40 protein-coding genes and 1 pseudogene are annotated in these 41,576 nt (G+C 68.1%); 24 read left to right on the forward strand and 17 right to left on the reverse strand.

Annotation, left to right across the window (positions count from 1 at the left end):
* Positions 1-264 precede the first annotated feature (264 nt).
* On the forward strand, positions 265-1,899 hold the full coding sequence (locus A5678_RS09185; protein WP_231983618.1) for an LGFP repeat-containing protein: 1,635 nt from the start codon (positions 265-267) through the stop codon (positions 1,897-1,899).
* A gap of 13 nt (positions 1,900-1,912) precedes the next feature.
* Here the strand turns inward: A5678_RS09185 and A5678_RS09190 are convergent, their stop codons facing one another.
* The 4 genes from A5678_RS09190 to A5678_RS09205 are packed head-to-tail and all read right to left on the reverse strand — an operon-like array spanning position 1,913 to position 5,089.
* A complete protein-coding gene (locus tag A5678_RS09190; protein WP_068041079.1) occupies positions 1,913-2,728 on the reverse strand; it encodes a Cof-type HAD-IIB family hydrolase in 816 nt (271 codons plus the stop codon).
* 34 nt (positions 2,729-2,762) lie between these two features.
* Positions 2,763-3,548: a 1-acyl-sn-glycerol-3-phosphate acyltransferase gene (locus A5678_RS09195; RefSeq protein WP_068041081.1), complete on the reverse strand. Its 786-nt coding sequence runs from the start codon at positions 3,546-3,548 to the stop codon at positions 2,763-2,765.
* Between the two features lie 14 nt (positions 3,549-3,562).
* Positions 3,563-4,315, reverse strand: a complete 753-nt coding sequence (locus A5678_RS09200) for a 1-acyl-sn-glycerol-3-phosphate acyltransferase (RefSeq protein WP_068041083.1) — start codon at positions 4,313-4,315, stop codon at positions 3,563-3,565.
* 6 nt (positions 4,316-4,321) lie between these two features.
* Positions 4,322-5,089 carry a 1-acyl-sn-glycerol-3-phosphate acyltransferase gene (locus tag A5678_RS09205; RefSeq protein ID WP_068041085.1) on the reverse strand — a complete coding sequence of 256 codons (768 nt, stop codon included), beginning with the start codon at positions 5,087-5,089 and terminating at the stop codon, positions 4,322-4,324.
* Positions 5,090-5,246: 157 nt separating this feature from the next.
* Between A5678_RS09205 and A5678_RS09210 the strand changes: the two genes are divergently transcribed.
* The 3 genes from A5678_RS09210 to A5678_RS09220 all read left to right on the forward strand — a co-directional run bounded on the left by A5678_RS09210 (position 5,247) and on the right by A5678_RS09220 (position 8,161).
* Positions 5,247-6,797: an MBL fold metallo-hydrolase gene (locus A5678_RS09210; protein ID WP_068041087.1), complete on the forward strand. Its 1,551-nt coding sequence runs from the start codon at positions 5,247-5,249 to the stop codon at positions 6,795-6,797.
* Positions 6,794-7,138, forward strand: a complete 345-nt coding sequence (locus A5678_RS09215; protein WP_068041088.1) for a hypothetical protein — start codon at positions 6,794-6,796, stop codon at positions 7,136-7,138. Before A5678_RS09210 ends, A5678_RS09215 begins: the two co-directional genes overlap by 4 nt.
* Before the next feature lie 294 nt (positions 7,139-7,432).
* Complete coding sequence (locus A5678_RS09220) at positions 7,433-8,161, forward strand: GAP family protein (RefSeq protein WP_068041091.1); 729 nt, start codon at positions 7,433-7,435, stop codon at positions 8,159-8,161.
* A 117-nt stretch (positions 8,162-8,278) separates the two neighbouring features.
* On the opposite strand, the gene A5678_RS09225 is transcribed toward A5678_RS09220, so the two are convergent.
* Positions 8,279-9,853, reverse strand: a complete 1,575-nt coding sequence (locus tag A5678_RS09225; protein WP_068041093.1) for an NAD(P)/FAD-dependent oxidoreductase — start codon at positions 9,851-9,853, stop codon at positions 8,279-8,281.
* A 62-nt stretch (positions 9,854-9,915) separates the two neighbouring features.
* The gene (locus A5678_RS09230; protein WP_068041095.1) at positions 9,916-10,536 is read right to left on the reverse strand and encodes a TetR/AcrR family transcriptional regulator; all 621 of its coding nucleotides are present in this window, start codon (positions 10,534-10,536) and stop codon (positions 9,916-9,918) included.
* 70 nt (positions 10,537-10,606) lie between these two features.
* On the opposite strand from A5678_RS09230, the gene A5678_RS09235 reads away from it, so the two are divergent.
* Entirely contained in the window at positions 10,607-11,092 is a 486-nt protein-coding gene (locus tag A5678_RS09235) for a DUF2834 domain-containing protein (protein ID WP_068041097.1), read from the forward strand.
* Here A5678_RS09235 and A5678_RS09240 read toward each other — a convergent pair.
* Complete coding sequence (locus A5678_RS09240; RefSeq protein ID WP_068041152.1) at positions 11,089-11,661, reverse strand: class I SAM-dependent methyltransferase; 573 nt, start codon at positions 11,659-11,661, stop codon at positions 11,089-11,091. The two genes, A5678_RS09235 and A5678_RS09240, sit on opposite strands and share 4 nt — an antisense overlap.
* Before the next feature lie 55 nt (positions 11,662-11,716).
* Between A5678_RS09240 and A5678_RS09245 the strand changes: the two genes are divergently transcribed.
* On the forward strand, positions 11,717-12,466 hold the full coding sequence (locus A5678_RS09245; RefSeq protein ID WP_068041098.1) for a helix-turn-helix domain-containing protein: 750 nt from the start codon (positions 11,717-11,719) through the stop codon (positions 12,464-12,466).
* Between the two features lie 50 nt (positions 12,467-12,516).
* Here the strand turns inward: A5678_RS09245 and serS are convergent, their stop codons facing one another.
* A complete protein-coding gene (gene serS, locus A5678_RS09250) occupies positions 12,517-13,779 on the reverse strand; it encodes a serine--tRNA ligase (RefSeq protein ID WP_068041099.1) in 1,263 nt (420 codons plus the stop codon).
* Positions 13,780-13,890: 111 nt separating this feature from the next.
* Here serS and A5678_RS09255 point away from each other — a divergent pair, with 111 nt between their 5' ends.
* From A5678_RS09255 to A5678_RS09265, 3 genes and pseudogenes are all read left to right on the forward strand, one after another.
* On the forward strand, positions 13,891-15,255 hold the full coding sequence (locus tag A5678_RS09255) for a septum formation family protein (RefSeq protein WP_068041100.1): 1,365 nt from the start codon (positions 13,891-13,893) through the stop codon (positions 15,253-15,255).
* A 4-nt stretch (positions 15,256-15,259) separates the two neighbouring features.
* Positions 15,260-15,675, forward strand: a pseudogene (locus A5678_RS09260) (metallopeptidase family protein).
* On the forward strand, positions 15,672-15,863 hold the full coding sequence (locus tag A5678_RS09265; RefSeq protein WP_068041104.1) for a hypothetical protein: 192 nt from the start codon (positions 15,672-15,674) through the stop codon (positions 15,861-15,863). The pseudogene A5678_RS09260 and the gene A5678_RS09265 overlap by 4 nt, the downstream one beginning before the upstream one ends.
* A 7-nt stretch (positions 15,864-15,870) precedes the next feature.
* Here A5678_RS09265 and A5678_RS09270 read toward each other — a convergent pair whose 3' ends face one another.
* Entirely contained in the window at positions 15,871-16,557 is a 687-nt protein-coding gene (locus A5678_RS09270) for a histidine phosphatase family protein (RefSeq protein ID WP_068041107.1), read from the reverse strand.
* A complete protein-coding gene (gene pheA, locus A5678_RS09275) occupies positions 16,554-17,504 on the reverse strand; it encodes a prephenate dehydratase (protein ID WP_068041109.1) in 951 nt (316 codons plus the stop codon). Before pheA ends, A5678_RS09270 begins: the two co-directional genes overlap by 4 nt.
* A gap of 90 nt (positions 17,505-17,594) precedes the next feature.
* Between pheA and A5678_RS09280 the strand changes: the two genes are divergently transcribed.
* Both A5678_RS09280 and A5678_RS09285 read left to right on the forward strand, forming a co-directional pair.
* Positions 17,595-18,398: a DUF2470 domain-containing protein gene (locus A5678_RS09280; RefSeq protein WP_068041111.1), complete on the forward strand. Its 804-nt coding sequence runs from the start codon at positions 17,595-17,597 to the stop codon at positions 18,396-18,398.
* Positions 18,399-18,442: 44 nt separating this feature from the next.
* On the forward strand, positions 18,443-19,624 hold the full coding sequence (locus A5678_RS09285; RefSeq protein ID WP_068041112.1) for an LCP family protein: 1,182 nt from the start codon (positions 18,443-18,445) through the stop codon (positions 19,622-19,624).
* On the opposite strand, the gene A5678_RS09290 is transcribed toward A5678_RS09285, so the two are convergent.
* Entirely contained in the window at positions 19,621-20,436 is an 816-nt protein-coding gene (locus tag A5678_RS09290) for a glycerophosphodiester phosphodiesterase (protein WP_068041113.1), read from the reverse strand. The two genes, A5678_RS09285 and A5678_RS09290, sit on opposite strands and share 4 nt — an antisense overlap.
* Positions 20,433-21,479 carry a DUF4328 domain-containing protein gene (locus tag A5678_RS09295; protein ID WP_082945467.1) on the reverse strand — a complete coding sequence of 349 codons (1,047 nt, stop codon included), beginning with the start codon at positions 21,477-21,479 and terminating at the stop codon, positions 20,433-20,435. Before A5678_RS09295 ends, A5678_RS09290 begins: the two co-directional genes overlap by 4 nt.
* A 448-nt stretch (positions 21,480-21,927) precedes the next feature.
* Here A5678_RS09295 and A5678_RS27500 point away from each other — a divergent pair, with 448 nt between their 5' ends.
* The 9 genes from A5678_RS27500 to rraA all read left to right on the forward strand — a co-directional run bounded on the left by A5678_RS27500 (position 21,928) and on the right by rraA (position 27,576).
* Positions 21,928-22,083 (forward strand): hypothetical protein, encoded by a 156-nt coding sequence (locus tag A5678_RS27500; protein WP_197499089.1) that lies wholly within the window; start codon positions 21,928-21,930, stop codon positions 22,081-22,083.
* A gap of 149 nt (positions 22,084-22,232) precedes the next feature.
* The gene (locus tag A5678_RS09300) at positions 22,233-22,856 is read left to right on the forward strand and encodes a superoxide dismutase (RefSeq protein WP_068041114.1); all 624 of its coding nucleotides are present in this window, start codon (positions 22,233-22,235) and stop codon (positions 22,854-22,856) included.
* A gap of 194 nt (positions 22,857-23,050) precedes the next feature.
* A complete protein-coding gene (locus A5678_RS09305; RefSeq protein WP_068041115.1) occupies positions 23,051-23,584 on the forward strand; it encodes a peptidase in 534 nt (177 codons plus the stop codon).
* 535 nt (positions 23,585-24,119) lie between these two features.
* A complete protein-coding gene (locus A5678_RS09310; RefSeq protein ID WP_068041116.1) occupies positions 24,120-24,518 on the forward strand; it encodes a helix-turn-helix transcriptional regulator in 399 nt (132 codons plus the stop codon).
* 136 nt (positions 24,519-24,654) lie between these two features.
* Positions 24,655-25,311, forward strand: a complete 657-nt coding sequence (locus A5678_RS09315; protein ID WP_068041118.1) for a DUF6474 family protein — start codon at positions 24,655-24,657, stop codon at positions 25,309-25,311.
* A gap of 22 nt (positions 25,312-25,333) precedes the next feature.
* Positions 25,334-26,011: a YcnI family protein gene (locus A5678_RS09320; RefSeq protein ID WP_068041120.1), complete on the forward strand. Its 678-nt coding sequence runs from the start codon at positions 25,334-25,336 to the stop codon at positions 26,009-26,011.
* Positions 26,008-26,517 (forward strand): copper resistance CopC family protein, encoded by a 510-nt coding sequence (locus A5678_RS09325; protein WP_068041122.1) that lies wholly within the window; start codon positions 26,008-26,010, stop codon positions 26,515-26,517. Before A5678_RS09320 ends, A5678_RS09325 begins: the two co-directional genes overlap by 4 nt.
* A gap of 97 nt (positions 26,518-26,614) precedes the next feature.
* On the forward strand, positions 26,615-27,067 hold the full coding sequence (locus A5678_RS09330; RefSeq protein ID WP_068041124.1) for a nucleoid-structuring protein H-NS: 453 nt from the start codon (positions 26,615-26,617) through the stop codon (positions 27,065-27,067).
* 29 nt (positions 27,068-27,096) lie between these two features.
* Positions 27,097-27,576: a ribonuclease E activity regulator RraA gene (gene rraA, locus A5678_RS09335; protein ID WP_068041126.1), complete on the forward strand. Its 480-nt coding sequence runs from the start codon at positions 27,097-27,099 to the stop codon at positions 27,574-27,576.
* Here the strand turns inward: rraA and A5678_RS09340 are convergent.
* The gene (locus A5678_RS09340; RefSeq protein ID WP_068041128.1) at positions 27,573-29,042 is read right to left on the reverse strand and encodes an NAD(P)/FAD-dependent oxidoreductase; all 1,470 of its coding nucleotides are present in this window, start codon (positions 29,040-29,042) and stop codon (positions 27,573-27,575) included. The genes rraA and A5678_RS09340 overlap by 4 nt on opposite strands.
* Before the next feature lie 76 nt (positions 29,043-29,118).
* Between A5678_RS09340 and A5678_RS09345 the strand changes: the two genes are divergently transcribed.
* The 3 genes from A5678_RS09345 (at position 29,119) to A5678_RS09355 (ending at position 31,892) form a co-directional block, all read left to right on the forward strand.
* A complete protein-coding gene (locus tag A5678_RS09345) occupies positions 29,119-29,760 on the forward strand; it encodes a TetR/AcrR family transcriptional regulator (RefSeq protein ID WP_068041130.1) in 642 nt (213 codons plus the stop codon).
* 23 nt (positions 29,761-29,783) lie between these two features.
* On the forward strand, positions 29,784-30,983 hold the full coding sequence (gene dinB / locus A5678_RS09350) for a DNA polymerase IV (protein ID WP_068041133.1): 1,200 nt from the start codon (positions 29,784-29,786) through the stop codon (positions 30,981-30,983).
* 102 nt (positions 30,984-31,085) lie between these two features.
* Positions 31,086-31,892 (forward strand): YoaK family protein, encoded by an 807-nt coding sequence (locus tag A5678_RS09355; RefSeq protein ID WP_068041139.1) that lies wholly within the window; start codon positions 31,086-31,088, stop codon positions 31,890-31,892.
* Between the two features lie 6 nt (positions 31,893-31,898).
* Here the strand turns inward: A5678_RS09355 and A5678_RS09360 are convergent, their stop codons facing one another.
* Positions 31,899-32,906 carry a PHP domain-containing protein gene (locus tag A5678_RS09360; protein WP_068041141.1) on the reverse strand — a complete coding sequence of 336 codons (1,008 nt, stop codon included), beginning with the start codon at positions 32,904-32,906 and terminating at the stop codon, positions 31,899-31,901.
* Between the two features lie 95 nt (positions 32,907-33,001).
* A complete protein-coding gene (locus tag A5678_RS09365; RefSeq protein WP_068041143.1) occupies positions 33,002-33,433 on the reverse strand; it encodes a hypothetical protein in 432 nt (143 codons plus the stop codon).
* Between the two features lie 51 nt (positions 33,434-33,484).
* Between A5678_RS09365 and A5678_RS09370 the strand changes: the two genes are divergently transcribed.
* Entirely contained in the window at positions 33,485-34,333 is an 849-nt protein-coding gene (locus A5678_RS09370) for an LLM class F420-dependent oxidoreductase (protein WP_068041144.1), read from the forward strand.
* Positions 34,334-34,699: 366 nt separating this feature from the next.
* On the opposite strand, the gene A5678_RS09375 is transcribed toward A5678_RS09370, so the two are convergent.
* Complete coding sequence (locus tag A5678_RS09375; RefSeq protein ID WP_068041147.1) at positions 34,700-36,166, reverse strand: glutamate synthase subunit beta; 1,467 nt, start codon at positions 36,164-36,166, stop codon at positions 34,700-34,702.
* The gene (gene gltB, locus A5678_RS09380) at positions 36,159-40,754 is read right to left on the reverse strand and encodes a glutamate synthase large subunit (RefSeq protein ID WP_068041150.1); all 4,596 of its coding nucleotides are present in this window, start codon (positions 40,752-40,754) and stop codon (positions 36,159-36,161) included. The genes A5678_RS09375 and gltB overlap by 8 nt, the downstream gene beginning before the upstream one ends.
* Between the last annotated feature and the right edge of the window lie 822 nt (positions 40,755-41,576).

Here is a 41,576-nt window from a genome sequence, read left to right on the forward strand (position 1 = left end):
GCCGCCCTCCCCGGTGCGGCCGGCGCTCTGCCCGCTGCCGCGGGTGCCCTGCCGGGTGCCGCTGGCGCCCTGCCGGGCGCTGCCGGTGCGTTGCCGGCTGCCGCCGCGGCGGCACCGGTCCTGCCCCCCGTCTAGACCTTCGGGGAAACTTCCACCCAGACGGCACCGCAGAGTCATCTGCGGTGCCGTCGATCTTTGTGCAGATTGGCGCCGCCGCAGCTCGTGTCGTCTCATCATTAACAATAGAAACACAAGTAACATCGCCTGGTGTCTCCTGGTCGTGGACCGACGACGTTGCTCACCGCCTTCGCGGCGACCGTGGTCATAGTCTCCTGGGTGGCGGACACGACGCGCGACCGCGGCCCGGCCGGCCCGCCGCCGGCCCACGGCACCCAACTGGCCGAACAGCCGCTGGTCGGGCTGGGCGGCGGTGTCACGGTTCGCGAGATCGGGCAGAACACCCCCTTTTCCCTCGTCGCGCTCACCGGCGACCTGGCCGGCACGTCAACCCGGGTGCGGGCGAAGCGACCCGACGGCTCCTGGGGGCCCTGGTATCAGACCGAGTACGAAACCGCGGCGCCCGACGGCGCGACGCCGGCCGGGCCGCTCGAGGGACCGCGGGGGACCGACCCGGTGTTCGTCGGCAGCACCACAACCGTCCAGATCGCGGTCACCCGTCCGATCGATGCGCCGGTGACCCAACCGCCGCCCGCACCCCCCGAGACCGGCCTCGGCTACAAACCGGCGTCCCGGGAACAACCCTTCGGGCAGACCATCTCGGCCATCCTCATCTCCCCGCCGCAAGCGCCGGCGGAGACGCAGTGGACGCCCCCGTCCGGGGTCTTGATGCCCGGCCAGGCTCCGGCCGTCATCAGCCGGGCGCAATGGGGTGCCGACGAGTCGCTGCGTTGCGGCAGTCCGCAGTACGACAACGGGATTCGCGCCGGGGTGGTGCACCACACCGCGGGCAGCAACGACTACTCCCCACTGGAATCGGCCGGGATCGTCAAGGCCATCTACACATATCACAGCAAGACCCTGGGGTGGTGCGACATCGCCTACAACGCCCTGGTCGACAAATATGGCCAGGTGTTCGAGGGCAGCGCCGGTGGGCTCACCAAAGCGGTCGAGGCCTTCCACACCGGCGGGTTCAACCGCAACACCTGGGGTGTGGCGATGATCGGCAATTTCGACGACGTACCGCCGACGCCGATCCAGCTGCGCACGCTGGGCCGGCTGCTGGGCTGGCGGCTGGGCTTGGACGGCGTCGACCCCAAGGGCACGGTGGCGTTGGAGTCGGCGGGTAGCCACTACACCACCTTTCCCGCCGGTTCCGTCGCGACGCTGCCCACGATCTTCACCCACCGCGACGTCGGCAACACCGACTGCCCGGGCAACGCCGCCTACGCGCTCATGGACGAAGTACGCGACATCGCTTCGCATTTCAACGATCCGCCAGAGGAATTGATCAAGGCCCTGCAGGGTGGCGCGATCTACGACCACTGGCAGGCGATCGGCGGGATGACCAGCGTGCTGGGCGCGCCGACCTCACCGGAGGACGGCGCCGACGGTGACGCGCGATACGTCACGTTCGCCAGGGGCGCGATGTACTGGTCGCCCGAAACCGGCGCCCAGCCGGTCACGGGCGCGCTCTACGATGCGTGGGCGTCGCTGAGCTACGAACGCGGCCCGCTCGGCTTGCCCACCAGCGCCGAAATCCAAGAGCCGCTGCGGATTACGCAGAACTTCCAGCACGGCACCCTGAATTACGACCGGCTCACCGGCATCGTCACCGAGGTGGCGGAGGGAATCACGACGCCGCTGTCAACGGAGCCCCCCAGCGGTCCGAGCGTTGCGCCCGAACACTTTTCGCTCCCGGCACACCCGTCGGCCACTTAGCCGAATCGCCGAGTCAGAGCCACCAGCGTTCCAGCACGCGTCCCACCCCGTCGTTGTTGTTGGCGGCGGTGACCTCGTCGGCCGCGGTCAGCACGTCGGGGTGGGCGTTGCCCATGGCCACGCCGTGACCGGCCCAGCGCAGCATCGGTAGGTCGTTGGGCATGTCGCCGAACGCCACCACCTCTTCGCTGGCGATCTGCAGGGGCCTGGCGATCTCGTCGACACCGGTGGCCTTGCTGGTGCCCAGCGGCACGATCTCCACCAGGCCGTTGTTGGTGGAGTAGGTGATATCGCCCTCGATGCCGACATGGTTGGCCAGTGCGGCCGCCATGTCGGCGCTGCGGGCCCCGCTGCGGCGGATGAGCAGCTTGATAGCCGGCGCGCTCAGCAGGTCCTCGATCGACACCTCGGTGTTGTCCGGGTTCAGCCAGGCATGCTCGTAGCCGGGCGAGCTGATGAACTGCGGGGTCGCCGTGTCGTGCGCGCGTTCGCCGATTCGCTCCACGGCCAGGCCCGCGCCCGGGATGACGCGCGTCGCGAGCTCCGCCAGCTCGGCCAGGGTGTCGACGGGCAGCGTGCGCGTCGACAGCACCCGGTCGGTCGCGGGGTCGTAGACGACGGCACCGTTGGCGCACACCGCGATCGGCGCGAAGCCGAGCGCGTCGACGACGGGGCGTATCCAGCGCGGCGGGCGGCCGGTCGCGACGACGAACGTGGCGCCGGCGGCGACGGCGGCACGCACGGCGTCGCGGGTGCGCGGGGTGATGGTTTCGTTGTCGTCGAACAAGGTGCCGTCGACGTCACACGCTATGAGCGCAGGCAAGGTCATCTGACGGTTCCGCGTTCGCAGCTCGCCGGTTTGATCAATGCACTCCGCTCTGGTCTTGTCCCGGCCGGGTCACGCCGTCGGTGCCGTACTTCTGCATCCGCGCCTGCAGCTCCGACAGGCGGATCGCCCGGGAGTCGTCCTGAGTGGGAGCGGAGCCGCCGAGCCGCCTGGGCACCCAGAACTCGCCCTCCGGGTGCGGGTATTCCTCCTGCACCCGGTACAGCAGGCCATTCATCGCCTCGCGCAGCGCCGCGTTGAGCTGCTCGGGTGTGCCGTGCGGCGGCAGTGGCCGCCCGGCGGCGACGGTGATTGGAACCTTGTTGCGCCACACCTTCTTTGGGTGATCCTTCGGCCAGATCCGGTGGGCGCCCCAGACGATCACCGGAACGATCGGCACCCTGCCGTCCAGCGCCATCCTGGCCGCACCGGACTTGAACTCCCGCAGCTCGAAGCTGCGGCTGATGGTGGCTTCGGGGTGCATGCCGATGAGCTCACCCTCCCGCAGCCGCCGCACGGCCACCTCGAGCGCGTCGTGCCCGGTCCGGCGGTCCACCGGGATCAGCCTGGCGTGGTTGATGACGTAGTTGACCGCCTTCACGTCGGCCATTTCCGCCTTGATCATGAAGTACGCACGCCGGCCGCGCTCGCGCACGGCGAGAAGCGTCGGCAGCCAGTCCAGGTAGCTGGTGTGGTTCTGCGCCAGCAGTGCACCGCCCCGCTGGGGAATGTTCTCCAGCCCGCGATAGGTGATTTTGGTCCCCTGCATCGCGACCATGGGCGGGACGATCCATTCGCACAACCGGTAAAAACCCTCGGGCATGTCTCCTCCTTCGCCTACCGCGCCGATCGTCCATCACGACCGGCCCGGGCCGCGGCCTCGTCCGCCTCCATCCGAGCAGCCTCGGCCATGGTCGGTGCCCCACCGCCCAGCCGGCGCGGCGTCCAGTACGCCCCGGGTTCGTGCGGATAGCGCTCCTGCACCTGGTGAAGCAGCGCGGTCATCGACTCGCGCAGTGCGGCGTCGGTCCGCGCGATGTCTCCGGCCGCCGGCACCGGCGCGCCCACCTGCACTTTAATCGGTACCTTGGTGCGGCCCAGAGTGCGCGGGTGGTCCTTGGTCCAGATCCGGTGTGCGCCCCAGACGATCACCGGGACGATCGGGACGTCCGCGTCGATGGCCATGCGGGCGGCGCCCGTCTTGAATTCCTTGAGCTCGAAGCTGCGGCTGATCGTGGCCTCCGGATATACCCCGACCAGCTCGCCCTCGCGCAGCCGCTGTACGGCCACCGCGTAGGCACCCGCCCCCGCATTGCGGTCCACCGGAATGGTCCGGGTGTGCTTGATCAGGAAGTTGACGATCTTCACCTGCTGCATCTCGGCTTTGATCATGAACCTGAGCCGGCGCTGCCGACGATGCACGGCGAGGGCGGCGGGCAGAAAGTCGACGTAGCTGGTGTGGTTGATCGCGATCACGGCGCCACCGGAGTCGGGGATGTTCTCCTCGCCGCCGTAGGAGATCCGGGTGTCGGTGGCCGCAACCGCCAGCCGGGCCAGGATCTCGAGCGTGCGGAAGACCGGCTCCACCATCGATCGCTACTCCGAGGCTCCCGCGGATCGAGCCCGCCGCGCCGCGCGAGCGGCCGCCTCCTCGGCGTCCATCCGGGCGGCTTCGGCCAGCGAAGGGGCGCCGCCGCCCAACCGGCGCGGCACCCAGAACTCACCCGCCGGGTGCGGCCCATACATTTCCTGGGCCCGCTCCAGCAGGTGTTGCATGCGCGAGTGCAGCAGCCCCTTCAATTCCTCGACGCCCAGCGTCGGCTCGATCGGCTCGCCGACGAGCACCATGATGGGCACCTTGGGGCGGAACAGCTTCTTGGGGTGGCCCTTGGTCCAGACACGCTGCGCCCCCCAGACGATCACCGGAACGATCGGCACCCCCGCCTCGACGGCCATCCGCGCCGCACCCGACTTGAATTCCTTGATCTCGAAGCTGCGGCTGATCGTGGCTTCCGGATAGACCCCGACCAGCTCACCGTCCTTGAGATTTCTGACCGCTTCCTCGTAGGAGGCGGCCCCGTCCTGCCGGTTCACGGAGATGTGCCGCAGGCTGCGCATGATCGGGCCGGTGATCTTGTGGTCGAACACCTCCTGCTTGGCCATGAAGCGCACCTTGCGCCCCAGACCCTGCTGATAGGCGGGCAGACCCGCGAAGGTGAAGTCGAGGTAGCTGGTGTGATTGATGGCGATCACCGCACCCCCGCTCTTGGGCAGGTTCTCGACGCCCGTGACCGTGATCTTGAGACCCTGTATGCGCCATATCAAGCGGGCAAGTTGAATGACAGTCCCGTATACCGGTTCCACAGCTGATCAGCCTAGTGCTCCCGGCTGTGAGTCAGCCTTTGAGTGAGTCGAAGTGCCGAAAAAGAACACCCCGCCCCGCGCTAAGCTCGGAGGCTGAAAAAGCCGTTACCCGGCCGCGGGCCGCGCAGGTCCTCTTGACGGCCCAAGGAAGGTGTTAGTGCAGGTCACGAGCGTAGGTCACGCCGGATTTCTGATCGAGACCCCCGCGGGCAGCATCCTTTGCGACCCCTGGGCCAATCCCGCGTACTTCGCGTCCTGGTTCCCGTTTCCCGACAACAGCGGCCTGGACTGGGACCGGCTGGGCGACTGCGACTACCTGTACCTGTCGCACCTGCACAAGGATCACTTCGACGCCAAGAATCTGGCCGAGCACGTCAACAAAGACGCGATGGTGCTGCTGCCCGACTTCCCGGTGCCGGACCTGCGAAACGCGTTGCAGGAGCTCGGGTTCTACCGGTTCTTCGAGACCAGCAATTCGGTCAAGCACCGGGTCAGCGGCCCGAAGGGCGACCTCGAGGTCATGATCATCGCCCTGCGGGCGCCGGCCGACGGCCCGCTCGGCGACTCGGCGCTGGTGGTTTCCGACGGCGTGACAACGGCCTTCAACATGAACGACGCCCGGCCCGTCGATCTCGACGTACTGAGCTCGGCTTTCGGGCACATCGACGTGCACATGCTGCAGTACTCCGGCGCGATCTGGTACCCGATGGTTTACGACATGCCGGCCCGCGCCAAGGCGTCGTTCGGTGTCCAGAAGCGGCAGCGGCAGATGGACCGCGCCCGCCAGTACATCGCCCAGGTGGGTGCGACGTGGGTCATCCCGTCGGCCGGGCCGCCGTGCTTTCTGGACGCGGATTTGCGTCACCTCAACGACGATCACGGCGATGCGGCCAACATCTTCCCCGACCAGATGGTGTTCCTTGACCAGATGCGCACCCACGGGCACGACGGCGGCCTGTTGATGATCCCGGGCTCGACCGCGGACTTCACCGGCACCACGCTGAACGCCCTGCGCCATCCGCTGCCCGACGACCAGGTCGAGGCGATCTTCACCACCGGCAAGCGCGCCTACATCGCCGACTACGCCGAGCGGATGGCGCCCGTCATCGCCGCGGAGCGGGCGAGCTGGGCGCCCGCCGGCGGGGAACCCCTGCTGGAGCCGCTGCGTGCGCTGTTCGAACCGATCATGTCCCAGAGCGACGAGATCTGCGACGGCATCGGCTACCCCGTCGAACTGGTGATCGGCCCGGAGACCGTCGTGCTCGACTTCCCGAAGCGTGCCGTGCGCGAACGGATTCCCGATGAGAAGGTCCGCTACGGGTTCGCCATAGCGCCGGAGCTGGTCCGCACCGTACTGCGGGATCGGGAACCGGACTGGGTGAACACCATCTTCTTGTCCACCCGTTTCCGGGCGTGGCGTGTCGGCGGCTACAACGAATACCTGTACACCTTCTTCAAGTGCCTCACCGACGAACGGATCGCCTACGCCGACGGCTGGTTCGCCGAGACCCATGACGATTCGTCGTCGGTCACGCTGGAGGGCTGGGAGATTCAGCGCCGCTGCCCCCACCTGAAGGCCGACCTGTCGAAATTCGGCGTGGTGGACGGCAATACATTGACCTGCAACCTGCATGGCTGGCAGTGGCGATTGGACGACGGGCGGTGCCTCACCGCGCGGGGCCACCCGTTGCGAAGCTCACGAGCATGAACGACGGCCACGGCCAGTCGTACGACGACGGTTTGGTCCAGCTGGACCGCGCGGCGATCACGCTGCGCCGCTACCACTTTCCTTCCGGAACATCGAAAGTCATTGCGCTGAAGTCGATCCGCGGTTACAAGTCCGAGGGGTTGGGCCTGCTCACGCATAGGTTCCGGATCTGGGGCAGCTCGGACTTGCGTCGCTGGCTGCCGCTGGACGTCAGCCGCCCGTTCAAGTCGACGTTGATCACGCTCGACGTGCCCGGCATCCGGCCCAGCCCCGCCTTCACGCCGGCGCGACCGGAAGAGTTCACCGCACTCCTGGACGAGCTGCTAGGTCAGCGCGGTTAGCGTCGCGCGAGTGCGCAAGGGCCCGGCTGCGCCCAAACTTGTTGTATATCCCAAGAGTTCAAGCCGGAGCGGCGCGCCGCAGCCGTCCGCGATTAATCGCGGTTACACCTTACGAAATCCCTTCGTGGACACCAATATTGACCACAACAACCCGAAAGCTCCGGCCGCGCACCCCGGGTTTCCAGCCGCGAGTGGTGCTGGGAAGACAGCCTAATGCGTGCCCTACCCAGACCGCCGGGGTGACTGGGCGAGTTCCAGCCCGGGGCCGCGGCGCGTGCGGTACGGTTGCCCAGCATGTGGGTCACCGTGCTGATACTGGCCGGCTCAGTGATCTTCGAACCGATACGCGTCGGTCTGGTGGTCCTGCTGCTCAGCAGGCGGCGCCCGCTGTTGCAACTGCTCGCATTTTTGTGCGGTGGCTTCGCAATGGGTGTCGGCGCGGGTCTGGTGGTGCTCTTCGTCCTGAGGGCCACGCCGGTGGTCGGCCACTTCAGCGTGGCGGAAGTCCAGATCGCATCCGGGCTCATCGCTTTGCTCGTAGCCGCCGTGTTGGCCACCGATGCTATGCGGCGCAGGGTTGTCCGCCCCGCACCCGCGGACACGGTAATGCGTGGCAGCGGTGGCGTTGCCCTGTTCGAAGGGACGACACCGAGCGGCCGGCAGCAGCTGGCCGAACGCGCACGAATCTTCTTGCGAAGTGAGTCGCTGAGTGTCGCAGCGATTAGCGGGCTGGGGGCTTCGCTGCCGTCGGCGAACTACATGGGCTCGATGGCCGCCATTCTCGCCTCGCACGCCGCGCCGGTCGCGCAGGTCCAGGCATTGGTCGCCTTCAACCTGGTGGCGTTCACCGTGGCCGAGATCCCGCTGATCGGGTATCTGGCGGCGCCACAGCGCACGCGCGCCTTCATGGCAGGGCTGCAGAACTGGCTGCGATCCCGCGGCCGCCGCGACATCGCCGTGTTGGTGGCGGCCGGGGGTTGTTTCATGCTCGTGCTCGGGCTGATCAACGTGGGTGCGCGGTAGGGGGCCGCGCCTGAACGTTACTGGGCGGCACGGCATCCGCCGGCGCTGAGGTTCCCGGGTGGCCTCGCCCGCGTCGCAGCGGGTCGCCCGGTTCGACGTGCCGGCCGCTCGAAATCGCTAGCCAGTGCGCTCGGCGAGCGCCTGCTTGGCCGCATTGTAGCCGGGAATGAACGTGATGCCGGGTCCGCCGTGGCAGCCGGCGCTGCCCAGGTACAGGCCCTCGATGGGAATCGGCTGACCGCGAAAGCCCTTCGGGCCCGGCCGGTTCGGCCCGATCTGGTTCGGGTTGAGCAGTCCGTGGCAGTAGTCGCCGCCGGGGGCGCCGAACATCACGCCCATGTGCTTGGGCGTGAAGGTGGTGTGCCGGATGATGCTGCGCTCGAAGTTGGGCGCCAGCCGGGTGATCTTGTCGATCACCCGTTGACCCATTTCGACCTTCGCGTCGCCATAGTCGGCGCCGCCCTCGATCGGGAACCACAACGCGAACGCCGACGCGGCGTGTTTGCCGGCGGGCGCCAGGTCCGGGTCGTTCTGCGTGGGTATCTGCAAAACCACCGTCGGGTCGGCCGGGACGATGCCGCGGCGGCAATCCTCCCACTGCTGCTGCACTTCTTCCGGCGTGCAGAACAGGCCTATCGACGCCTGCATGGCCGGGTCGTTGAGCGCCTCATAGGGCGCGGCGAATTCGGGCGCCTCGTCCAGCGCGAAGTGCATCTGCAGGTAACTGCCGCGGTGGTCGGTGCGGGCATATCGCTCGCGGATGTCGCCGGGCAGCAGGGCCGGGTCGATCAGATCGTTGAGGGTGACGTCGGGCGCGATGCCGGAGACGACGATCGGGGCGGTCAACTCCTCGCCGCCCTCGGTGCGCACCCCTCTCACCCGCCCTCCGGACCGGGAATGGTCGACCAGGATCTCGGTCACCTTGCTCCGCAGCCGGACCTCGCCACCGTGGCTCTCCAGCAGTTCACCGAGGTGGGCGGTCAGCGCCCCGATGCCGCCGCGGAGCTTCTTCATCTGCATGGTGTCGCCGTCGGGGACGCCCAACCCGAACGCCAGCGCGGCCGCGCTGCCCGGCGTGGCGGGCCCGCGATAGAGGGTGTTGACGGCCAGCACGGTCATCGAACCGCGCAGCGCGCCGTGCTTCTCGCGATCCGGAAGGTAGCGGTCCAACACGTCGGTGACCGAACCGAACAGCATGTCGTCGATGGCCGACCGTTCGAATTCGTTTGTCGCGCAGGCATACATCTCGTCATAGGTCTTGGGCTCCGTTCCGGCTTCGAACCGGCCCAGCGCCCGGGTGGGCGCCTGGCTCCAGGCCATCAGCCCCGCCATCCCGTTGACGGCGTCCGCCCCGTGCACCTCGTTGAGGTGGGTGAACAACTTGATTGGGTCGCTGTATTGGATCAGCGGGTCGTCCCCGACGCCGCGCACCGCCACCGACATCACGTCCAGGTCGATCGTCGGCAGCGTGTCCAGCCCGAGTTCCTCGACGACCACCATCGAAGTCGGAAATTGGACCGAGCCGGCGATCTCGAACCGGTACCCGTCGAAAAGCTCCACCGTGGAAGCCATCCCACCGGCGTACAGCTTGGAATCCAGGCACACCGTCCGCAGGCCCGCCTTCTGCAGCAGCACCGCCGCGGCCAGACCGTTGTGCCCGGCACCGATAACTATCGCGTCATATTCAGTCATGTCCTGCCCTCCAGCAATGGAGGCTGGCACGGACCCAATGTTTTGTCAATTATGACGAAACTTCAGCTCGCCTCGGTGACCCAGTCGTCGGTGATGCCCGCCCGCAGCGATTCCAGCGCAGCGTGGCACATCCGCGCCAACTCGCCCAGCGACCGCTCGTCGCCCAGCATCCAGAACTCCATCGCGCCGAAAACTCCCGCCGCGATGCAGCGCGCGATCACCGCCGCGCGCAACCGCCCATCCAGCGTCCCGCTCGCCGTGCAGCTACGCCGGTGCAGCTGCGCCTGGATGACACTCGCGAAGTCGGCCTCGACTTCCCGCATGTGCCGCACGATGCGGCCGGGGTCGAGCTCGCCGCCGCGCAGGGCGGCTATCTTGGTCACGGCCTCAACGTCATACGGGAACGAGAAGATCGCCGATTGCACCGAGTCGATGATCGGCTCATCGGCGGCCCGGGCGTCCAATGCGGCACGAAACCAGTTGAGTCCGGTGTAGTCGGCAAACAACAGGTCGTGTTTCGACTTGAAGTGGCGATAGAAGGTCCGAAGCGAGACGCCGGCGTCCGCGGCGATCTGGTCGGCAGAGGTCTCCTCGACGCCCTGGGCGAGGAATCGCACCAGGGCGGCCTGGATCAGCGCCTCCCGGGTGCGCTCGCTGCGCACCGTCTGCGCCGGCCTGACCATGCAAGTACGGTACCCCAGCCATCTTTTGTCAGTATTGACAAAACTTCGGGTCCGGGGTGAGACTGCGGCCATGGTCTCGCTTCTTGTGCATGCAGTTCTCGGGCTCGGTGTCATCGGCTGGATCGTCGCCTCGAACCCGAAGGTCTTCGCCCGGCCGGCCGGCGGGCCGCTGCTCTCCCCGCTGGAATGCGTGTATTACGTCGTCGGCATCGCTTCGGTCGCCCTCGGCTGGTATTTCAACGTCACCTTCGTCCAGCAGTACTCGCACGGCTCCACCAACCCGGTGTGGGGCGAGCACGGGAGCTGGGCCGAATACATCAGGCTGATGTTCACCAATCCGGCCGCCGACTCCGCCAGCCAGGACTACACGATCGCGAATGTGATTCTGTTGCCGCTGTTTACGATCGTGGACGGTTACCGCCGTGGGTTGCGGCACCCGTGGCTGTACTTCGTGTCCAGCCTGTTCACCAGCTTCGCCTTCGCGTTCGCGTTCTACTTCGCCACCATGGAGCGGCAGCGCCGCCACGAACAGGCGCGCGAGACGGTGGACGCCTAGGCAACCGGTTTGGTAGCCCGCCACTTCTGCCGACCGCCGCTGACGTCGGTGCGGACGTCGGTGAACCCCGCGGCGATCAGCCGCCCCGGGAGATCGTCAGGCGGGATCGGGTTGTAGGTGTCGGCGACGTGCAGCAGCCGGAACGCCCACGACGGAACACCGTCGCTGCCCGCGAAAACCCCGCCGGGCTGCAGCACCCGGAACGCCTCGGCGAATAGCCGGTCCTGCAACTCGGCGCTGGGGACGTGGTGCAGCATCGTGAAGCACACCACCGAGGTGAAGTGGTCTGCGGGCAGCCCGGTGTCGGCGCCGTCGCCGTGGATGACCCGGGCTCGTTCGCCATAGCGACGCTGCAAGCGTTCGGCCATCGCGGCGTCGACTTCGACCGCGGTGAGCGAGGCGGTGTGGTCGACCAGCGCCCTAAGCGTGGCCCCGTAGCCGGGGCCGATTTCCAGGGTTCGGGCGCCCAAGTCGACGCCGTCCAACGACCACGGCAGCAGCTGCTCGGCCACCGCCTTCTCCCAGCCCGCCGAACTGCACCGGCGCCGGTGCAGAAGATTCATCGCCATGACATACACGCTAAGCGGGCGTGACCGCTACGGGCTTCCGATAATCTGCCGTGTTATGTCGGAAATCAGCCATCGCGGGTTGGTGACGTCGTCGCAGGTGCTGCCGCCGGGAGCGCGGATCGAGCGGCATCGGCATCCCTTGCATCAGATCGTCTATCCCTCGTCGGGCGCCGTCTCGGTCACCACCCCCGCGGGCACCTGGATCACGCCGGCGAACCGCGCGATTTGGATACCGGCGGGCTGCTGGCACGAGCATGAGTTCCACGGCCACACACAGTTTCACGGCGTCGCACTGGACCCGGACCGCTACCGTCGCGGCCCGGAGGCGCCGGCAGTGCTGGCGGTCAACCCGTTGATGCGCGAGCTCATCATCGCGTGTTCGCAGACCGACGAGACGGAGACCGACGAGCACCACCGGATGCTGGCCGTGCTGCACGACCAGTTGCAGAAAACCAGCGTTGCCGAGCCACTGTGGATTCCCACCCCGGCCGACGGCCGGCTGCGGGCGGCGTGCGCTCTGATTGCGGACAACCTGCGAGAGCCGTTGACGTTGCGGCAGATCGGCCACCGGATCGGTACCGGCGAACGCACCCTGAGCCGCCTGTTTCGCGACGAGCTGGCGATGACCTTTCCGCAATGGCGCACCCAGCTCCGGCTGCAGCGCGCCCTCGTACGGCTCGCCGAGCGCCGGGACGTCACGTCGGTGTCGTCGGAATGCGGTTGGGCCACACCAAGTGCCTTCATCGACACCTACCGGCGGGCCTTCGGACACACCCCGGGCCGGCTGGCCGCGCGGGTGCTCTAGTTGATGGTGGTGACCCGCGGCGCCCGGCTACACCGCGCTTGCGATCGCCACTAGTTGATGGTGGGCTCGAGCACCTCGGTGCCGACGAACGGCACCAGCGCGTCGGGCACGCGCACGCTGCCGTCGGGCTGCTGATGGTTTTCCAGGATCGCCACCAGCCACCGAGTGGTGCCCAGCGTGCCGTTGAGGGTGGCCGCGGTCTGCGGCTTGCCGTTGTCGTCGCGGTAGCGAGTGGCCAGCCTGCGCGCCTGGAAGGTGGTGCAGTTCGACGTCGACGTCAACTCACGGTAGGCGCCCTGCGTGGGAACCCATGCCTCGCAGTCGAATTTACGGGCGGCCGACGACCCGAGATCTCCCGCCGCGACGTCGATCACCCGATACGGCACCCCGATGTGGGCCAGCATCTCGCGTTGCCAGCCCAAAAGCCGTTCGTGTTCGGCCTCGGCGTCGGCGGGCGTGCAGTAGACGAACCCTTCGACCTTGTCGAACTGATGCACCCGGATGATCCCGCGGGTGTCCTTGCCGTAGCTGCCGGCCTCCCGCCGGAAGCACGACGACCAGCCCGCGTAGCGCAGGGGGCCGCCGGACAGGTCCAGGATCTCGTCCGCGTGGTAGCCGGCCAGCGGCACCTCGGAGGTGCCGACCAGGTAGAGGTCGTCGGCCTCGACCCGGTAGACCTCGTCGGCGTGGGCCCCCAGGAACCCGGTGCCGGCCATCACCTCGGGACGCACCAACACCGGCGGGATCATGGGGATGAACCCGTTGTCGACGGCCAGCCGCAGCGCCAGCTGCAGCAGCCCCAGTTGCAGCAGCGCGCCCCGACCGGTCAGAAAGTAGAAGCGCGAACCGGACACCTTGGCGCCGCGCTGCATGTCGATCAGCCCCAGCGACTCGCCGAGTTCCAGGTGGTCCTTCGGGCTTTGCAGCTGAGCGGGTTCGCCCACCACATCCAGGACGCGGTAGTCGTCCTCGCCGCCGGCGGGCACCCCGTCGATGACGACGTTGGAGATCGCCATGTGTGCGGCGGCGAACGCCGCCTCCGCTTCGGCCTGCGCGGTCTCGGCGGCCTTCACCTGCTCGGCCAACTCCTTGGCGCGCGCGAGTTTGGCCGGGCGCTCCTCCGGTGACGCGGCGCCGACGCTCTTGCTGGCCGACTTCTGTTCCGCGCGCAGGGTATCGGCCGACGAGATCGCGGCCCGGCGGGCGGCATCGGCCGCCAGCAGCGTGTCGACCAAGGTGGGATCCTCGCCCCGGCTCGTCTGTGACCGGCGTACGACGTCGGGGTTTTCGCGGAGCAGCTTGAGGTCGATCACGGCCCTGAGGTTATTTCACCGGCTCCGCCCAGCGCGCGGTGCATCCCCGCCATCGGGTCCCAGGACGCACATCAGTAACTTTTGTCACACTCCACAGTCGCGCCTGTCAGAATGGAGCCGATGTCGCAAGCGCCCGAGACGGAAGCCCCCGTGGTTGACGCCCCCACCGCCGAGCCGGACCAGCCGCACGCCGGCTTCCGGTGGCCGCGCAGTCTGCAGGCCCAGGCGACCCGGCGCGCGCTGCTGCTGACCGCGCTGGGTGGCCTGTTGATCGCCGGGTTGGTCACCGCGCTGCCGGTGGGGAGCACCGGGGCCGGGCGCTTGTCCGGCTATCTCGACCGCAACCCGGTGCCCACCACCGGAACCAAGAGCGACGCCGCCTTCAACAAGGCCGCCAGCGGTGACTGCCTGACCTGGCCGGACGCCACCCCGGAGTCGGCGAAGATCGTCAACTGCGCCGACGACCACAAGTTCGAAGTCGCCGAATCGGTTGACATGCGGACGTTCCCGGGCGCCGAGTACGGCCCCAACGCCGCCCCGCCCTCGCCCGCTCGCATCCAGCAGATCACCCAGGAGCAGTGCGAGTCCGCCGTGCGGAACTACCTGGGTCCCAAGTTCGATCCCAACAGCAAGTTCACCGTCAGCCTCCTGTGGCCCGGTGACCGGGCCTGGCGTCAGTCCGGCGAGCGCCGCATGCTGTGCGGGTTGCAGCTGCCCGGCCCCAACAACCAGCAACAGGCATTCAAGGGCAAGGTCGCCGACGTCGACCAGTCCAAGGTCTGGCCGACCGGCACCTGCCTGGGTATCGACTCGACCACCAACCAGCCGATCGATGCGCCGGTCGAGTGTGCGGCACCGCACGCGATGGAGGTGACCGGGACGGTCAACCTGGCCGAGAAGTTCCCCGGCGCGCTGCCCGCCGAGCCCGACCAGGACGGGTACATCAAGGACCTGTGCACCAAGATGACGGACGCGTACCTGGCGCCGGTCAAGCTGCGCACCACCACCCTGACGTTGATCTACCCGACCGTCCCGCTGGCCAGCTGGACGGCCGGCAGCCGCGAGGTTGCCTGCAGCATCGGCGCGACGCTGGGCAACGGCGGCTGGGCCACCCTGGTCAACAGCGCAAAGGGCCAGCTGCTCATCAACGGTCAGCCCCCGGTGCCGCCGCCTGACATTCCCGAAGAGCGGCTCACCATGCCGCCGATACCGCTCCAGGTACCGGCCCAGGCTCCGCAGAGCCAGGCCAGCGCTCCCCCGGAGATCCCGCCGAACAATCAACACCTCCCGGGTCAGCAGCCGGCGGTAGCGCCCCCGGCGCCCGCGTCGGACAGCCCGGCTCCCCAGGCGCCGCCGCCTCCACCCCCAGCGGACGCCGGCGCACCGCCGCAGGCCCCGCCCCCCGCGGACGGCGGGGCGCCACCGCCGGCCAACCCGGCGCCGGAGGCACCGCCCGCACCGCCAGCAGGGGGGTAGCCCCTTGCCCGCGCGGATGGATCCGCAGCGGTTCGACGAACTGGTCTCCGACGCGCTCGACCTGATCCCGCCCCAGCTGGCGGCGGCGATGGACAACGTCGTCGTGCTGGTCGCCGACCGCCACCCCGAGGACGGCGAACTGCTCGGCCTGTACGAAGGAGTCGCGCTGACCGAGCGCGACTCCGACTACGCCGGATCCCTGCCCGACGCCATCACCATTTACCGCGAGGCTCTGCTGGACGTCTGCGATTCCGACGACGACGTCGTCGAGGAGGTGGCGATCACGGTGATCCACGAGATCGCCCACCACTTCGGCATCGACGACGACCGGCTGGAAGAACTGGGCTGGGCCTGACGACACGGTTCTATGGGCGCGGCATCCCGGATTTGTCCGCCGCCGGTGCTATGAACGGGTTATGAGTGCTGACTGCCGCGACTGCCGGGCAGGCTTAGATCACTGTCACGGCACCATCATTCGCCACTCCCTGCGCCGCTCGGAGTGCACGGAGCCGGATTGCTTCAGCCCCGAGCTGCTGCCGCACGCCTTCGTGATCGACTGTGACGCCGTCGGCTGCGAGTGCTTCGAATCCGTCGCGCTGGCCGTTTGACCGACCTTCAGCCCATCGGGTCGGTGCTGGAGTGCACCGCGTCCTCGACGGGACTGGCCTCGGCCTCGGGGTAGAACGGCGGCGTCAGAGTCCCCCACCGCACGCAGCTCCACCGACCGTCGGTGATCGGGGCCAGCACCACCGATTCGGCGTTGTCGAGGTGGTGGTCCAACGCGAAGCTGGCGTCCACGCCGGCCAGCACGGCGGCGGCCAGCCGGATGGCCGCGCCATGGCTCACGACGACGATGTCGCCGGTCCAGTCGTGGTCGTCGAGGTAGCGCAGCCGCAGCTCGGTGAGCACCGGCACGTAGCGGTCCAACACGTCGTTGCCGGTTTCCCCGCCGGGAAGCTGGATGTCGAGATCGCCATGATGCCATCGCTCGTAGATCGCGTTGAATTCCGCGACCGCATCGTCGTCGCTGCGGTTTTCCAGCCCACCGACCTGCACCTCGTGAACGCCGGGCACCTCGAACGGGGCCATCTCGAGTTCGCCGCCGATGACCCCCGCCGTCTGCGACGCGCGGATCGCCACCGAGTGGGCCAGCAGCGCCGGCCGCGCCGCACCGCGGGCGAAGGCGCGGGCCTGGTCGCGGCCCAGCGGTGTCAGCTCCGCCCCGGGCGGCCGGGTGTCCAGCCTGCGCTCGACGTTGCTGTATGACTGGCCATGTCGCAATAGCACCAGCCGCCCGGTCATCGCTCCGATCCCCCGGCCGCGGCGTCGGGTTTTCCTTCGCGTAGCCGAGCCAGCCAGCGCGCCGCCTCGTCGGCCGGCGGCGGTAGCACCCCGGCGGGCGAGCCGGTCGGCCAAGATCCCAGGTATCGCACATCGGCACAACGACGGTGCAGCGCTTTGAGTGCCTCGGCGACGGCGTCGTCGTCGATGTGTCCCACGCAGTCGGCGAAGAACACGTAGGTGCCCAGCGCGGTCCGGGTCGGCCGGGACTCGATTCGGGTCAGGTCGATGCCGCGGATCCCGAATTCGGTCAGCGCCCCCAACAGCGCACCCGGCGCGTTGTCGATCCGCAGCACCACCGACGTCCGGTCGGCACCGGTGCGGGCGGGCGGCGGGCCCGGCGGGCCGACGAGGAGGAAGCGCGTGCAGGCATTGGGCTCGTCGACCACGCCGTCGGCCAGGGCCGACAGTCCCCAGTGGGCGGCGGCCAGGGGCGAGGTCACCGCGGCGTCGGCTTGCCCTTCGGCCACCTGCCGGGCCGCGTCGGCGTTGGAGTAGGCCGGCCGGGGCTCGGCGGCGGGCAGGTGGGCGGCGACCCACTGCCGCACCTGCGCCGCCGCCACGGGAAAGGCCGCCAGGGTGCGCACGTCGGTGGCGGTGCGGCCGGGTTTGACGACGATCGTGAAAGCGACGTCCAGGGTTGTTTCGGCGAACACTTGCAGCGGCGAACCGATGGCCAAGCTGTCGAGCGTGGGCGTCACCGACCCGTCGATCGAGTTCTCGATGGGGACGCAGGCGTATTCGGCGGTGCCGTCGCGCACGGCGTCCAGCGCCGCGGCGGTGCTGTCGATGGGTAGTCGCCAGGCCTCATCGGGCCCCTGCCCGGGAATCAAACCCGCGGCCGTGATCTGCAGCAGCGCCGCCTCGGTGAACGTCCCTTCCGGACCGAGATAAGCGATGCGGACCACGCCCCAACCCTAGCGGCGACCGGCGCCAAATCGCTCTTGCGGCGCTTAGCCGCCTAAGTTAATTTAGGCTTACCTAAGTTAAGGAGAACGGTGTTGCCGCTGACCTGCCCCGCCCCGACGACGGCCGAACGTATCCGCAGCGCGTGTGTCCGCGCCGGCGGCGCGCTCCTGGCACTGGAAGCCGCGCACGCGCGCCAGGACCCGGTCGTGACGCCCGTGCATCACCTGCTGCCCGACGGCTCCTTCGCGCTGGCGCTCCCGAGTGAGCGCGAATCCCGGCCGGGAGGCGCCGTCGCCGGGTCGCAGGCGCTCCTGGAGCTGACCGACTACGCACCACTGCCGCTGCGGGAGCCGGTGCGCTCGCTGGTGTGGGTGCGCGGGCAGCTGCACGATTTCCACCCGGCCGAGGTCGCCCAGACGGTCGATTTGATCGCCGCCGAGTGGCCGCACCCCGCGCTGCTTCAGGTCGACACGCCGCGATGCGCGCCCTCGGACGGGCAGGAAACTCGCTACACGCTGGTCCGCCTGGAGGTCGCGTCCGTCGTCGTTACCGACGCCACCGGCGCCGAGCCCGTCAGCGTGGCGGATCTCCTGGCGGCGCGGCCCGACCCGTTCTGCGAGATCGAGTCGAACCTGTTGTGGCACCTGGAAACCGCCCACAGCGATGTCGTCGCGCGACTGGTGTCCCGGCTGCCCGCGCCGTTGCGCCGCGGGCAGGTGCGCCCGCTCGGGCTCGACCGCTACGGCGTGCGGTTCCGTGTCGAAGGCAAGGACCGCGACCACGACGTCCGGCTGCCGTTCCACAAGCCGGTCGATGACATGACCGGCCTGAGTCAGGCCATCCGCGTGCTGATGGGGTGCCCGTTCATCAACGGCCTGCGCGCCCGCCCGTAGCCCAACCGTCGTGCCGGGCCGCCCCGGCCGCGTACGTTAACCGGGTGAACGGCGATCAACCACCGCACCGGCCCGAACCACGCACCGAGCCGTCGCAGGTGATTCGCCGCGGGGCCCGCCCGCCGACACCGGCCGAACAGACCACGCCGCTGCGGCCGACGCCGCCGCCACCACCCCCACCACCCCGCGGCGTCGATCCGCCGCGCCCCCGTCAATCGTCCGGAGCTCCGCCGCGGCCCACCTCTCCGCGCACTCGTCGCAGCCGAGGCTGGCGCCGCTGGATGCGAGCGGTCGCGTCGACCCTGGTGATCGCGGTGCTGCTGGCCGGCATCGGCGTCGTATGCGGGGCCGTCTGGTTCGACAGCAGGCTGCACCGCGACGAGATCCTGACCGACTACTCGGGACGCCCCGCGCATGGCCGCGGGACGAACTGGTTGCTCGTCGGGTCGGACAGCCGCCAGGGGCTCAGCCCCGAACAGCAGGAGGCCCTGGCAACCGGCGGTGACATCGGCAGCAGCCGCACGGACACGATCCTGCTCGTGCACCTGCCCGAGCTGTGGTCCGGCCGGCGGGTGACGATGGTGTCGATACCGCGCGACTCCTACGTCCCGATCGCCGGCCACGGCAAGGACAAGATCAACTCCGCCTTCGCGATGGGCGGGGCGACTTTGCTGGCGCAGACGGTGGAGCAGGCCACCGGGCTGCGCCTCGACCACTACGCCGAAATCGGATTCGGCGGATTCGCCGGCGTGGTCGACGCGTTGGGCGGCGTGACGGTGTGCCCGACGACACCGTTCAGCGACCCTTTGGCCGGCATCGACCTGCCGGCTGGTTGCCAAAAACTCAACGGCCGCAACGCCCTCGGGTACGTCAGGACGCGCGACACCCCCCGGGCGGATCTGGACCGGATGGTCAACCAGCGGCAGTTCGTGGCGGCGCTGCTGCACGCCGCCACCAGCCCCACGGTGTGGCTCAACCCCTGGCGCTGGTACGCCGTGCCGCGCGCGCTCGCCGACGCCCTGACCGTTGACCGCGGCGACCACGTATGGGACCTGGCCCGCCTCGGCTGGGGACTACATGGCTCGCCCACCACGATGACGGTCCCGATCGGGGAGTTCACCAACGGTGACGCCGGCGCGGTGGTGGTGTGGAACCACGACGAGGCCAGCCGACTGTTCGAGGCGCTGGCGGCCGACGCGCCGGTGCCCACGACTCCGCCGGACTAGCCGCCCGCGCGGCCGTTCTCCAAATACGCCTTCGTGCGACCCGGGTGGTGGGTGGCCAGCCAGGCCACCCCGACGTCGCGACAGAAGTCGAGGTCTTCGTACTCGTCGACGTTCCAGCAGTACACCGCCCGGCCCTGGGCGATCGCGCGATCCGCGAGCTGGGGATATTCCTTCAACGTCGCCAGCGATGGGCCGACGGCGGTGGCGCCGACGGCGGTCGCCGCGCCGCTGGTCAGGTAGCGCGCGGTCTTGCCGAGCAGCACGGTAGGCAGCAGCGGTGCGGCTCGCCGGATGCGCCAGACCGCGGCCGCCGAGAACGACATCACCACCGCGCGCGACCGGTCGGCGGACGGGGGTGCGGCGATGCCGAACCGGTGCAACAGCGCGAGCAGCTTGGTCTCCACCAGCGAGCCGTACCGGACCGGGTGCTTGGTTTCGATGAACAGCTTCACCGGTCGGTGCCAGTCCAGAACGAGGGAAACCAGGGCGTCCAGCGTCAACAAACTGGTGTCACCGTGTGTGCCGTCTTCGCGCCAGCTGTCGTGCCACGCCCCGTACTCGAGCTCGCGCAGCTCGGCGAGGGTCATGGTGCTGACCAACCCGGCCCCGGTCGAGGTCCGGTCCAGCCGGCGGTCGTGTACGCACACCAGGTGGCCGTCGCGGGTCAGGCGCACGTCGCATTCCACGCCGTCGGCCCCCTCTTTGAGGGCGAGGTCGTAGGCGGCCAGCGTGTGTTCGGGCCGCGCGGCCGACGCGCCGCGGTGGGCTACCACAAAGGGGTGCCCGGCGAGCACCTCCTCGGCCCACGTCATACGCCTAATGCTGCCGCTTCCTGCCCCTCGACCTCAACCGGGCGTGATGTCGGCGCCGGCGCGTCGGCGACCACAACCCAACGGTGCGCGGGCCGTTCGACCGGTTTGCGCTCGAAGCCTTCGAAGACCCGGGCGGCCGCGGCCACCGTGACGGCCGCGATCAGGTACGCGAAAACCATCGTGAGGGTGTTGTTGGCTATGCCTTGGGCGTCCCTGGCGAAGCTGGTGACCATGGCGAAGACGGAGACCAGGTAGCTGACCACCCAGGCGGCCCACCACTCGACGATGGGTCGGCGTATCCGGGCATAGTGCTCTTCCAGGATCGCCAGCTCGATGACATAGACCGGCGCCCACAGCAGGTTGGCCAGCGGCAGCACACACCCGGCCCACAACGCTCGGGTGGAGCGTGGCTCGGGCAGGCCGTGATGGGCGAACACGGCGGCGCGCCGCGCGATGAGCCAGCGGATCAGCATCGCCCCCGAGGTGAACACCGCCGCGATCGCGGCCACGCTGGCCAGGACCCCGAGCCAGTCCGCCCCGGCGGCGACCCACGAGTTGAGCAAGGTGTTCCGGTTTACGACCAGCAGCACGTACCGGACGACATACACGAGGGCGGCGATGCCCAGGACGAGGACGCTGACGAACAACGTGGTGCGGATCGTCGCCGCCGACGGCCCGGCGTGCGGGGGCTTTTCGACTGCCGCGGCGGCTTGCCCGACGTGGTCGGCCAGGCCCCAACGCGGCATCACCGCATAACGGGGGGTGGGGTCGAGGGGACGCCGTGCACGCCGGGTGGGCGGCGCGGCGCCGGGACGCACAGCTATCCAGCGAAAGCCCGGCGGTAGCCGCGGCGGGGTGCGCTGCCAGGCCCGGGGCCCGGACGGTCGGCTCGCCGCCGCGGCGTTGGGTGCGCTCCACTGCGGGCCGGGCGCGGGCACATCCGGCAGGGGCGCCATCAGGGCTCCCCGGCAACGGGGACACCACTCGCGTTGCCGCTCGCGCACGTTCCACCGAGTGCCGCATTGGGAGCACACCTGGATCACCGGACCAGCCTAACCGTGCGACGATGCGGCACGCGGGACGCTCGGCGATGGCCGGAGCGGGGCCGGTCGGCTATCTACTCGGCCAGCGGGACTATCCACAGTTTCCACAGGTTTATCCACACGGCGTTATTGGGTAAGGGAAGCGTTACCACAGCATTGATGGTTTTCCGCGGTTCCACCTGTGGATAACACCGCGGTACCGCCGCCATGCCATCGACAACCCGAAACGCTCGGTGAGCGAAATGGATTGCCTTGCTAAACATCCGCGGCGGGGGCTGTGGCTGATGTCTGGTCGCGCCGTCGGGCCGCCCCTTTCCGCGACCGCCCCAACACGCAGGTCAGCGCATCATTTTTCAAAGCCGCCGGGAAGCGCTATGATCGCCTTCGCGAAAAATTGTTTGTGATTCACCTCACTGCCGCGAGGTGAGGAGCGGGTGAAAGGCGATTGATGGCCACGCATTCGTTCGGTCCGGGATCACCGGCTCCCTCGAAGTCGTATTCCGGCTCGCCCGCGTGGAATCACAGTTACAGCGTCGCCGCCTTGCGGGCCGGGCTGATCGCCTTGGCGCTGTTGGCGGTTCTCCTTCTCATCGTCTTGTCTTGAATCGACGCCGAGCGGGTACTCGACTTCGGAGCTCATAGCGGTCATTCTTGCGGTCCGCGCAGTCATGGAGCAGGGTTGTCTACGGCTGGCCGCCGCGTTGGCAGGCCCGCGCGAATGAGCGTAAGAAGACAACCGAAGAAAGGAACGCCGTGGCTGAATACACCCTGCCCGATTTGGACTGGGACTACGCAGCGCTGGAACCGCACATCTCGGGTCAGATCAACGAGATCCACCACAGTAAGCACCACGCCACGTATGTCAAAGGCGTGAACGACGCCGTCGCCAAACTCGAAGAGGCACGCGCCAATGACGACCACGCCGCGATCTTCCTGAACGAAAAGAACCTGGCCTTCCACCTCGGCGGCCACGTGAATCACTCGATCTGGTGGAAGAACCTGTCGCCGGACGGCGGCGACAAGCCGACCGGCGAGCTGGCCGCCGCGATCGATGACGCCTTCGGATCGTTCGACAAGTTCCGCGCCCAATTCAGCGCGGCCGCCAATGGCCTTCAGGGCTCGGGCTGGGCGGTGCTGGGCTACGACACGCTGGGTAGCAGGCTGCTCACCTTCCAGCTCTACGACCAGCAGGCCAACGTCCCCCTCGGCATCATTCCCCTGCTGCAGGTGGACATGTGGGAGCACGCCTTCTACCTGCAGTACAAGAACGTCAAGGCCGACTACGTCAAGGCGTTCTGGAACGTCGTCAACTGGCCCGACGTGCAGAGGCGCTACGAGGCCGCCACGTCGAAAACCGGCGGGCTGATCTTCGGCTGAGTCCATCTCGATCGGCAGGGGCGTCGCGCGATTTGCGCGGCGCCCCTGCCGTTTGTGCGCCCCGTGATTCGGGCATTCCAAAACATGTGCGCCACTGGCCGTGTCGGGTTGCACGGCGCCGGACCCGCGGGCATGCTGAATAATTCGAGCTACCAGTGTGGTTAATCGGACGGAGGCGTCGCGCGGAGGTCGAAATGGAGACAGGGTCTGACCGCCCGATAGGGGTTTCTCCTTTCCATGCTCGTGGTGCCCTGAAAGGGTTCGTGATCTCCGGCCGTTGGCCCGATTCGACCAAAGAGTGGGCCCAGCTGCTCATGGTCGCGGTCAGGGTCGCATCGTTGCCCGGATTGCTTTCCACCACAACGGTATTCGGTGCCCGCGAGGAGTTACCCGAGGAACCCGAGCCCGGCACCGTCGGCCTGGTGCTCGCCGAGGGGACGGTCTTCGGTGACTCGGCAATTCAACCGGGCTATTTCGCCGACCATCAGCCCCCCGCGCTGCTCATGTTGCATCCGCCCTCGGAGACCATGCCGTCGTTGCCGGAATGCAGCGGGGCGGCGTCGGGCTGCGTCCTGCTCCCCGGTTTGCCGTACCTGGGACTCGAGCATCGGGCCGCCTGGGTCGAAGCGGAGGCCGACGGCACGATCACCTCCATGGTGAGCCGCGTCGGCGTCGACCCCATCAGCCATCCTGATACCGCAATCCTGGCCATGCTGCTCGCGGCATGAGCAAACAGCTCCGCGCTCGACTCGGGAAAGCGCAATAGCGAACTTGATCGTTCTTGTTGTCCAACCCGTAGGCAGGCATGGCTGTCGCACGGTGGGCCTGGCCGGTGGACGAAGTCGCCCCGGGCCGTAAACGAACCCCGTTTCGCATTTCGGATAGGTCCCCGAGTGGCGCCTTCCAGCCCCGACGAGGCTCCGACAGCAAATAAGGCGTTAAGCAAGCATAAATTGCTGCCCGGTTGCGGTGCGACCGCCCAGCACGTTCCCATCCTATACTCCGCCGGGGTCGGCAAGGTCGGCCCGCCACCTCGTACTCGAAGCCGAATTCTGCGGATAACCTGTGAGTTTCGCTGATTTAGTGGACACCCCAGCGAATCAGTTAGACGCTCGTCGAGTGTAGTATCGGCAAGCCCCAGCTACGCCTGGACCGAAACCCCGGGGGTTTGCACCTAGTTAGGGGAACCAACCCTCGCTACCATGATCAGCAAATACACCTAGGTAATAGTTCACTTCTACAGCCAAGTGGAGGTCATATCCAATGAGCACGACGTTCGCTGCTCGCCTGAACCGCCTGTTCGACACCGTGTATCCGCCGGGACGGGGGCCGCACACCTCCGCGGAAGTGATCGCGGCGCTCAAGGCGGAGGGCGTCACGATGTCTGCTCCCTACCTGTCGCAGTTGCGTTCGGGGAATCGCACCAACCCGTCGTCGGCGACCATGGCCGCATTGGCCAACTTCTTCCGTATCAAGCCGGCCTATTTCACCGATGACGAGTACTACGAGAAGCTCGACCAGGAGTTGTCGTTCCTGGCGTCCATGCGCGACGACGGCGTGCGTCGTATCGCCGTGCGCGCCTCCGAGTTGTCCCCCGAGGCCCAGCACGAGGTCATGCAGCGGGTCAACGAGCTGCGCCGAGCGGAGCACTTGGACGTCTAGCTGACGCCCGGGCCGGTAACCGGTTGCCCGGAGCCGACCTGGACGGCTTGCGCCCGCCCATTCCGATTAGGGTTGGCTCACGGATCGCGCACGCGCGAATGCGATAGCCACGAGAGACCGGGGAGGCGGTGAGGGAATGGGCCTGTTCCCCAAGCGAAAGAGTCGCGCGACGCGTCGCGCCGAAGCCCGTGCGATCAAGGCACGCGCGAAGCTGGAGGCCAAGCTCGCCGCCCGAAACGAGACCCGCCGGTACAAGGCCGCCCACCGGGCGGAGGCCAAGGCGCTGCGGGCGCAGATCAAGGCCCAGCGGGACAGCGACCGGAACGCGCTGAAGGTCGCCGAGGCCCAACTCAAAGCGGCGCGCGAGGGCAAGATCTTCTCACCGACGCGAATCCGTCGGGCGCTCACGGTGTCCCGGCTGCTCGCGCCGATCCTCACGCCGGTCATCTACCGGGCCGCCATCTCGGCGCGCGCGCTGATCGACCAGCGCCGCGCGGACCAGCTCGGGATCCCGCTGGCCCAGATCGGGCAGTTCTCCGGCCACGGCGCGCAGCTGTCCGCCCGGATCGCCGGAGCGGAGAAGTCCCTGCGGACCGTGCAGGAAAAGAAGCCCAAGGACGCCGAGACCAGGCAATTCGTCTCGGCCATCACCGAGCGGCTCACCGATCTGTCTGCGGCCGTCACCGCCGCCGAGAACATGCCGGCCGCGCGACGCCGGGCGGCCCACGCCGCAATCTCGGCGCAGCTCGACGGCATCGAGGCGGACCTGATGGCCCGGCTCGGGTTGAGCTGACCAACGAATGGCGCGGCCTGGCATGTCGACCCGCGCGCGGTGGATGGCCCGCTTCCCGGTCGCGGTGCTGGCCGCCGTCGGTCTCTATCTCGGCTCCGCGGCGCAGCTTCCGGCGGCGCGAGCCCACGTCCACGCCAGCAGCGACGATGCGGTGCGCGGCGCCATGGCGCTCGTCACCTTCCAGGTGCCCAATGAATCGAACACCGGCGCCGTAACCACCGCGCTGAGCGTCGCCCTGCCCGACGTGGCCTCGGCGCGCACCGAGAGCACGCCGGGATGGACGGCCAAGCTCGACCGCGACGCGGCATCGGGGCAGGTGCACTCGGTGACGTGGACGGCCACGCCGGGCGCCGGCATCGGGGTGGATCAATTCGCGCTGTTCCGGCTAACGGTGAAGTTGCCCGACGCCGACACCGTCAGCTTCCCGGCCACGCAGACCTATTCCGACGGCACGGTCGTGAAATGGGACCAGCCGCCGCAGCCCGGCGGCGGTGAGCCGGAATTCCCGGTGCCCACGCTGACACTTGCCGCGGGACCGGTGGCGCCCCACGGCCACCACCCGACTTCAGCGGCACCGGCCGACCGGGCGACCGCGCCGCAGCCGAGGTCCGCGGACAACACCGCGCGGTTGTTGGGCGGCGCGGCGCTGGTCGCGGCCGCGCTGGGAATCTGCCTTGCACTGATCCGCCGACGGGCATGAGGCGGTCGGCGATCGTCGCATGCGTCGGTGCCCTGTTGGTGATCGCATCGCTGACCGCGCCGGTGGCGTCCGCGCACGCAGCGCGGATAGCCACCGACCCGGCGGACAACGCCGTTCTCGCGACCGGTCCCGAGCGGGTGAGCGCCACCTTCAACGAACAGCTGCAGACGACTTTCGCGGCCATGACCGTCGTCGGGCCGGACGGCAACATGTGGTCCACCGGGGACCCGACGGTGCGTGGCGCGGTGGTCGGCATCGACCTGCGACCGCTCGGACCGGCCGGCACGTACACGGTGAACTACCGGGTCACGTCCGCGGACGGTCACGTGGTCTCCGGATCCTGGTCGTTTCGGCTGACGGTGCCCGGCACCGGTACGCCCGGCCCGCCGGCGGGCGGCCCAGCGGCCGGCGGCCACGACTCTGCCGTCCCGGTCTGGCCGTTCGTCGTGGTGGCGGCGTTGCTCGTCGCTGGGGGCGCCCTGTGGGCGGTGCGGCGCAGACCGTGACCGGCGGCCGAGGCGCCCGCGCTGCTGCTGGCATGATGGGTTCGAAGAACCGGCGTGGGCTGGAAAACTACTGAAAGATTGCTCGAGGAGCGGCCGCATGGCAGACCCGCAGGACCAACCCAGCAGCGAACCCGACGGCGCGTCGACGCCCCCGCCGGAGAAGAAGCCTCCGGCCAAGGCCGTGAAAAAGGTCGCGAAAGCACCCGCCAAAAAGGCACCCGCCAAAAAGGCGCCCGCCAAGAAGGCGCCCGCCAAGAAGGCTCCGGCAAAGAAGGCTCCCGCAAAGGCCGCCGAGCCCCCGGCTCCCCCCGCCAAGGCCGTCGAGCCACCCCTCGAGGTGCGGCAACGGATCGAAACCAACGGCGACCTCGCCGCGGCCGCCAAAGACGCAGCGGCGCAAGCGAAGTCCACGGTGGATGCCGCCAACAACCCGGTTTCTCCCAACGTTCCGGCGGCGGCGGCCCTGAGTCAGTCCCCGGTCCCGTTGATCGTCGCCCTGGCCGTCAGCCTCCTGGCGATCCTGTTGATCCGGCAGCTGCGCCGCCGCTGACCCCGGCCGTAGTCGCTACCGTGGCAGACGTGACCGTGTCATTCCAGCCGACCGCCGACCTCGTCGACGACATCGGGCCCGACGTACGCAGCTGCGACGTCCAATTCCGCCAGTTCGGTGGTCGCTCCCACTTCGCCGGACCCATCAGCACGGTGCGCTGCTTCGAAGACAACGCGTTGCTGAAATCGGTGCTCTCGCAGCCGAGTGCGGGCGGGGTTCTGGTGATCGACGGCGGCGGCTCGCTGCACTCGGCCCTGGTCGGCGACGTCATCGCCGAACTGGCCCGCTCCAATGGCTGGGCCGGACTGGTCGTCAACGGCGCGGTGCGCGATGCCGCCGCGCTGCGGGGCCTCGAGATCGGCATCAAGGCACTGGGGACCAACCCGCGTAAGAGCACCAAGACCGGTGCCGGCGAGCGTGACGTCGAGGTGACGCTGGGCGGGGTGACGTTCGTGCCGGGCGATATCGCCTACAGCGACGACGACGGCATCGTCGTCGTCAAACCCTAAACCGCTACCGGCGCGCGCTTTTTCGCGAAGCGCAGGCCTTCGTCGGCGACCTTGCCGCGCCGGATGGTTCGCATGTCGAAGAAGTAGTTCTGCTTGAGCCGCCACGGCGCGCGCGACCCCGACTTGGGCAGCATGTCCATCGCCCGCTGGAAATAGCCGGGGCTGAAGTCCATGAACGGCAGCTCGTCGACGTCGGCGCCGGGGTGCTGCGGCTCGACGAAGTCAAAACCGTTGTCGTCCATATAGTTCAGCAACCGGCAGACGAATTCGGAGACCAGGTCGGCCTTCAGCGTCCACGACGCGTTGGTGTAGCCGAAGGTGATCGCGAAGTTCGGGACCCCGGAGAACATCAGGCCCTTGTAGGTCATCAGCGACGTCAGCTCGATCGGATCACCGTTCTTGGTGGGCCGGACCCCGCCGAGTAACTGCATGTTCAAACCCGTTGCGGTGACGATGATGTCGGCCTGCAGCTCCTCGCCCGAGGTGAGCTTGATGCCGGTCTTGGTGAACCGGTCGATGGTGTCGGTGACCACGTCCGCCTTGCCATGCCGGATTGTGCGGAAGAAATCGCCGTCGGGTGCCAGACACAGCCGCTGATCCCAGACGTTGTACCGCGGCCCGAAGTGCTTCTCGACGTCGTAGCCCTCGGGCAGGCGGCGCTTGGCCATCGTCATCAACGTCTTGCGCATGTAGGCGGGAGCCTTCCGAGACAGCTGGTACTGGAAGGTGCTGAACGCGATGGCTCGCCAGCGATTCGCGATGTGCGCCAGGCGGTCCGGCAGCAGGCGGTTGGCGCGTTCGGCGAACGGGTCGACCCCGGGCAGCGACCCGATGTACGTCGGCGAGCGCTGCAGCATCGTGACGTGACCGGAGCCCGAGTTCACCAGCGCCGGGATCAGGGTGATCGCGGTGGCGCCGGAGCCGATGACGATGATCTTCTTGCCCTGATAGTCGAAGTCCTCCGGCCAGTGCTGCGGGTGAACGATCTGGCCCTCGAAGTCGTCGGCGCCGGGGAAGGTCGGCGAATACCCCTCGTCGTAGTTGTAGTAGCCGGTGCATGCGAACAGGAACGAGCAGGTGATTTCGTGCTCTTGACCGTCGGACTCGACGGTCAGCGTCCAGCGGTTGTCGGCGTCGGACCAATCGGCGGCCACGACGCGCTGGCGGTAGCGGATGTGCCGGTCGATCTTGTTCTCGACCGCGGCCTCGTTGATGTAGGCCTTGATGTCGGGGCCGTCGGCGATCGACTTCGCCGAGAGCCAGGGCTTGAACCGGAAGCCGAGGGTGAACATGTCCGAGTCCGACCGGATGCCCGGGTATTTGAACAGGTCCCAGGTTCCGCCCAGGTCGGCGCGGCGTTCCAGGATCGCATAGCTCTTGGTCGGGCAGCGCTCCTGCAGGTGCCACGCCGCGCTGATGCCCGAGATGCCGGCGCCCACGATGATCACGTCAAGGTGCTCAGTCATGGGGCCACGTTATCAACGGCCTGTCGACATAGTCAACAGGGTGTTGAAATTTTCGACACCGTGTAAAGTAGCGGCCGTGACTACCGCCGGCCAGACCCGTGCCCTGCGGGGTCGCCGCGCCATTCGCCCCTCGGGTGACGACCGTGAGCAGGCGATCCTCGCGACCGCCGAGCGGCTGCTCGAAGAGCGGTCGTTCGCCGACATCTCGGTCGATGACCTGGCCAAGGGCGCGGGCCTGTCGCGCCCGACGTTCTACTTTTATTTCGAGTCCAAGGACGCGGTGCTGCTCTCGCTGCTGGAGCCGGTGATCGCGCGCGCCGACTCCGAGTTCGACGGCGCGGTCCAGCGGCTGCCCGCGGATCCGCGCCGGGTGTGGCGAAACGGCATCAAGGCCTTCTTCACGGCCTTCAGCACGCACCGGCGGCTGGCGCGGGCCGCCACCGAAGCGCTGGCGACCAGCTCCGAGCTGCGGGTCGTGTGGCTGGGCTTCATGCAGAAGTGGATCGACCAGACGGCCGCCATGATCACCGCCGAACGCGCGCGGGGGGCCGCCCCGGAAACGATCCCGGCCGCGGACCTGGCGACCTCGCTGAACCAGATGAACGAGCGGACGATGATGGCCGCCCTGTCCGCCGAGACGCCGGCGGTCGACGAGGACCGGGTCGTCGACACCCTCACCCACATCTGGGTCACCAGCATCTACGGCGAATCCAGCTAGCCGTCACCGGCGCGTGCGAACATATGTTCGTGCGGTGCGATGCGTCCATCCTGCACGCGGACCTGGATTCGTTCTACGCGTCCGTCGAACAGCGCGACGACCCGACGTTGCGCGGCCGCCCCGTGATCGTCGGCGGCGGGGTCGTGCTCGCGGCCAGCTATGAGGCGAAGGCCTACGGCGTGCGGACGGCGATGGGCGGGGCGCAGGCGCGCCGCCTGTGCCCGCACGCCGCGGTGGTGCCGCCCCGGATGAGTGCTTACAGCCGCGCCAGTGACGCCGTGTTCGAGGTGTTCCGCGACTGCACGCCGATCGTGGAGCCGCTCTCGGTGGACGAGGCGTTTCTCGATGTCGGCGGGTTGCGCCGGGTCTCCGGGTCGCCGGTTCAGATCGCCAGACGGTTGCGCGCCGACGTGCGCGACCGGGTGGGACTGCCCATCACGGTGGGCATCGCCCGGACGAAGTTCCTCGCGAAGGTCGCCAGCCAGGAGGCCAAGCCGGACGGGCTGCTGCTGGTGCAGCCCGACCAGGAGGTGGCCTTCCTGCATCCGCTGCCGGTGCGGCGGCTGTGGGGCGTGGGCGCCAAGACGGCCGACAAACTGCACACCCACGGTCTCGTGACCGTCGCCGACGTGGCCGAGCTGAGCGAGTCGACGCTGGCCTCGTTGCTGGGCGGCGCCATGGGCCGCCAACTGTTCGCGCTGTCCCGCAACATCGACCGCCGCCGGGTGACCACCGGTGTGCGCCGTCGCTCCGTGGGCGCGCAGCGTGCGCTCGGCCGCGCCGGCAACACCATGTCGGCCGCCGAGGTCGACGCGGTGGTGGTCAACCTGATCGACAGGATCACCGGCCGGATGCGCGCCGCCGGGCGCACCGGTCGCACGGTGGTGCTGCGGCTGCGGTTCGACGACTTCGGGCGGGCGACGCGTTCGCGGACGCTGCCCTGGGCGACGTCCTCGACACAGCCGATCCTGGGCGCCGCGCGGCAGCTGGTCGCCTCGGCCGCGCCCCTGATCTCCCAGCGCGGGCTGACGCTGGTCGGCTTCGCGGTGTCGGGGATCGACCGCAGCGGCGCCCAGCAGTTGGCGCTGCCGCCGGACGGGGAATCGCTTGCGGTGGACGCCGCGGTCGACCAGGTCCGTCGGCGCTTCGGCAAGTCCGCCCTCACGCGCGGGGCGTTGGTCGGCCGTGAACTGGGTATAGAGATGCCACACCTTCCCGACTGACCGATTCACGTCAATTCACTAATTCGCCTCTGCCGCAAATGTTTTCGATGATTTGAGGTTGATTTGAAATAGCCTGGAACCGCGGCTCGTCCGACGGTCTGGTTGTTAAGGTGGCGAAAACCCGACCTCGAAAGTGAGCAACTGAACACGATGCCGCCGCCGCACCAAGCCCGCGACAGCGGCCCGCCCCGCGAGAGGCTTCTGCTCGGTTACAGCGCGTTACTCGCCTTATCCGCTGGCTTCGTCAACGCGGTGGCGCTCCTAATCTTGGCGTTGCCCGTCGGCAACCTGACCGCGATCACCACGCAGCTGGGCATGAACACAGCCAATCCGTGGCTTTATGAAGGCCACGTGCTCGGCGCCATCTTCTTGGGCTTCCTGACGGGAGCGACCATGGCCGGGGCGATCCTCGCAGCCACCGATGCCCTGGCGGGCCCACGCCAAGCCGTGGTGCTGTTCCTCGAGGCGGTGTTGCTCGCACTTGCCGCGGCCGGGGTCGAGGAAACCGTGGTCAAGGCGCAGATCAATGCCCTCGGCATCGAGCAGACCGCGGTGCAGGCGCTGTTGGCCGCCGCGGCCCTTGGCCTGCAAAACGGGATGACCTCGAGCTTTCGGGGGATGGCGATCCGCACCACCCACTTCACCGGGACCGTCACCGACCTCGGGCTGATCCTCGGCCGCAGTCGGCAACACGGGATCAAGAAGTGGAATGCCGCAATTCTGGCGACGACGCTCGTGCTGTTTCTGGGCGGCGCTGTAGCCGGGATCGTGTTCGGCGCCGAATTGGGCGGCTACGCGTTGCTCATTCCCGCGGCGACCTGCGCCGCCGTCGCGGCCGCCAACGTGTGGCAAAACCCTAACCGCCGCGACGAACCGCTTCCTGAACATGCGGAGACGGTGCAGGTGTGAGCCGTCTCAATTCGAGTCCGTCCACTCCAGCAGCTTGTCGGCCGGCCAGGTGTTGACGATCCGGTCGACCGGCACGCCCACGTCCAGCGCGCGCTGCGCGCCATAGCCGAGGAAGTCCAGCTGGCCGGGCGCGTGCGCGTCGGTGTCGATGCTGAAGACGCAGCCGATCTCCAGCGCCAGCTTGAGCAGCCGGGTCGGCGGGTCCCGGCGTTCGGGCCGCGAGTTGATCTCCACCGCGGTGCCATGGTCGCGGCAGGCGGTGAAAACCGCTTCCGCGTCGAACTTGGATTGCGGCCGGATGCCCCGGTTGCCGGAGACCAGCCGGCCGGTGCAGTGGCCCAACACGTCCGCGTGCGGATTGGAGACGGCGCGCACCATGCGCCGCGTCATCGCCGCGGCATCCATCGACAGCTTCGAGTGCACGCTCGCCACGACGACGTCGAGGCGCTCGAGCAGCTCGGGCTCCTGGTCGAGGCTGCCGTCCTCGAGGATGTCGACCTCGATCCCGGTGAGAATGCGCAGCGGCGCGAATTGGTCACGCAGCTTGTCGATGACGCCGAGCTGTGCGCGCAACCGTTCCGGCGAAAGCCCGTTGGCGATCGTCAGCCGCGGCGAGTGGTCGGTCAGCGCGCAATACTCGTGCCCCAGCGCGGACGCGGTCGCCATCATCTCGTCGATCGGCGCCGACCCGTCCGACCAGTTCGAGTGCAGGTGCAAGTCCCCGCGCAACGCCGAACGGATGTCGCCTCCGCCGAGATCTTCGGCGGCGGAACGTAATTCGACGAGAAGTTCGGGTTCGCGACCGGACCAGGCCTGGTCGATGACCTTTGCGGTTTTGGGACCGATGCCCGGAAGCGATTGCCAGCTGTTGGCCTGGCCGTGCCGCTCCCGCGCGGCATCGTCAAGGCCCTCGATGATGTCGGCGGCGTTGCGGTACGCCATCACGCGCCTGGGATCGTGGCGGCTCCGGTCCTTGTAATAAGCGATCTGCCGCAAAGCGGTTACCGGGTCCATGACTCCAGTGTGCCCACGCGGTGACTGCAAGCGCGGCGGAGCCGGGCGCCGCAGGTCACCGCCAAACCCCACGCGGTGACTGCAAGCCTCCCCAATCACATCAGTTGGCCGGCGACGAAACCGGCGAGCAGCACGCTGAAGCCCCCGATCTCGCCGGCGATGAGCAAGGCCATGAAGAGTCCGGTGCCGCGGACGGGATTCTCGAATTGGTTGACGGTGTCCCGCCGCGCCCCGTGCGTGATGTAGCTGAGGATGGCGCCGACGAAGAAGACGACGACCACGGCCGCGGCGGTGAGGTTGGCCCACGTCGGCCAGGCGCTGAGCTCGACGAAGGCGGCCAGCAGCAGCGTCGCGAAGGAGTAGAGCAATGCGGCCCGGTGTGCGATGTCGACGTAGGGGTGGGCGCGATGGTCGGCGGCGGCCATGATCTGCCGGTACTTCCACACCCCGAGGACCAGGGCGAGCAAGAAGATCAGCCCGGCCGCCAGCAGGGTGACCTTGGTGTCGAGTCCGAGGGAGTGGCTCATCGCGCGGTTGAGTTTAGTTGCCCTTCATAAAGATCGGCTAACGTCGATTTCATGCGATTCGCGTTCAAGACCTCCCCGCAAAACACCACCTGGGCAGACATGCTGGCCGTCTGGCGGGCCGCGGACGATATCGACGTCTACGAGTCCGGGTGGACCTTCGACCACTTCTACCCGATCTTCTCCGACGCCAGCGGGCCCTGTCTGGAGGGTTGGACGACGCTGACAGCGCTGGCGCAGGCGACCACGCGGCTGAGGCTGGGCACCCTGGTCACGGGGATCCACTACCGCCACCCCGCCGTGCTGGCCAACATGGCCGCCGCGCTCGACATCATCTCGAACGGACGACTCGAGTTGGGGATCGGCGCCGGCTGGAACGAGGAGGAGTCGGGCGCCTACGGCATCGAGCTGGGCAGCATCAGGGAACGCTTCGATCGGTTCGAGGAGGCGTGTGAGGTGCTGACCAGCCTGCTCAGCCAGGAGACCACCGACTTCGAGGGAAAGTACTACCAGCTCAAGGGGGCGCGCAACGAGCCCAAGGGTGTGCAGCGCCCCCATCCGCCGATCTGCATCGGTGGCAGCGGGGAGAAACGGACGCTGCCGATCACCGCGCGCTACGCGCAGCACTGGAACTTTGTCGGCGGTCCACCCGAGGAGTTCGCGCGCAAGCGCGACGTGCTGGCCGCGGAGTGCGAGAAGATCGGGCGCGACCCGAAGGAGATCACGCTGTCCGCGCACCTGCGCCTGGACGAGGAGCGCAACTACCGGAAGGCCGTCGAGGAGGCGGCCGGGTTGAAGGCAGAAGGCCTCGACCTGGGCATCGTGTACATCAACCCGCCGCACGACCCCGCAGTCTTGGAACCGCTGGCCGAGGCCATCAGGGATTCGGGGCTGCTTGATTGATGCGCCCGGATTCCCCGATTTGGTACGCCGAGCAAACCCGTCCGGCGCGCCCGAAGGTGGGCGGCCGGGTGGTTATGCCCCGAAGATCAGCAAATCGTCGGCGGTGACCAGGCGCTCGTGCTTAGCGGGGAACTCGCGGCTCTTTACCGGGTGACGAAACCAGGACCAGGCGATTCGCCCCATCCGTGATCGAGGTACGGGATTGATGTGCACAGTGATCACTCCTGCGATCGTTCCGTTCAGCCGGGGCCCCGATCCGATGCCCGTGTGACCGAGCCCACAACAAGCCATTAGACACCACCGCCTGGCAAACGGGGGGAGACTCGCCGACAGTTGGTGCTTGTGTTTCTGATGTGACTTCTGTGACTACTGGAGAGGGACCGCGGTGGGCTTGACCGGCGCCGGCAGCGCGGTGGCACCCATCAGGTACCGGTCCACCGCCGCGGCGGCGGCCCTGCCTTCAGCAATCGCCCAGACGATCAGCGACTGGCCGCGCCCCATGTCCCCGGCGACGAACACACCGGGGACCGACGTGTCAAAGTCGGCACCGCGCGCGACGTTGCCGCGGTCGGTGAGCTTGACGTCGAGGTCGGTCAGCAGGCCCTCCTTTTCCGGGCCGACGAATCCCATGGCCAGCAGCACCAGATCGACCTCGAGCTCGAAGTCGGAGCCATCCACCTTGACGAACTTGCCGTCCTGCATCGTGACCTCGTGCGCTTTGAGCGCCGTCACCCGGCCGTTTTCGCCGACGAACTTCTCGGTGTTCACCGAGAACACCCGCTCGCCGCCCTCTTCGTGCGCAGACGACACCCGGTACATCAACGGGTAGGTCGGCCACGGGGTCGATTCGGCGCGAGTGTCCGGTGGCCGCGGCATGATCTCGAACTGGTGCACCACGGTCGCGCCCTGCCGGTGCGCGGTACCCAGGCAGTCGGCCCCGGTGTCACCGCCGCCGATGATGACGACCTTCTTGCCTTTGGCGGTGATTGGGGGCTCCCCGTCGGGCCCCAGGACGTCGTCGCCCTCCTGCACCCGGTTACCCCACGGCAGGTACTCCATCGCCTGGTGGATCCCGTCGAGGTCCCGACCGGGAATGGGGAGGTCCCGCCCGGCGGTTGCACCACCGGCCAGGACCACCGCGTCGAAGTCGGCGTGCAGCTGTTCGGCGGTGATGTCGACACCGACGTTGACACCCGCGCGGAATTCGGTTCCCTCGGCCCGCATCTGGTCCAGACGCCGGTCGAGGACACGCTTCTCCATCTTGAATTCCGGGATGCCGTAGCGCAGCAGCCCGCCGATCCGATCCGCCCGCTCGAAAACGGTGACCGTGTGGCCGGCGCGGGTCAGTTGCTGGGCCGCGGCCAGACCGGCCGGGCCCGAACCCACCACGGCGACCTTTTTCCCGGTCAGCTTGTCCGGTGGCAGCGGCACCACGAAGCCTTCCTCGAAGGCGTGGTCGATGATCTCCAGCTCGATCTGCTTGATCGTCACCGGATCCTGGTTGATGCCGAGCACACACGCCGGTTCGCACGGCGCCGGGCACAGCCGCCCGGTGAAGTCCGGGAAGTTGTTGGTGGCGTGCAGCCGCTCGATCGCGTCGCGCCAACGGCCCCTGCGCACCAGGTCGTTCCATTCCGGGATCAGGTTGCCCAACGGACACCCGTTGTGGCAGAACGGGATACCGCAATCCATGCAGCGGGTCGCCTGCTCACGCAGGGTGCCTTCGTCGAAGTCCTCGTAGACCTCGTGCCAGTCTTTCAACCGCAGCGGGACAGGCCGGCGCTTCGGCAGTTCCCGGTGTGTGTACTTCAGGAAGCCGCTCGGATCAGCCATGTGCGGCCGCCATGATCGCCTTGTCCACGTCGACGCCGTCGCGCTCGGCTTCGGCGATCGCTTGCAGCACCTTCTTGTAGTCGCGCGGCATCACCTTGATGAAGTGGCGTTGTTGCCCGCGCCAGTCGGCCAGGATCCGCTGGCCGACAGCGGAATCGGTGGCGTCCACGTGGGCCTGGATGATGCCGTGCAGGAAGTCGGCGTCGTCTTCGTCCAGGGCCTCCATATCGACCATCTCGATGTTGAGATTGTCCGGCAGTTCCTCGTCCGGGTCGTACACGTAAGCCACACCGCCTGACATTCCCGCCGCGAAGTTGCGGCCAGTCCGGCCGAGAATCACAACCCGACCACCCGTCATGTATTCGCATCCATGGTCACCCACGCCCTCGACCACGGCATGGGCGCCGGAGTTGCGGACCGCGAACCGCTCGCCGACCACCCCGCGCAGGAACGCCTCCCCGCTGGTCGCGCCGAACAGGATCACGTTGCCGCCGATGATGTTGTCCTCGGCCACGTAGTCCTGCGGGGCGTTGTCCGAGGGCCGCACCACGATTCGGCCACCGGACAGCCCCTTGCCAACGTAGTCGTTGGCGTCGCCGTAGACCCGCAACGTTATTCCCTTGGGCACGAAGGCGCCGAAGCTGTTGCCCGCGGATCCGTCGAACGTGATGTCGATGGTCCCGTCCGGGAGCCCTTGGCCGCCATACGCTTTCGTCACCTCGTGGCCGAGCATGGTGCCCACCGTGCGGTTGACGTTGCTGATGGTGGTGGAGAAGCGCACCGGCTTGGCGGAATCGAGTGCCTCGCGGCTCATCACGATCAACTGCTGATCGAGCGCTTTGTCCAGGCCGTGGTCCTGCCGGGAACTGCAGTACAGGTCCTGGTTCATGAACGCCGACTCGGGCTCGTGCAGCACCGGAGTGAGGTCGAGCTTGTGCGCCTTCCAGTGCGCGCGGGCCAGCGTCGTGTCCAGCGCCCCCACCTGGCCGACGGCCTCGTTGAGGGTGCGGAAACCCAACTGCGCCATGTACTCCCGGACCTCTTCGGCGATGAACATGAAGAAGTTCTCGACGAACTCGGGCTTACCGGTGAACCGCTCGCGCAGCAGCGGGTTCTGGGTGGCCACGCCGACCGGGCAGGTGTCCAGGTGGCACACCCGCATCATGATGCAGCCGGCCACCACCAGCGGCGCGGTGGCAAAGCCGAATTCCTCGGCGCCGAGCAACGCGGCGATCATCACGTCGCGGCCCGTCTTGAGCTGACCGTCGACCTGGACCACGATCCGGTCACGCAACCCGTTGAGCAGCAGGGTCTGTTGCGTCTCGGCCAGGCCCAGCTCCCACGGCGCGCCCGCGTGTTTCATCGACGTCAGCGGGGTCGCCCCGGTGCCACCGTCGTGGCCGGAGATCAACACCACGTCGGCGTGCGCCTTTGAGACGCCGGCGGCGACCGTGCCCACCCCGTTCTCGGAGACCAGCTTGACGTGCACCCGCGCGGACGGGTTGGCGTTCTTCAGGTCGTGGATCAGCTGCGCGAGGTCCTCGATCGAGTAGATGTCGTGGTGCGGCGGCGGGGAGATCAGGCCGACACCGGGTGTGGAATGCCGGACCGCGGCGACCCACGGGTACACCTTGTGTCCCGGAAGCTGGCCGCCCTCACCAGGTTTCGCGCCCTGCGCCATCTTGATCTGGATGTCGGTGCAGTTCGTCAGGTAGTGCGACGTGACGCCGAAACGCGCGGAAGCGACCTGTTTGATGGCACTGCGGCGCCAATCACCGTTGGGGTCGCGGTCGAAGCGCTTGACGTCCTCGCCGCCTTCCCCGCTGTTGGAACGCCCGCCCAGACGGTTCATCGCGATGGCGAGCGTCTCGTGAGCTTCGGCCGAGATCGAGCCGTAGCTCATCGCCCCGGTGGAGAAGCGCTTGACGATCTCGCTGGCGGGTTCGACCTCTTCCAGCGGAATCGGGGGACGCACACCGCCGCGGAACTTGAGCAGGCCGCGCAGTGAGGCCATCCGCTCGCTCTGGTCGTCGACCAGGCGGGTGTAGTCCTTGAAGATCTTGTACTGCCCGGTGCGAGTCGAGTGCTGCAGCTTAAACACAGTTTCCGGGTTGAACAGGTGATACTCACCTTCCCGGCGCCACTGGTACTCGCCGCCCACCTCGAGTTCGCGATGCGCGCGCTCGTCGCGGCGGTCCAGGTAGGCCAGCCGATGGCGAGCCGCGACGTCGGCGGCGATGTCCTCGAGCGTGATCCCACCGATCGGGCAGCTCAGCCCGGTGAAGTACTCGTCGAGCACGTCTTCTGAGACGCCGACCGCCTGGAACAGCTGCGCGCCGGTGTAGGAGGCCAGCGTCGAAATGCCCATCTTGGACATGACTTTGAGCACGCCCTTGCCGGCGGCCTTGACGTAGTTGCTCAGCGCCTTCTCGCGCTCTTGCCGATCAGAGAAGCCATCGATCGCGCCGCGGTCGAGCATGTCCTCGATCGACTCGAACACCAGGTAGGGGTTGATCGCCGCCGCCCCGCAGCCCACCAGCATCGCCATGTGGTGCACCTCGCGCGCGTCACCCGTCTCGACGACCAGACCCACGTGGGTGCGCGTCCGGTCGCGCACCAAATGGTGGTGCACGCCGGCGACGGCGAGCAGCGACGGAATCGGGGCCAGCGTCTCGTTGGACTCGCGGTCCGACAGGATGATCACCCGCGCGCCTTCCTCGATCGCGGCCGACGCCTGCGCGCGTACGTCCTCAAGGGCCGCGGCCAAGCCGGCGCCCCCCTCAGCGACCGGGTACAGGCAACGAATCACCTTGGACCGCATGCCATGCGGGCGGCCGTTGACCTCGTCGTCGGGGTTGAGGTTGACCAGCTTGGCCAGCTCGTGGTTGCGCAGAATCGGCTGCGGCAACGTGATCTGGTGACAGGACTTGTCTTCTGGCGTAAGCAGGTCGCGCTCCCCACCGGTGGTCACCTGCAGGCTGGTCACCACCTCCTCGCGAATCGCGTCCAGGGGCGGGTTGGTGACCTGAGCGAACAGCTGCTGGAAGTAGTCGTAGAGCATTCGCGGCCGCTGCGAGAGCACCGCGACCGGGGTATCGGTGCCCATCGAGCCGATGGGCTCGGCACCGGTGCGCACCATGGGCGCCACCAACAGGTTGAGCTCCTCATAGGTGTAACCGAACACCAACTGCCGCTTGACGAGTCGCTCATGGGGCATCCGCACGTAGTCGCCCTGCGGCAGTTTGTCGAGGGGAACCAGGTTCCGGTCGAGCCATTCCTGGTACGGGTGCTCGGCGGCGAGCTCGGCCTTGATCTCCTCGTCGGAGACGATGCGCCCTTGTGTGGTGTCCACCAAGAACATCCGGCCGGGCTGCAGGCGCATCCGGTGGACCACCTTGGCGGGGTCCAGGTCCAGGACGCCGGCCTCGGAAGCCATCACCACCAAGCCGTCTTCGGTGACCCAGATCCGGGAGGGGCGCAACCCGTTGCGGTCCAGCACGGCGCCCACGATGGTGCCGTCGGTGAACGTGATCGACGCGGGCCCGTCCCAGGGCTCCATCAACGAGGCGTGGTACTGGTAGAACGCCCGCCGCGCGGGGTCCATCGAGTCGTTGCGCTCCCACGCCTCGGGAATCATCATCAGCACCGCATGGGCCAGGCTGCGGCCGCCCAGGTGCAGCAGTTCGAGCGCCTCGTCGAAACGTGCGGTGTCCGAGGCGCCCGGGGTACAGATCGGGAACAGCTTCTCGACGTCCGCTTCCGTGCCGAAGACGTCGGTCTTCATCAACGCCTCGCGGGCGCGCATCCAGTTCTCGTTGCCGGTGACGGTGTTGATCTCGCCGTTGTGAGCCACCCGGCGGAACGGGTGGGCCAGCGGCCACGACGGGAAGGTGTTGGTGGAGAACCGCGAATGCACGATGCCCAGCGCGCTGGTCATCCGATCGTCTTGCAGGTCAAGGTAAAACGCCTTGAGCTGCGGCGTGGTCAGCATGCCCTTGTAGACCATCGTCTGGCCGGAAAGGCTTGGGAAGTAGACGGTTTCGCGGCCGGGGCCATCCTGTCCGGGTCCCTTGGTGCCGAGTTCGTGCTCGGCGCGCTTGCGGACCAGATAACAACGGCGCTCCAGCGTCATGTCCGATGCCCCGGCCATGAACACCTGCCGGAACGTGGGCATCGCGTCGCGGGACAGCGCACCCAGCGAGGAGTCGTCGATGGGTACATTCCGCCAGCCCAGCACCGTCAGGCCCTCGGCTTCGGCGATCTTCTCCACTGCGTCGCAGGCGGCGGCCGCGTCCTTGGACGACTGCGGCAAGAAGGCGATTCCGGTGGCATAACTGCCCGCCGGGGGCAGTTCGAAATCGACGACCTCGCGCAGGAAGGCGTCCGGGACCTGAATCAGGATGCCGGCACCGTCACCGCTGCGCGGCTCGGCGCCCTGAGCTCCGCGGTGTTCGAGGTTGAGCAGCGCGGTGATGGCCTTGTCGACGATGTCGCGGCTACGACGGCCGTGCATGTCGACGACCATGGCTACCCCGCACGAGTCGTGCTCGAACGCGGGGTTGTATAACCCGACGCGCTTGGGCGTCATATGCACCTGCCCCTTCACCTGAACGTTGAGCTGCCGTTACAGCTGCTCCGATGGAGTCGCACCCGGACGTTGCGGGCTTGAGACCCCTCGGTCTTGTCTCGATAGGCTGTCCCCCAGGTGGATGATGATCCTGTTAGGGATGCGTCCGTGCAGCGCTGAACGGTGGCCTGGAAACCGGTCTCGACAAGTCGTAAAACGATATGACAATACCCGCCTGACATGCCAACTTCGTCAAGTCTAACCGTCGGCTGCCAGCACCGTAAATTTCCCGGCGACCGACGGGCGACGACCTGGGGACGTGCTGGTTTGGCCCTGCGGTTTGCGTCACAGCCCCGCCGCCCCCGGCAGTCCGGTGCGCCGGCTTCGCCGCCCACGCATGTTTGCTGACACCGCGTGAGGGGGTGTCCACCGCCTCGCCATCGGATCGCATGATCGTGATCAGCGGGCGGCCCAAGCTGCGGCGGGCGCCCCGAAGCGAGCACTGCTAAGTTTGCACGGTAGCGGTGGGCGGTACGGAGGAGATACTGGACGGGTACTGGTCCGCATCCGGCGTCGACGGTTGGGCCGTGGCGCTTATCACGAGCCCGCGACGAACCCCACCAGCGGCGGATCGATCGCCCGGCACCCGAGGAGCCCATGAACGAGCGCGACGAATTCCTGCGGGACCGTCTGCAGCCGCCCCGCACGCCGACGACGGCGCCTCCGCCCGGCCCCGCACCCTGGAGTGCGCCGCCTCCGCCGCCGCCCGCCGGCCAAAGGCGGTGTCGGCGTCGATCGCCACGACGTGGTCCTGCCTCCGGAGTTCGGCGAACACCTTGCCGA

The sequence above is a fragment of the Mycobacterium sp. E2733 genome, assembly GCF_001667585.1.
Classification (GTDB): domain Bacteria; phylum Actinomycetota; class Actinomycetes; order Mycobacteriales; family Mycobacteriaceae; genus Mycobacterium.

Excerpts from the sequence above, each read along its gene's own strand:
- A5678_RS09240 (WP_068041152.1), bottom strand. The coding sequence starts at position 11,661 with ATGGCGATGAATCTTCTGCACCGGCGCCGGTGCAGTTCGGCGGGCTGG.
- A5678_RS09230 (WP_068041095.1), bottom strand. The coding sequence starts at position 10,536 with ATGGTCAGGCCGGCGCAGACGGTGCGCAGCGAGCGCACCCGGGAGGCG.
- A5678_RS09290 (WP_068041113.1), bottom strand. The coding sequence starts at position 20,436 with ATGACGTGGGCCGAGGAGGTGCTCGCCGGGCACCCCTTTGTGGTAGCC.
- dinB (WP_068041133.1), top strand. The coding sequence starts at position 29,784 with ATGTTCGTGCGGTGCGATGCGTCCATCCTGCACGCGGACCTGGATTCG.
- A5678_RS09190 (WP_068041079.1), bottom strand. The coding sequence starts at position 2,728 with ATGACCTTGCCTGCGCTCATAGCGTGTGACGTCGACGGCACCTTGTTC.
- A5678_RS09225 (WP_068041093.1), bottom strand. The coding sequence starts at position 9,853 with ATGACTGAATATGACGCGATAGTTATCGGTGCCGGGCACAACGGTCTG.
- A5678_RS09365 (WP_068041143.1), bottom strand. The coding sequence starts at position 33,433 with ATGAGCCACTCCCTCGGACTCGACACCAAGGTCACCCTGCTGGCGGCC.
- gltB (WP_068041150.1), bottom strand. The coding sequence starts at position 40,754 with ATGACGCCCAAGCGCGTCGGGTTATACAACCCCGCGTTCGAGCACGAC.
- A5678_RS09320 (WP_068041120.1), top strand. The coding sequence starts at position 25,334 with ATGTCGACCCGCGCGCGGTGGATGGCCCGCTTCCCGGTCGCGGTGCTG.
- A5678_RS09245 (WP_068041098.1), top strand. The coding sequence starts at position 11,717 with ATGTCGGAAATCAGCCATCGCGGGTTGGTGACGTCGTCGCAGGTGCTG.
- A5678_RS09200 (WP_068041083.1), bottom strand. The coding sequence starts at position 4,315 with ATGGTGGAGCCGGTCTTCCGCACGCTCGAGATCCTGGCCCGGCTGGCG.
- A5678_RS09195 (WP_068041081.1), bottom strand. The coding sequence starts at position 3,548 with ATGCCCGAGGGTTTTTACCGGTTGTGCGAATGGATCGTCCCGCCCATG.
- A5678_RS09270 (WP_068041107.1), bottom strand. The coding sequence starts at position 16,557 with ATGACCGGGCGGCTGGTGCTATTGCGACATGGCCAGTCATACAGCAAC.
- A5678_RS09325 (WP_068041122.1), top strand. The coding sequence starts at position 26,008 with ATGAGGCGGTCGGCGATCGTCGCATGCGTCGGTGCCCTGTTGGTGATC.
- A5678_RS09340 (WP_068041128.1), bottom strand. The coding sequence starts at position 29,042 with ATGACTGAGCACCTTGACGTGATCATCGTGGGCGCCGGCATCTCGGGC.
- A5678_RS09370 (WP_068041144.1), top strand. The coding sequence starts at position 33,485 with ATGCGATTCGCGTTCAAGACCTCCCCGCAAAACACCACCTGGGCAGAC.
- A5678_RS09305 (WP_068041115.1), top strand. The coding sequence starts at position 23,051 with ATGGAGACAGGGTCTGACCGCCCGATAGGGGTTTCTCCTTTCCATGCT.
- A5678_RS09255 (WP_068041100.1), top strand. The coding sequence starts at position 13,891 with ATGGAGCCGATGTCGCAAGCGCCCGAGACGGAAGCCCCCGTGGTTGAC.
- A5678_RS09215 (WP_068041088.1), top strand. The coding sequence starts at position 6,794 with ATGAACGACGGCCACGGCCAGTCGTACGACGACGGTTTGGTCCAGCTG.
- A5678_RS27500 (WP_197499089.1), top strand. The coding sequence starts at position 21,928 with ATGGCCACGCATTCGTTCGGTCCGGGATCACCGGCTCCCTCGAAGTCG.
- A5678_RS09310 (WP_068041116.1), top strand. The coding sequence starts at position 24,120 with ATGAGCACGACGTTCGCTGCTCGCCTGAACCGCCTGTTCGACACCGTG.
- A5678_RS09265 (WP_068041104.1), top strand. The coding sequence starts at position 15,672 with ATGAGTGCTGACTGCCGCGACTGCCGGGCAGGCTTAGATCACTGTCAC.
- A5678_RS09220 (WP_068041091.1), top strand. The coding sequence starts at position 7,433 with ATGTGGGTCACCGTGCTGATACTGGCCGGCTCAGTGATCTTCGAACCG.
- A5678_RS09235 (WP_068041097.1), top strand. The coding sequence starts at position 10,607 with ATGGTCTCGCTTCTTGTGCATGCAGTTCTCGGGCTCGGTGTCATCGGC.
- A5678_RS09375 (WP_068041147.1), bottom strand. The coding sequence starts at position 36,166 with ATGGCTGATCCGAGCGGCTTCCTGAAGTACACACACCGGGAACTGCCG.
- A5678_RS09360 (WP_068041141.1), bottom strand. The coding sequence starts at position 32,906 with ATGGACCCGGTAACCGCTTTGCGGCAGATCGCTTATTACAAGGACCGG.
- A5678_RS09315 (WP_068041118.1), top strand. The coding sequence starts at position 24,655 with ATGGGCCTGTTCCCCAAGCGAAAGAGTCGCGCGACGCGTCGCGCCGAA.
- A5678_RS09330 (WP_068041124.1), top strand. The coding sequence starts at position 26,615 with ATGGCAGACCCGCAGGACCAACCCAGCAGCGAACCCGACGGCGCGTCG.